Origin of the sequence: Azospirillum sp. A29, assembly GCF_042604625.1 — a bacterium.
GTDB lineage: Bacteria > Pseudomonadota > Alphaproteobacteria > Azospirillales > Azospirillaceae > Azospirillum > Azospirillum palustre.
In genome coordinates this window covers 1,168,239-1,225,909 of record NZ_CP170460.1, presented here as the reverse complement: position 1 = coordinate 1,225,909, position 57,671 = coordinate 1,168,239, and the positions used below count along the sequence as shown (strand labels likewise).

Here is a 57,671-nt window from a genome sequence, read left to right as displayed (position 1 = left end):
ATCGTCGAGCGCCAGCACCTGCAGGCCCCCGCCCGCCGGAAGACGGGGCAGCAGGCTGCGTTGCGTCACGACCAGTGCCGCCTGACTGTCGGCCAGCATGTAGGCGACACGGTCGGCGGGATAGTCGGGATCGAGCGGAACATAGGCACCGCCCGCCTTCAGGATCGCCAGAAGACCGGTCGGCAGAACCTCCGTCCGCTCCAGCATGACGGCGACCGGGACACCGGGCGCGACACCGAGCGCGCGCAGCCGATGGGCCAGCCGGTTGGCCTGCCGGTTGAGATCGCCATAGCTCACGCTGCGCGTGCCGGCGATAACCGCGGTGGCATCCGGACTGCGGGCGGCCTGCACCTCGAACAGACGCGGCAAGGGCGTCGCGTCCATCGGCTCCGGTTGGTTCCAGGCGCCGAAAATACGGTCGCGGTCGGCCTCGTCCAGCACCGAGAAAGCACCGAGCGGCCGGTTCGGGGCTTCGGCCATCGCCAGCAGAAGACGGCGCAGATGGCCGGCGAGGTGCGCCACCGCCGTCCCCGTCAGATGGGCGCGGTCGTAGCGGTGATGCAACTCCAGCCGGTCGCCGGGCATGATCGCGATGGTCAGCGGATAGCTGGTCTGCTCATAACCGATCACCGGCGAGAAGCGCAGCCCGCCGGGGCTTCCCTGACGCAACGCCTCGGCGACCGGATAGCTCTCGAACACCAGCAGACTGTCGAACAGGGCACCGCCGGCGTCGCCCGATGCGGTCTGGCCCGACCAGTGCTGAATGTCGGCGAGCGGCGTGTGCTCATGCTCACGCAGGTCGAGGTTGCGGCTTTGGACCGTGCGGAGCCAGTCTGCCACCGGCATCGCAGGATGGGGCGTCAGGATCACCGGCAGCGTGTTGATGAACAGGCCGAGCCGGTGTTCCACCCCCGGCAGATCCGCCGGGCGGCCGGACACGGTGGTGCCGAAGGCGACGGTATCCTGGCCGCCATGCTGCCGCAGCAGGACGGCCCAGGCCGCCTGCATCAGCGTGTTCAGCGTGACGTCGCAGCGACGGGCGAGGTCGGTGAGGCGACGGGTTTCCTCCACGGTGAAGACGCAGCGATGCTCGCCCTGCCCGTCCCGCTCAGGCATGGGTTCCACCCGCGGGCTGGACGGCAACAGCGAGACGATCCTGGTCGGCTGTTCGAGTTCGGCGGTGCGGTTGCGCCAGAAGGCCTCGGACGCCGCCCTGTCGCGCCCTTGCAGCCAGGCGACATGGTCGCGGAAGCGGCCGCCATCCGCCGCCGGCACGACGCCGGCATAGCGTTGCAGCACCTCTCCCAGAAGCTGTGAGCTGCTCCAGCCGTCCAGCAGGATGTGGTGGCTGGTCAGGATCACATGATGGCGCTCCCCGCCCGTGCGCACCACCGCCAGCCGCAGCAGAGGCGGCGCCGCAAGGTCGAAGCCGGCCTGCCGCTCCGCCGCCGCAAGCTCCTCCAGCCGCACCATCGGGTCCGCATCGCCGCACCAGTCCTCCAGCCGCAGCGGCACCGCAACCTTGCGCCGGATCGCCTGCAACGGCTGCTCCAGGCCGTCCCACAGGAAGCCCGCCCGCAGGCTGTCATGCGCATCGACCGCCCCCTGCCATGCCGCGTGGAAGCGCGCCACGTCCAGCCCGTCCACATCCACCCGCATCTGGTTGATGTAGGCGTCGCCACCCGGCTCGTAGAGCGCATGGAACAGCATGCCCTGCTGCATCGGCGTCAGCGGGTAGAGATCCTCCAACTCGCGCGCCGGCAGCGACAGCGCGTCCAGCTGCCCCTGCGTCAGGCCGGCCAGCGGAACGTCCGACGGCGTCAGACCGCCGGCCGAGGTCTCGCAATGCGCGACCAGCGCCTGAAGCTCCTCCCCATAGGCCGAGGCCAACCCCTCCACAACCGGCGGCGCCAGCACCGCCCGGCTGTAGCTCCAGTCGAACACCAGCTCCCCGTCATAGACCTGACCGTTCAGCGTCAGCCAGTTGCCCAGAGGCGCATCGGCATCCTGGCTGCTGCCCGCCGGCTCGTCGGCCGGCACGAAGCGGGCGGTGTCGTCGAAGCTGCCGTCGAACTGGCCCAGATAGTTGAAGGTCACCCGCGCCTCGGGCAGCGCCCGCAGCGTTGCCTGCGCCTCCCCATCGCCCAGATGGCACAGCACGCCAAAGCCCAGCCCATTCGACGGAACCGCCCGCAGCTGCTCCTTCACCGCCCTGATCGATGCGCCCACCTCTCCGCCGGCTCCTCCGCCGGGGCGCAGATGCACCGGATAGGCGGTGGTGAACCAGCCGACGCTGCGGCTGAGGTCCAGGCCGCCCACCAACTCCTCGCGGCCATGCCCCTCCAGCTGCACCAGTGCCGAGGCTGCGCCGCTCCACCGGCACAGCACCCGCGACAGCGCCGTCAGCAGAAGGTCGTTCACCCGCGTCCGGTAGGCCGCAGGCGCCGACGACAGCAGGCGCTTGGTCCAGCCGGCATCCAGCCGCGTCCGCGCCACGGCGGATGTCGCCACCCTCAGCGCCGCGGGGGAGACCGGTTCCGCCACCCCCGGCAGCCCGGCCGGAGCATCCCTCAGGCTGTCGCGCCACCAGGACAGTTCATCCTTCAGCGCCCCGCTCGCGGCGTGGCGGCGCAGCGCCTCGCCCCAGGACTGGAAGGACGCGGTCTTGGCCGGCAACACCACCGCTTCGCCCCGCTCCAGCTGCGTGCAGGCCAGTTGCAGATCCTCCAGCAGCACGCGCCAGGACACGCCGTCCACCACCAGATGGTGGATCGCCAGCAGCAGGCGCTGCTCCCCGTTATCTCCCCGCTCGACCAGCAGGGCGCGCAGCAGCGGGCCATGCCCGAGGTCGAGGCTGCGCTGGGCCTCCTCGCACAGCCGCTCCTGCGCTTCGGCATCGGCGGCGGCGCGGTGCCACAGCACCGGCGGCACCGCCTCGGGCGGCAGGTGCTCGGCACGTCCGTCTCCAGCGAAGACCAGCCGCAGGGCGTCGTGATGGGCCAGCAGAGCCGAGAGCGCCCGTTCCAGCAGCGCCGGATCGACCGGCCGGCGCAGCCGCAGCAGCACCGACTGGTTCCAGTGGCTGCGGCTGGGGATCGGCTCCTCGAAGAACCAGCGCTGGATCGGCGTCAGCGACAGTGCCCCGCCGACAGCACCCTGCCCGGCGGCCGAAGCGGCCGGAGCGCCGGCGTCGCTGCGGGCGGCGCGGGCGAGCGCCTCCAGGGTCTGGTGCTCGAAGACGTCGCGCGGGGTGAAGGCGAGGCCGTGGCGGCGGGCGCGGCTGACCAGCTGGATGGAGAGGATGGAGTCTCCGCCCAGCTCGAAGAAGTTGTCGGTGACGCCGACGCTCTCCAGCCGCAGCAGCTCGCACCACAACGCCGCCAGGGCCCGTTCGGCCGCGCTGCGCGGCGGCACCCGGGCCGACGACGACGCCAGCTCCGGCTCGGGCAGGGCCTTGCGGTCCAGCTTGCCGTTGGGCGTCAGCGGCAGCCGCTCCAGCACCACGAGATGGGACGGAACCATGTAGTCCGGCAGCGCCGCCTTCAGCCCGGAGCGCAGCCGCTCGACGAAATCGTCCGCCTCCGCACCGACCGGCACGACGTAGCCGACCAGACGCTTGCCGGAGTTGCCGTCGCGGGCGACCACCGCCGCCTCGCGCACGCCCTCCTGCGCCCGCAGCCGTGCCTCCACCTCGCCAAGCTCGATGCGGAAGCCGCGGATCTTCACCTGATGGTCGATCCGCCCGACATACTCGATCACCCCGTCCCCGCGCTGGCGCACGAGGTCGCCGGTGCGGTAGAGCCGCCCGCCGCCAGCCGAGAACGGATCGGCGACGAAGCGCTCCGCCGTCAGGCCGGGACGGTTCAGGTAGCCCCGCGCCAACCCCGCGCCGCCAAGATAAAGCTCCCCGACCACGCCAAGCGGTACCGGGTTCAGGTCGCCGTCCAGCACATGGGTGGTGCGGTCGCCCACCCGCAGGCCGATCGGTGCATAGGCGGCACCGCAGCGGTCCTGCCGGTCCGCCTTCCAGATCAGCGGTGTCACCACCGTCTCGGTCGGGCCGTAGCCGTTGATGATGTGCTCCGGTTGCAGCGCCTCCCTGGCAAGCTCGAAGGCCGCCTCCCCCACTGCGTCGCCGCCGAAGCAGTAGACCCGCACCGGCGGCGGGGCGGTCCCCCGCTCCGTCCGCTCGCGCCCGGCATGCTCGGCCAGCTGCTGCAGGTAGACCGGCGGGAACGCCGCCACCGTCACGCCATGGCGCTGCATCGCCGTGTAGGTCTGCTCCGGCGTCCACAGGCTGTCGTCGCGGACCAGCAGGCGGCTGCCGTGGGTCAGCGCGGTCAGCCAGCGTTCATGCGCGCCGTCGAAGGCGAAGGACATGAAATGCAGCTCGCAGTCCTGCGGGGCCATGGCATAGAGCGCGCCGATGGCCCGGCAATGCATGGCGAGCGGGCCGTGCGCCACCGCGACCCCCTTGGGCAGGCCGGTGGAACCGGAGGTGTAGATGACATAGGCGAGGCTGCCGGGCAGCACCGCCACCGCCGGCGCGGCCTCGGCCTCCTCGGCCGGCAGGCCGTCGAGCAGCAGGCTCGGCAGGCCGTCCGGCAGCGGCAGCCGGTCCGCCAGGCTGCCATCGGTCAGCAGCAGGGCGATGCCGGCATCGCCGATCAGGTAGGCGAGACGCTCGCGCGGATAGGCGGCATCCAGCGGGACATAGGCGCCGCCGGCCTTGAGCGCCGCCAGCAGGGCGACGATCATGGCGGGTCCGCGCGGCAGGGCGACGCCGACACGGACCTCCGGCCCGACGCCGGCCGCCACCAGCCGGCAGGCCAGGGCGTTGGCCCGACGGTCGAGCGCGGCGAAGCCGAGAGTGCTGCCCGCGGGGCCGCCGTCCACCACCGCCGGCCGGTCGCCGAGAGCCGCGGCCATGGCGGCGATGCGGACATGCACCGGCTCGAAGGCCTCAGCGGCGACCGGTGCGTTCCAGGCGGCGAAGCGGGCCCGCTCCTGCCCGGTCAGCAGCGGCACATCTCCGACACGACGCCCGGCATCCGCCGCAAGACCAGACAGGAGCGTCTCGAAATGGCAGCGCAACCGGTCGATCCTGACATGGTCGTAGAGGTCGGTTGCGTAGGTGAAGGCAGCCTCGATCCCGCCGCCTTCTTCTTCCACGGTGTCGAGGGTCAGGTCGTAGCTGGCCACGGCGCTGTCGAGCGCCATCGGCTCCACCCGCAGACCATCCATCGCGGAGGTTGCATGGCCATCGCGGCGCTGGTGGTTGAACATCACCTGGAACAGCGGGTTGTAGCTGAGGCTGCGCTCCAGCTTCAGCGCCTCCAGCAGATGTTCGAAGGGAAGATCCTGATGCGCCTGCGCCCCCAGCGCCGTTTCCCTGACCCGATCGAGCAGGTCGGCGACGCGGTCGCGACCGTCGATCCGCAGGCGCAGAACCTGCGTGTTGACGAAGAAGCCGACCACGCCCTCGCACTCCGCACGGTTGCGGTTGGCGACCGGCACGCCGATGGCGATATCTTCCTGCCCGCTGTGGCGGTGGAGCAGCATCGTGAAGGCCGTCAGCAGCAGCATGAACAGCGTGACGTCGTTCTCGCGGGCGAAGGCGCGCAACGTCCCGGCCAGTTCCGCATCGAGCGTGAAGCGCAGGATGCCGCCGCGGTGGCTCTGCCGCGCCGGCCGCGGCCGGTCGGCAGGCAATTCCAGCGGCGCCCGGTCTCCCCCCAGACGGTCGAGCCAATAGGCGAGTTGCCGCTCCGCCTCGCCCGCCTCCAGCATGTTCCTCTGCCACAGGGCGTAATCGGCATAGCGGATCGGGGATTGCGGCAGATCGATCCTTCCGTCCCGCCGGATGGCACGGTACAGCTCCGCGAACTCCCGGATCAGCACGGCCATCGACCAGCCATCCGACGCGATGTGGTGCATCGTCACCAGAAGACGATGGTCCTGCTGCCCCAGCCGGACGAGGCGCGCCCGCAGGAGCGGGCCGGTCTCCAGATCGAAGGGTGCCTGCGCCTCCTCCTCGATCAGGCGGCGTGCGGCAGGCTCGCGCCCGTCGGCCGGCAGATGGCTCAGGTCGTCGACCGCCAGCCGGAATTCGGTATCGTCGAGGACGGTCTGCACCGGTTCCCCGTCGCCCTGGCGGAACACAGTCCGCAGAGCGGCATGGCGGCCCAGCAGAAGTTCGAAGGCGCGGGACAGCGCGTCGCGGTCGAGATCCCCGGCGAGGCGCGTCGCGCTGAAAATATTGTTGGCCCCGCTGTCGGGGTCGAGCTTCCACAGCGCCCACATCCGGCGCTGCGCATGGGACAGCGGCGCCTCCGTGGCCGGGGCGAGGTCCGCCGGGATCGGCAGCAGCGAAAGGTCCACGGCCTCGTCGCGCATGGCGCGCCAGAACAGCTTGCGCTTTTCCACCGGCAGACCGATGAAGCGGCGGACCAGGTCCACGGAGTCTTGAGCAACCATCTGGAATTTCCCATCGCCGGCTGGCTTGACGCTGATCCGGCCGCCGGGGTTTCCGGTACGGTCGACCGGGGCGGCCAGACTGTGCGCGGCGCGCCATCAGGCACACCGCGGTCTCCAGTACTGACGAAGCAGGGACGGCCGGATTTACCCCGCCGGTTCGGAATCGGCGGCGGCGAACGGACTGTGCTCGCGGATGGCCGGGGTCAGCGGGCCGAAACGAGGAGTTCGCCGTCCTTGGACGCGAGCGTCACCGGCAGCACCCGCGGAAGGGACGCCGCCACGCGGTCCAGATCGCCGACGTCATACACGCCGCCGATGCGCATCGCCCCCACCTTGCGGTCGGCCAGCCTCAGCGGCTGCGACAGATAGGGGTTCAGCAGGGGCACCGCTTCGGCCAGCGTGATGTTGTCGAACACCAGCCTGCCCTCGCGCCAGGACAGGATCCGCAGCGGATCGACGTGCGCAACGCTGCCGAATCGGCTGTCGCGGGCGAAGCGGCCCTGCATGCCGGGCGTCAGCCGCAAAGGCTCTCCTCCCGCCGCCGCGTCGGCGCTCACGGTGACCGACCCCTCTGCCAGCGTCACGGCGAGATCGCCGTCATTGGCCCAGACATTGAACTTCGTCCCCGTCACCCGGACCCGATGACCGGCGGTGAAGACGGTGAAGGGCAGTCCGGCATCGTGCGCGACCGCGAAATAGGCTTCGCCATGGTCCATCAGGACGCTGCGCCGGTCGCGGAACTGGGCATAGAACAGGTTGGTGTGGACGTTCAGGTCCACAGTGGAACCGTCGGGCAACGCGACCATGCGGTGCCGGTCGCCGCCGAGGAAGACATCGACACGCCCGGGCAGCACGCCGAACGACCAGCCCACCGGCCAGCAGGCGGCCAGGGTCGCCGCGATGCAGGCCGCCATCGCCCAGCGCCGCCGCCGCGACGGAACCCCGACGGCGGCGGACCGCGCTGTCCGCCCGCGGCCCGGTGCAGGCTGTGCCGCAGCCGTCTCGGGAACCGCGGTCACCCGCGGGCGCAGACTGGCGGACAGGCCCCAGATCTCCCGCATCGCGTCGAATTCCGCCAGATGGCGCGGGTCCATCAGGCACCAGCGTTCGAAAGCGGCGCGATCGGCGTCGCTGACCTCGGCCGATTGCAGGCGCAGGCACCAGTCCGCAGCCTCTTCGGTCACGCGGTCGTCGTCGGAAGGATGAGACGGAGGCATACGGGCGCGCTCGGCTCCGGAAGGCGTTCGGCAGCTATAGGACAAGCAGGGGATGGATCGCAAGGCGAGCCGGACAGGATGAACTCTACGCGAGGTAATCGAGCAGAGAAACCCCCATGTCCGCGGCGACAGCTGCGACCTTCCGTGGCAGGCAAGGGCACGGGGTGGGGGAGCAGGCGCGTATCGGGTGGCCGGTTCCGGAAAGCCGGCAGTCGGGAAAACCGGTTCCGGAGGATAACGGTTTCAGTTTCGCCCCGCTCGTTCGTCCTAAGTCAGGACGGCCCCACGCATCCGCCTCCACGGCGGAGCCTTCGTGCCGGCCGCCTTCGCTCCCGTCCCGCAGGAACCCCGATGCCGACGCCACCCCGCACCAGCCTCGCCGCTCTGCTCCAGCTGCTTCGCCCCTTCTGGCCGATGCTGACCGCCGCCACCCTGCTGGGGGTGCTGGGCGGGCTCAGCGTGACCGGACTGCTGGCCACCATCAACCGCATCCTGCATGCCGGGGAAAGTCCGGGCGCCGGGATCCTGCTCGCCTTCGCCGGCCTGTGCGCCCTGGCGCTCGCGGGCTCTGTCCTTTCCGACATCGGCACCAACCGGATCGGGCAGAAGGTCATCGCGCGGCTGCGCAGGGATCTGGGCGACCGCATCCTGACCGCGCCGATCGATCAGCTCGAACGCTACCGCAGCCACCGCCTGATCCCCGTGCTGACCCACGACGTCGACACCATCAGCGACTTCGCCTTCGCCTTCGCGCCGCTGGCGGTGTCGCTCAGCGTCACGCTGGGCAGCCTGTGCTACCTGGCGGTGCTGTCCTGGCCGATGTTCCTGGCGACGGCCGCCGCCATCCTGATCGGCAGCGCCGTACAGTATGTGGCGCGCGTCCGCGGCATCGAAGGCTTCCACGAGGCGCGTGCCCACGAGGACGAGTTGCAGAAGCACTACCGCTCGCTGGCGGAAGGGGCGAAGGAACTGCGCATCAACCGTCCGCGGCGGCTGCGGCTGCAGAGCGAGGCGCTGCGCGGCACCATCGACCGCATCTGCGACATCCAGATCCGGTCGATCAACCTCTTCGTCATGGCCAAGGGATTCGGGTCGACGCTGTTCTTCATCGTCATCGGGGTGGCGCTCGGCGTCGAAGCGCTGTGGCCCAGCACCGACCGCGGGACGCTGAGCGGCTTCATCCTGGTCCTGCTCTACATGAAGGGGCCGCTGGAACATCTGATCGGCACCCTGCCCATCGTCAGCCGCGCCCAGGTCGCCTTCCGCCGCATCGCGGATCTGTCGGCGGAATTCGCCTCGCCGGAACCGCATCTGCTGATGAAGGACGAGGGCGGCCCGCCCGCAACCATCGACCGGCTGGAGCTGCGCGACGCCCGCTACGTCTACCCACCGGCCGGCCCCGGCGTGGAGCCCTTCGTGCTCGGTCCCGTCTCGCTGCGGGTCGGCCGCGGCGAGATCCTGTTCATCGTCGGCGAGAACGGCTGCGGCAAGACCACGCTGATCAAGATGCTGCTCGGCCTCTACCCCCCTCACGAAGGCCAGATCCTGCTGGACGGCCGGCCGGTGACACCGGAGACGCGCGACGATTACCGCCAGCTCTTCACCACCATCTTCGCCGACTATTTCCTGTTCGACGACCTGATCCAGGCGAACGACAGCGTGCCGGACGATGCCCAGACCTATCTGGAACGGCTGGAGATCGCCCATAAGGTCAGCGTCGTTGACGGCGTGTTCAGCACCACCGACCTGTCCACCGGTCAGCGCAAGCGCCTGGCCCTTCTCCAGGCCTGGACCGAGAAGCGGCCGGTGCTGGTGTTCGACGAATGGGCCGCCGATCAGGATCCGACCTTCCGGCGGATCTTCTACACCGAACTGCTGCCGAGCCTGAAGGCGCTGGGCAAGACCATCATCGTCATCTCCCATGACGACCGCTATTTCGACGTGGCCGACCATCTGCTCCGGCTGACCGCCGGCAAGGTCGTGGAGGATCGCCAGCCGGCGCTGTGACGGAACCTGGACGGGAAGCAAAAGTAAAAAGGGGGCGCACCCGGTCGGGTGCGCCCCCTTTTTCTTGCAGAAACAGGCCGGTCAACCGGATTCCAGCATGTCCATCAACGCGCTCATCCGCGACAGCTTGGCCGGATCCGGCGCCGCCGGACGCTCGGCGACATGGGCGGCCAGCGCCCGCAGGGTGGCGTTGCCGAAAACCTGTCCCGGCGACAGGCCGATTCCGAAATCGCGGCGCAGACGGGCGATCAGTTGCACCGCAAGCAGCGAATGGCCGCCCAGCTCGAAGAAGTCGTCGTCGAGACCGACGCGCTCCACCCGCAGCAGCTCTTCCCACAGGGCAGCCAGCCGACACTCCAGATCCGTGACGGGCGGCACATGGGTCCGCTGCTTCGGTTCGGGCTGAGGAAGAGCCCGGCGGTCGAGCTTGCCGCTGGGCGTCAGAGGCAGCCGGTCCAGCCGGACCCAGAGGGTGGGGACCATATGGTCGGGCAGCCGTTCGCCCAGCCGCCGGCGCAACGCCGGCCAGAGGGCGTCGCCTTGCCGGCCGTCCTGCTCGACGGGAACGATGTAGGCGCAGAGCTGTCCGCCGCCCGGTCCTGCGACGGCGGCGACCGCCGCATTCCGGACCGCCGCATCCGCCTGCAATGCCGCCTCGATCTCGCCGAGTTCGATGCGCAGGCCGCGGATCTTCACCTGCTGGTCGATACGGCCGAGATACTCGATCACACCGTCCTCGCGGTGACGGGCAAGGTCGCCGCTGCGGTAGAGGCGCCCGCCCGGCTCACCGAAGGGATCGGGGATGAAGCGGTCGGCGGTCAGGCCCGGCTGGCGGTGATAGCCGCGCCCGACCCCGATACCACCGATGTGCAGCTCGCCCGCCACCCCCGGCGGCACCGGATTGCCGCAGCTGTCCAGTATGTAGAGGCGCAGGCCGGGAACCGGCCGGCCGGTCGGGACTTCGTCTGCGATGCCGTCCCAGCGATGGAAAGCGACGACATCCGCGCATTCGGTCGGGCCGTAGCTGTTGTGGATGCCCGGCTTCGGCCCATGCCGCCTCTCCAGCCATGGACGCAATGCATCGGTGCGGATCGGCTCTCCGCCCAGGATCACGTCGCGCAGAGACCTCAGCTCACCGTTCCGTTCCAGCGCCACCAGCGGCTGGAAGGTGCTGGGAGTGGCGTTCAGCGCGGTGATGCCGTGCCGGGCGATCCAGTCCAGCAACAGTTGCGGGTCATAGCCTTCGCCTGCCATGTGCAGTTGTCCACCGACCAGGAGCGGTGCGAACAGGTTCTTCTGCGTCAGGTCGAAGGCGTGCGAACTCATCAGCAGCAGGCGGCTGCCGGCATCGAAGCCGACATGATCGCAATACCATCGCATCAGGTTCACGAACCCGGCCTGCGTCACCCCGGCCCCCTTGGGCTGGCCGGTGGAGCCGGAGGTGTAGATCAGGTAGATCAGGTTGTCGGAGGCGCCGACCGGCGGCAGATCGTCGTCGGCAAACGCCGCCAGACGGTCCCGGTCGGCGTCCAGGCGGACCGTCGGCAGACCGGCCGGCCTGGGCATGCCGCCCTGAAGCGTCTCCGAGGTCAGCAGCAGCGCGGCCCCGCCATCTTCCAGCATGTATGCCAGACGCTGCGGCGGGTAGCTGGGATCGAGCGGCAGATAGGTGGCGCCGGCCTTCAGAACCGCAAGAATGGCGACCAGCAGCTCGGGAGAGCGCTCAAGTGCGATGGCGACCCGGTCGTCCGGCCCGATTCCCTCGGCGCGCAGGAGACGGGCCAGACGGTTGGCGCGGGCGTTCAGTTCGCGATAGCTCAGGGTACCGCCTGGATGAACCAGGGCTGTCGCCTCCGGCTTGCGGCGGACCTGGGTTTCGATCAGCTGATGGAGGCGCGGGGTTGAAGGAGGCGGCGGGCCCGGCTCATCCTGTCCGCTCCAGTCCGCCAGCACCTGGCGGCGGCGGTTGTCGCCCTCCAGCAGATCCAATGCCCCGACGAAAGCCTCGGCTTTCGACGCCATGCGCTCCAGCAGGCCACCGAAGAGCCGGGACAGCTCCTCCACCCGGCCGGAGTCCAACTGCTCGCGCCGGTAGCCGAAGGCCAGATCCAGTTCTTCCCCGGCCCGCACCGTCAGGGTCATGGCGTAATGGGTGTTGTCGACGGTCTCGGCGGCTCCGAATCCGATGGTGTGGTCGTTGTGGTTTTTGATGGCCTCGTCGACGGGATAGTTCTCGAAGACGAGGATGCTGTCGAACAGGGCCCGAGCGCCGCCGCTGGTGCCGAGGCTGGAGCCGGCCCAGCGCTGCACCTCGTGCAGCGGCGTGTGCTCGTGCTCGCGCATCTCCAGGTTCCGCCGCTGCAATCCGCGCAGCCACTCCCCCACCCGCTCGCCAGACGGCGGGCGCTCCACCACCGGCAGCGTGTTGATGAACAGCCCCAGCGTCTCCTCGACGCCGGCAAGCTCCGCCGGACGGCCCGACACCGTCGCGCCGAACGCCACCGTCTCCTGACCGCTGTAGCGTTGCAGAAGAAGCGCCCACGCCCCCTGCACCAGCGTGTTCAGCGTCACCCGCTGCGCCTGCGCGAACGCCTGCAACCGCCGCGTCGCACCGCCATCCAGCCGCAGCCGCACCACGCCGTGCCCCGCCTGCGGAGCCCGGCAGGGCAGGCTGGCCGCCAGCAGCGTCGGCGCCTCCAGCCCCGACAGGCGCCCGCGCCAGAAGCGCTCCGACGCCGCCCCATCCTGCCGCCCCAACCACGCGATGTAGTCGCGGTAGCGGCCCGCCGCGCCGCCCACCTCCGCTCCCCGGTAGCGGCCCAGCACCTCCGCCACCAGACGCGCGCTGCTCCAGCCGTCCAGCAGCAGGTGATGGCTGGTCCAGATCAGGCGATGGCGCCCCCGGCCCTGTCGCCCCGGCCCCAGCCGCACCAGAACCACCCGCTGCAACGGCGGACGGCCAAGCTCGAAGCCGCGGGCACGCTCCTCCCGCGCCAAGGCCACCAACGCCTCCTCCAGCCCGGTGCCGGCAAGGCCGCGGTCGCGCCAGTCCAGCACCGACACCGCATCGGCCACCCGCTCCCACACCGCCTGCAACGGGGCGGCAAGCGCGCCGCCCCACAGGAAACCGGTGCGCAGCACGGCATGGCGCGCCGTCACCCAGGCCCAGGCGGCGGCGAAGCGCTCCTCCTCCAGCCCCTCCACCTCGACGGCGAGCTGCGTCACATAAGGGCTTTCGCCCTCCGCGGCCCCTTCCAGCGCATGGAACAGCATGCCCTGCTGCATCGGGCTCAGCGGGTAGAGATCCTCCAGTTCGCGCGCCGGCAGCGACAGCGCGTCCAGCTGGCCCTGCGTCAGGCCGGCCAGCGGAACGTCCGACGGCGTCAGACCGCCGGCCGAGGTCTCGCAATGCGCGACCAGCGCCTGAAGCTCCTCCCCATAGGCCGAGGCCAACCCCTCCACAACCGATGGCGCCAGCACCGTCCGGCTGTAGCTCCAGTCGAACACCAGCTCCCCGTCATAGACCCTGCCGTCGATGCTCAGCCAGTTGCCGAGCGGGGCGTCGGCATCGAGACGGGCACCCGCCGGCTCGTCGGCCGGCACGAAGCGGGCGGTGTCGTCGAAGCTGCCGTCGAACTGGCCCAGATAGTTGAAGGTCACCCGCGCCTCGGGCAGCGCCCGCAGCGTTGCCTGCGCCTCCCCATCGCCCAGATGGCGCAGCACGCCAAAGCCCAGCCCATTCGACGGAACCGCCCGCAGCTGCTCCTTCACCGCCCTGATCGATGCGCCCACCTCTCCGCCGGCTCCCCCGCCGGGGCGCAGATGCACCGGATAGGCAGTGGTGAACCAGCCGACGCTGCGGCTGAGGTCCAGGCCGCCCACCAGCTCCTCGCGGCCATGACCCTCCAGCTGCACCAGTGCCGAGGCTTCACCGCTCCACCGGCACAGCACTCGCGACAGCGCCGTCAGCAGAAGGTCGTTCACCCGCGTCCGGTAGGCCGCGGGCGCCGACGACAGCAGGCGCTTGGTCCAGCCGGCATCCAGCCGCGTCCGCGCCACGGCGGATGTCGCCACCCTCAGCGCCGCGGGGGAGACCGGCTCCGCCACCCCCGCCAGCCCGGCCGGAGCATCCCTCAGGCTGTCGCGCCACCAGGACAGTTCATCCTTCAGCGCCCCGCTCGCGGCGTGGCGGCGCAGCGCCTCGCCCCAGGACTGGAAGGACGCGGTCTTGGCCGGCAGCACCACCGCTTCGCCCCGCTCCAGCTGCGTGCAGGCCAGTTGCAGATCCTCCAGCAGCACGCGCCAGGACACGCCGTCCACCACCAGATGGTGGATCGCCAGCAGCAGGCGCTGCTCCCCGTCATCTCGCCGCTCGACCAGCAGGGCGCGCAGCAGCGGGCCATGCCCGAGGTCGAGGCTGCGCTGGCCCTCCTCGCACAGCCGCTCCTGCGCCCCGGCATCGGCGGCAACGCGGTGCCACAGCACCGGCGGCACCGCCTCGGGCGGCAGGTGCTCGGCACGTCCGTCTCCGGCGAAGACCAGCCGCAGGGCGTCGTGATGGGCCAGCAGGGCCGAGAGCGCCCGTTCCAGCAGCGCCGGATCGACCGGCCGGCGCAGCCGCAGCAGCACCGACTGGTTCCAGTGGCTGCGGCTGGGGATCGGCTCCTCGAAGAACCAGCGCTGGATCGGCGTCAGCGACAGTGCCCCGCCGACAGCACCCTGCCCGGCGGCCGAAGCGGCCGGAGCGCCGGCGTCGCTGCGGGCGGCGCGGGCGAGCGCCTCCAGGGTCTGATGCTCGAAGACGTCGCGCGGGGTGAAGGCGAGGCCGTGGCGGCGGGCGCGGCTGACCAGCTGGATGGAGAGGATGGAGTCTCCGCCCAGCTCGAAGAAGTTGTCGGTGACGCCGACGCTCTCCAGCCGCAGCAGCTCGCACCACAGCGCCGCCAGGGCCCGTTCGGCTGCGCTGCGCGGCGGCACCCGGGCCGACGACGACGCCATCTCCGGCTCCGGCAGGGCCTTGCGGTCGAGCTTGCCGTTGGGCGTCAGCGGCAGCCGCTCCAGCACCACGAGGTGAGCCGGAACCATGTAGTCCGGCAGCGCCGCCTTCAGCCCGGCGCGCAGCCACTCGACAAAATCGTCCGCCTCCGCACCGACCGGCACGACATAGCCGACCAGACGCTTGCCGGAGCTGCCGTCGCGGGCGACCACCGCCGCCTCGCGCACGCCCTCCTGCGCCCGCAGCCGTGCCTCCACCTCGCCAAGCTCGATGCGGAAGCCGCGGATCTTCACCTGATGGTCTATCCGCCCGACATACTCGATCACCCCGTCCCCGCGCTGGCGCACGAGGTCGCCGGTGCGGTAGAGCCGCCCGCCGCCAGCCGAGAACGGATCGGCGACGAAGCGCTCCGCCGTCAGGCCGGGACGGTTCAGGTAGCCGCGCGCCAACCCCGCGCCGCCAAGATAAAGTTCCCCGACCGCCCCAAGCGGCAGCGGGTTCAACGAAGCGTCGAGCACCATCGCCCGGCGCTCGCCGATCGCCTGGCCGATGGGAGCGGTTCCGGTTTGCCGCTCGCTGCCGGCCTGCCAGACGAGAGGGGTGATCACCGCCTCGGTCGGCCCGTAAGCGTTGAAGATCCGGTCGGTCCAGCCGGCGAGGCGCCCGGTGAGCGACAGATCCCAGGCCTCGCCGCCCAGGATGCAGGCCCGCAGGCGGTGGCCGGGCATGGCATCGGCCAGGGCCTCGGCATGGCGGGCAAGATAGGCCGGCGGCAGGTCGGCAATGGTGACGCCGTCGCGCAGGATCAGGGCCGCCAGCCGTTCCGGCGTGGAATCCGCCATGGCGCCCAGGACGACACCGGCCCCCGCCAGCAGAGGCATCAGGATCTGTTCGCTCGCCGCATCGAAGCCGACGGAGGCGAAATGCAGCAGCCGGTCCCCGGCGGTCATCCCATAAGCCTCGGCCGCCGCCAGACAGTGGCGGGCGAGCGCCCCGTGGGAAACCATGACGCCCTTGGGCGTCCCGGTCGATCCGGAGGTGTAGATCAGATAGGCCAAGGCTTCGTCCACCGGCGCCCGGAGAGCACCCTCCGCGTCCGGCTCATCCCCGCATATCCCATCCCCACACATCCCGTCGGCGTCCAGCGTCAGGCAGTCCACCCCGGTCGGCATCGAGCCGAGCACGCTGTCCTGCGCCAGGATCAGAGCCATGCCGCTATCGGCGATCATGCCCGCCAGCCGGTCATGGGGGAGGCGGGAATCGAGCGGCACATAGCCTCCGCCCGCCTTCAGCACGGCCAGAATCCCAACGACCATGGCAGGCGACGGCTCGACCGCCAGCCCGACCCGGACATCCGGTCCGACACCCAGCGCACGGAGCCGCCAAGCCAGCCGGTCCGAGCGGTCCTTCAAGGCACCGAAGCTCACCGGCCGCCCATCGGACACCAGGGCGACGGCTTCGGGAGATTCCGTCGCGCGGGCATCGAACAGCGTTGCGGGCGACGGGGCGGCACCGGAGGCCGTCCTCGGGGGCACGACATCCATCCGGTCGTCGGCCGTCAGGCGGATGGACGCGACCGGAGCGCCCGTCTCCATGGCGAAAGCGGCGAGGATGCGCCGGTAATCCTCCGCCATCGCGGTGACCCGCTCCGCCGCAAGGCGGTCGGCGGCATAGCGCAGGTCGCAGCGGATATGCCCGCCGTCATCCTCCTCGACCTCGAGCGACAGGTCGAACAGGGCGACGCGGGGGCCGCCGGCCAGCGGTCCGATCGTCAGACCGGCGACCCGGTCCAGCGCCGACAGCCAACGGTGCTGATGGTTGAACATCGCCTGGAACAGCGGATTGCGGTCGAGTCGGCGTTCCGGCCTCAGGGCGTCCACCAGATGCTCAAAGGGCAGATCCTGATTGGCCTGGGCGTCGACCGACCGGCCGCGAACCTGCGCCAGCACCTCATACAGACCGAGCCCGCCATGCAGATCCGCGCGGATGACCTGACTGTTCACGAACAGGCCGATCAGGCGCTCGGTTTCGGCGCGATGGCGCCCGGCGACCGGCACCCCCACCCGCACATCCCCCTGCCCGGTGTGACGGTGAAGCAGGAGCAGGAATGCGGCCAACAGAAGATTGGCGACGGTCGCCCCCGTCCTGCCGGCCACGGTGCGCAGCCGGGCGCCGAGGGCATCGTCGAGGACGAACGGCACGCCCGCCTCGCGCCGGTCGAGCCCCTGCCCTTCGTCCCCAGCGCTCTCTCCGTCCCGCGGCAGCATCAGCTCCGGCTGCTCATCGCCCAGCAGGGCACGCCAACGGTCGAGCTGGCGCGCCCCTTCGCCGCTGCGCAGGAGCCGGTCCTGCCACAGCGCATGGTCGGCATACTGGATCGGCAGCGGGGGCAGCCCGGCGTCCCGCCCCTCCCGCCGGGCGACGTAGAGGGCGGCGAATTCCTCCACCAGCCGGTTCACCGACCAGCCATCGGCGGCGATGTGGTGGAGCGTCAGGAACAGCGCATGCTCGTCCTCCGCCAGCCGCACCAGCCGCAGGCGGACCGGCGGCGCCGCTTCCAGATCGAAGGGGGTTGCCGCCTCCGCTTCGGCCAGGGCCCGCAGCCGGGTTTCCCGTTCCACCGGGACCAGGGCCGACAGATCGGTCCAGGCGATGTCCGGGGGAGCGGCGGGATGGATGCGCTGTTCAGCCTCGCCGTCGCACACCGGGTAGCTGGTCCGCAGCACCTCGTGCCGTGCCAGGATATCGGCGAAGGCACCGGCAAGCGCCTCCCGGTCAAGGGAACCGGTCAGGCTCAGACCCATCGGAATGTGGTAGGCCCGGCTATGGCGGTCGAGCTGCCAGAGCACCCACAGCCGCCGCTGGGCATGGGACAGCGGCAGCCGGTCCGGCCGGCGACCGGGCAGGATCGGCAGCCGGGCGAAGGAAATTCCTGTCCGGGCCAGACGCCGGAGGAACTCCTCCTGCCGGTCTGCGGGCAACGCGTCGAGGCGCCGGGCGATCTGGGCGAGCGCGTCGTCCAGCCGCTCCGCCGGTTCATGCTGGGGGTTATGCTGGACAGGCGTGGTCATTGCGCGGCCTCCGACGGCAGGGCTTCGAAGCCGGCTTCGAGATCGGCCAGCAGGGCGTCCATGCGGCCGATCTCCTCCTCCGCGGCGCCGTCCGCCTTCTCACCGTCGATCCGCGCCGCCAGTTCGGCCAGGGTCGCCGCTTCGAACAGGGTGCGCAGGGGCAGGTCCACCGCGAGCCGCTCGCGGAGCCTTGCCGCCACCCGCGCCGCCAGAAGCGAATGGCCGCCGAGTGCGAAGAAGTTGTCGGCGGCGCCGACCCGCTCCACTCCGAGAACCGAGCGCCAGATCTCCGCCACGTCATGTTCGGTCGCCGTGGATGGCGGAACATGCTCCACGCCGGCATCCGGCGCAGGCTCGGGCAGCGCCTTGCGGTCCAGCTTGCCGTTGGGCGTCAGCGGCAGCCGCTCCAGCACCACGAGGTGGGACGGAACCATGTAGTCCGGCAGCGCGCGGCCAAGCTGATCCTTCAGCCGCCGCGGCAGTTCCGCGTCCGCATCGGCGGCGACATAGCCGACGAGACGCTTGCCGCCCGCGCCGTCGCGGGCGACCACCACCGCATCCCGCACCGCCGGATGGCCGCGCAGCACGGCCTCGATCTCGCCAAGCTCGATCCGCAGGCCGCGGATCTTCACCTGGTGGTCGATCCGCCCGACATACTCGATCACCCCGTCCCCGCGCCGGCGCGCCAGATCGCCCGTCCGGTACATCCGGCCGCCGTCGGCGCAGAACGGGTCGGCGACGAACCGCTCCGCCGTCAGCCCGGCCCGCCGGTGATAGCCGCGCGCCAGACCCGCACCGGCGATGTAGAGCTCGCCGACCGCGCCGGCCGGAAGCGGGTTCAGGCACTCGTCCAGCACATGCAGCCGCAGATTGTCGATGGCCACGCCGATCGGAACACCGCCACCCGCACCGCCCTCCCCGGCCCGGCAGGTCCAATGGCTGACGTCGATCGCCGCCTCCGTCGGGCCATAGAGGTTGTACAGGCCGACCTGCGGCAGACGGGCGAGCAGCCGGTCCTGCAACGCCTCCGGCAGGGCCTCGCCGCTGCACACCACCCGGCGCAGGCTGGTGCAATGCTCCACCCCCGGCTCCTCCAGGAAGGCCTGCAACATGGAGGGCACGAAGTGCAGCGTGTCGATGCCCTCCCCGCGGATCAGCGCCACCAGCCGGGCCGCGTCGCGGTGCTCGCCGGGCGCCGCCACCACCAGATGCGCCCCCACCATCAGCGGCCAGAAGAACTCCCAGACCGAGACGTCGAAGCCGAAGGGCGTCTTCTGCAACACCCGCTCGCCCGGCGACAGCCGGTAGGCCTTCTGCATCCAGGCCAAGCGGTTCAGCAGGGCGCCATGGCTGTTGCCGGCCCCCTTGGGCGTGCCGGTGGAGCCGGAGGTGTAGATCAGGTAGGCGAGGTTCTCCGGCCGCAGCCCGGCCGCGGGCGGCGTGTCCGGCAGTCCCCCGGTGTCCTCGGCGTCGGTGTTCTCGGCGTCGGTGTCCGCGGCGTCGAGCAGCAGCAGGCGGACAGCCTCGGGCAACGCCTCGCCGCCCAGCCTGCCGGCAAGATGGGACTGGGTGAGCAGCAGGGCGATGCCGGCGTCCGCGGCCATGGCGGCAAGGCGGGCGGGCGGCAGCTCCGGGTCGAGGGGCAGATAGGCGCCGCCCGCCTTCATCACCGCCAGCAGGCCGACGACCAGTTCCAGCGAGCGTTCGGCAACGACGCCGACCGTCACCTCCGGGCCGACGCCCAGCGCCTGCAGCCGGTGGGCCAGCCGGTTCGCCTGCGCCTCCAGCTCGGCATAGCTCAGCGTCCGGCCGCCGAAGCTCACCGCAGGACACCCGCCATGCAGACCGGCCTGCTCCGAGATAAGCTCCGGCACCAGGGGACCGGCCGGATGGCTGGGGCTGGGCAGCACCTCCGGCCAGTCGGCGGCGTCGAGGATCGGCAGATAGCCCAGCGTCACCGTGGGCGCCTGCGCCACCCCGTGGAGGATACGTTCCAAATGGCTGCGGAAGCGCTGGACCGTGTCCTCGTCGAACAGGTCGGTGGCGTAGATCAGGGTGGCACGCAGCGAACCGTCGGCCTGCTCCTCGCTGTGCAGCGACAGGTCGAACTGGGCGGCGTGGTGCAGCCGCGGATACTCGGCGATGTCCAGGCCGGGCAGGCGGCGCAGCGCGTCGGAGCGCGGACGGCTGTGGCTGGCCATCACCTGGAACAGCGGGTTGCGGTCGAGGCTGCGGTCGGGCTGCAAGGCCTCCACCAGGGCGTCGAAAGGCAGTTCCTGGTTGCCCTGGGCGGCCAGAACCTCGTCACGCACCCGCGCCAGGAAGCGGTCGAAGGGCAGACGCCCATCGGGTTCGATGCGCAGGACCTGGGTGTTGGCGAAGAAGCCGATCAGCCCCTCCAGCTCGACCCGGCCGCGGTTGGCGGTCGGCACGCCGATCCGCAGGTCCCGCTGACCGCTGTGCCGGTGCAGCAGGGCGGCGAAGGCGGCGAGCAGGACCATGAACAGGCTCGCCCCCTGCTCCCGCCCGACGGCAGCCAGCCCGGCGACCAGCGATGCGTCCAGCTCGAACTCCACCGCCGCACCGCGATGGCTCTGCATCGGCGGGCGCGGACGGTCGGCCGGCAGGTCGAGCGCCGGCTGCTCGCCCCCCAGGCGCCCCTGCCAATGGTCGAGCTGCCGGCGCGCCTCGGCCGACTCCATCCACCGCTCCTGCCATGCGGCATAGTCCGCATATTGGAGCGGCAGCGGCGGCAATACCGCCGGCAGACCGGCCGACAACAGCGCATAGGCACGGGCGATCTCGTCCACCAAGACGTTCATCGACCAGCCGTCGGAGATGATGTGGTGCATCGCCAGGGAAAGCGCGTGCCCGTCCCCGTCCGGCAGACGGAACAGGCGAAGGCGCAGCAACGGCCCCCGCTCCAGGTCGAAGGGGCGGGCGGCCTCGCCGCGCAGCCGGCCATCCAGCAGACCGGCATCCTCCAGCGTCTCGACCGTCCAATCGACGGCGGCATCGGCGTCGATGACCTGCCGGGGTTCGCCGCCCCGCTCGATGAAGCGGGTGCGCAGGGTTTCGTGCCGCCCGGACACCAGCGCGAAGGCCCGCCGCAGGCTTTCGGGGTCGAGCCGGCCGCGCAGGCGGAGCGCCGTGGAGATGGTATAGGCCGTGCTGACGGGATCGAGGCGCCACAGGAACCACAGGCGGCGCTGGGTGGAGGACAAGGGCAGGCTCTCGCCGCGCGGTACCGCGGGAATCGCCGCCTCCTCCGGTCCGGCCTGTGGCTCCGCCGCCGATACCGGGACCGGGACCGGCGACAGGACCGGAGCGGTTCCTTGCGGCCGGGCGTCCAGCAGAGTGGCGAGCGCGCGGATGCTCTGCGCCTCGAACAGCTGCTTCGGGGTGAATTTCAGCCCCTGCTTGCGGGCGCGGGCGATCAGCTGGAGGCTGAGGATCGAATCCCCGCCCATGGCGAAGAAACTGGCGCCGGCATCCACGGTCTCGCGCTTCAGGACCTCGGCCCAGATTCGGGCGAGCCGTTGCTCCGTCTCCGTCATCGCCGTCTGGGATGCCGGTTCGGCGGCGGCCGGCACCGGCAGCACCTTGCGGTCCGGCTTGCCGTTGGCGGTCAGCGGCAGGCGGTCCAGCACCAGCCAAAGAGCCGGAACCATATGATCCGGCAGCAGACCGGCGGCGGCCTCGCGCAGAGCCGCGATATCGGGCTCGGCGGCGGACGGCACGCAGTAGGCGATCAGCTGCCCGGCGGCCGGACCATGAACGGCGGTGCCGGCGATCACCAGCACGTCCGCCAGTCCGGGCAGGGATTTGAGGACGCGGGCGACCTCTCCCGGCTCGACGCGATGGCCGCGGATCTTCACCTGATCGTCGAGGCGGCCGACGAACTCCAGCAGCCCGTCCCGGCGCAGGCGGACCCGGTCGCCGGTGCGGTAGAGCCGGTCGCCCGGCCGGCGCGGTTGCGGATCGGGAACGAAGCGGGCCGCCGTCACCGCCGGCTGGCCGAGATAGCCGTCGGCCAGGCTGTCGCCACCGACATAAAGCTCGCCGGCGGCACCGGCGAGCACCGGCTCGAGGTCCGGGTCGAGCACGCAGACGCGCACGTTGGCCAGGGGGGAGCCGAGCGGAATGACGGCGGGGACGGCGGGCGGAACCTCGTGGGTGAGAACACCGACCGTCGTCTCGGTCGGGCCATAATGGTTGAGCACGCGCAGGCCCGGCCGCAGCCGCCGCAGCTGCTCCACCAGCCCGCCGTCGCAGGCCTCGCCGCCCAGGACCAGCAGGTCCCGCGGCAGAACGTCGGCGGCACGGGCGGCGTGGAGCAGGCCGCGCAGATGGCTCGGCACGATCTTCAGCACCCCGGCGCCGCAGCCCGCCATCCAGGCGGCGAAGCGGTCGGGATCGCGCGCGGTGGCATCGTCGGCCAGATGCAGGGCGCCGCCATGGCAGAGCGCGCCGAACAGCACCGTATGCCCGAGGTCGGCGGCAACGGTCGAGATCATCGCCATCGAGGTGCCCTTCGGCACCGCCAGCCGCTCCAGAACACCGCGCAGATAGCTGCCGAGCGCGCCATGGCTGACGACGACGCCCTTGGGTTCGCCGGTGGAGCCGGAGGTGTAGATGACATAGGCCGGAAGCGCCACGGCCGGGACCGGGCCATCGAAGCCGGCCGGCTGGGACGCGACGTGCGGACCGTCGAGGTCGAGACAGGACAACCCGGTGGCCCCGGCTGCGGCCAGCGTCGTTCCCGCCGCCACGGCACAGCGGGCGCCACTCGACAGGGCGAGGCGGCGCAACCGCTCCGCCGGCTGGGACGGATCGAGCGGCACATAGGCGGCGCCGGCCTTCATGACGCCGAGCAGCGCCGCGATCAGGCCGCAGGATCGCTCGAAGCCCAGCAGGACCCGGTCGCCTGGCCCGATCCCGGCTTCGCGAAGGGCATTCGCCAGCCGGTTCGCCAACCCGTCCAGCGCACGGACGGTGAGCGTCCGTTCGCCGCCGCACACCGCGACGGCCTCCGGATCGGCTTCGACACGGGCGTTCCACAGCTCCAGAACGCCCGGCGCCGGATCGCGCCAGCCGCCGCTTTCGCCGGCCGGTGCCGAACCCGAAGGGCGCAGGCGCCACAGCGGGGCGTCGGGCTGGCGCAGGACGGCGTCCAGCAGACCGCAATAGTCGGCGACCAGCCCCTCGACGCTGGCGGCTTCGAACAGGTCGCGGGCATAGGTCATCGAGCCGTGCAACTCATCCGGAGCGTCGGCGATATCCAGCGCAAGGTCGAAATGGGCGCCCAGGAACTCGTTCGGCTCGGGCGCCAGCCGCAGCCCCTCCGGTGCCGGCAGGGTGGAGGTGTCGAAGCCGTAGTTGAACTTCACCTGGAACAGCGGGTTGTGGCTCAGGCTGCGTTCGGGCTGGAGCGCCTCGACCAGCTGTTCGAAGGGAAGATCCTGGTGGGCCTGGGCCTCCAGCGCGGTGTCGCGCAGCCGGGCCAGCAGGGTGCCGAAGCTCTCGCGGCTGTCCAGCCCGCTGCGCAGGACCAGGGTGTTGACGAAGAAGCCGACCACCCCTTCCGTCTCGATGCGATTGCGGTTGGCGAAGGGCACGCCGACCCGCAGGTCGGTCTCGCCGCTGTGCTTCATCAACAGCAGCTTGAAGGTGGCCAGGAGAAGCACGAAGGGCGTGACGCCGCGGGCCTGGGCCAGCGCCTTCAACGCTCGGCTGCGCTCTGCGCCGAGCCGGAAGGCCACCGTGCCGCCATGGGCGCCCAACACCGCCGGCCGGAGCCGGTCGAGCGGCAGCGGCAGCACCGGATGCTCGGTGCCGAGCCGGCCGCGCCAGTAGGCGAGCTGCCGGTCGCGCTCCCCGGCCTCCAGCCAGTCGCGCTGCCACTGGGCGTAATCGGCATATTGGATCGGCAGCGCCGGCAGGTCCGGCTGCCGGCCGGCCCGCAGAGCGTCGTAGCTGCGGGCGAATTCCGCCAGGAAGCGCTCCACCGACCAGCCATCGGCGACGATGTGATGCAGGGTGACCAGCAGCAGATGCTCCTCCGCTGCCAGCCGTACCAGCGTCAGGCGCATCAGCGGACCGTTGCCGAGATCGAAGGGGGCCAGAGCTTCCCCGCGCGCCAGATCCCGCGCACGCGCCTCGCGGTCGGCAGGGGCAAGCGCCGAAAGGTCGATGCTGGCGAGCACCGGCGCCAGCCGGGGGTGGATGATTTGGACGGGTTGGCCCTCGCGCTCGGCGAAAATGGTGCGCAGCGCCTCGTGCCGGTCGGCCAGATGGGCGAAGGCCGCCTCCAGCAGGGCGGGGTCGAGCGGGCCGGTCACCCGGATGGCGCCGGGAATGTTGTAGGCCGCCCCGCCGGGATCCATCCGCCAGAGGAACCATAGCCGCTGCTGCGCATAGGAGAGCGGCAGCGGCTGCGAACGGTCCGCGCGGGGGATCGGGAACCGGGTATGGATGTCGATGCCCTTGGCAGCCAGAACGGCGGCGAGCGCCCGGCGCTGGCTGCGCGACAGACCGTCGAGCGAGGACGGCAGGGAGGGGGTGGACGGGCTGCTGGTCATCGGGCGATCCCCGTGTTTGCACTGTCTGTTCTGGCGCCGCCGGTCTGGGCGCCGCCGGTCTGGGCGGCATCCGCGAGCGCGTTCAGTTCGGCCTCCGACAGGCCTTCGATGGCCTTCAGCGCGGCGGCCAGTTCGTCTTCGATGGCGGATGCGGCGGCGGGCTCGGTGGCGGCGCGCCGCTCCTCCACCCGCCGGGCGAGGCCGCGCAGGCCCGTCGCCTCGAACAGGGTGCGGATATCCAGCGTCACCCCCAGATCGGCCGCGATGCGCGAGGCCACCTGGGTCGCCAGCAGCGAATGGCCCCCCAGTTCGAAAAAGTCGTCGTCCAGGCCGACGCGGGTGACGCCCAGCACCTCGGCCCAGATGGCAGCCAGCGCCTGCTCCACCGGGCTTTCCGGCGGGACATGGGCGGCGGCGGTCACCTGCATGGGCTGGTCGTGGTCGGCCAGCCGGTCGCGGTCCAGCTTGCCGTTGACGGTCAGCGGCAGCCGGTCGACGCGCAGCATCTGGGAAGGCACCATATGCGCCGGCAGGCTGCCGCGCAGGGCGGACAGCAGACGCGGCGCGAACTGGCGCCGCTGCCGGGCGAGCAGCGGGTCGCTGCACTGGGCGCGCCAGCCATCGGGAACTGCCGGTTCCGGCCCGATGGGATAAGGCCCGACCGGATAACGCTCCAGCCGGGCCGGATCGAAGATCTCCACGTCGAAGCGGCCTTCCGCATCGCCGGCACCGCCCGGACCGACACTCCAGCCGACGCGGGCACGGTAGCCGTGCGCCTCGGCAAGCGCCCGGTAGGCGTCGGGATCGGCGCCGGCGGGGTCCAGCCGGTCGATCCGCTCCCGCAATGCCCACGCTGCAGGCGTGGAGGCGCCGGACATCGCCATCCAGGCGGCAAGGTCGCGGGCGAGCCGGCGGTTGGCGATCCCGGCGATCCGCAGGCCGGCGGGCCGCTCCTCCGCCAGCAGGCGGTCGAGACGGGTCAAATCCTCCCCAGCCTCACGCCAGCCGCCGGCCGGACGCAGGTCCTCCGCACCGACATGCAGGACCGCGTCGAAGCGGTAGCGGGTCAACTCATTGTCGGCCCGGCCGCAACGCAGATCGAGGTCGATGCGGCCGATCTCCGGAATCCGGCCGCGCAGCGCCTGGAAGAAGCCGGGAGCGAACAGCAGTTCGCCATCCTCGGCCATGGCGCGGGCAACGCGGGCACGCAGCTGGGCGGGGCTCGCCTGCGCTTCCGCCTGCCGGAGCGCCACCGACGCATGGAACAGCGGTTGGAGATGCAGCGGCCGCAGGTCACCCAGGAAGATGCGCCCGCCCGGCCGCAGGGCCCGCACCGCACCCTCCAGAACGCGCAGCAGATAGTCGCCGTCGGGGAAATACTGGGCGACGGAGTTGATGACGACGGTGTCGTAGCCGCCCTCCTCCACTCCACCTTCGCCCATCCCGCCCTCGCCCATCCCGCCGAAATCGGTGGCCTCGCGCCGGCTGAGCCGGATATGGGCCAGTTCCGGCTTCCCGGCTGCCCAGGCGCCGAGATCGGCGATGGCCTGTGCCGAGAAGTCGGTCCCGTGATAGACGGCGCAGCGCGGCGCCACCGCCTGGGTCAGCAGACCGACGCCGCAGCCGATCTCAAGCAGCCGTTCCGGCTTCAAGGCCAGGATGCGCGCGACGGTGGCATCCAGCCACTCCCGCATCTGCGGCTCGGGGATCGGCCGGTCGTCGTAGCTGTCGTTCCAGCCGGTGAAGCTCGGCCCCGTCGCCGCTTCGGCGCGGGAATAGGTGCCGTCGAACACCGTGTTCCACTGCCCGACCAGATCGCCCCGCTGCTCCTCGGGCCGGTCGCGCAACGCCTCCTCGTCGGCGACGGCATAGGCGACGAGCCGGCAGTCAGCGCCCTCGCCGCGCAGCAGCACGGCGGCATCGGCGACGCCGGGCTGGCGGCGGACCGCCGCCTCGATCTCGCCCGGCTCGATGCGGAAACCGCGCAGCTTGATCTGCTGGTCGGCGCGGCCGAGATACTCGACCCGGCCATCCGGCCAATAACGCGCGAGGTCGCCGCTGCGGTACAGGCGCCCACCCGGATCGCCATAGGATCCGCCGAAGGGATCGGCGACGAAGCGCCCGGCGGTCAGGGCGGGACGGTTCAGGTAGGCCCGCGCCAGCCCGGCTCCGCCGACATGGATCTCACCCGCCACGCCGGGCGGGACCGGCTGGAGATGCCGGTCGAGGAAGTACCAGCGCAGGTCGCCGAGCGGCATGCCGACCGGGGCGCCGGCCTCCGGCTGGTCCGTTGCCGGCCCGGACTTCGGCAGGTCGGCCATGGTCAGCGGGCGATGGGTGACATGGACGGTGGTTTCGGTGATGCCGTACATGTTGACCAGCCGCGGACGGCTGTCGCCGAAATGCTCGAACCAGCTTCGCAGGCTTTCCATCTCCAGCGCTTCGCCACCGAACACCACCAGCCGGAGCGACAGGGCATCGCGCGGCGAACCCAGCGCCACCGGCACCAGCTGTCGGAAGGCGGAAGGCGTCTGGTTCAGGACGGTCACTCCCTCGTCCCGCAGCAGGGCGAAGCAGTCGGCCGGCGACCGGCTGGTGTAGTAGGGCACCACCACCAGCCGCCCGCCATGCAGCAGGGCGCCGAAGATTTCCCAGACCGAGAAGTCGAAGGCATAGGAGTGGAACAGCGCCCAGACGTCGCGCCCGTCAAAGCGCAGGTCCGCCGGACAGGACTTGAACAGCCGCAGCACATTGGCATGGGTGATCGCCACGCCCTTCGGCTGGCCGGTCGAGCCCGAGGTGTAGATGCAGTAGGCGAGCGATCCGGCCCGGCCCAGGTCTGGCGGCGGACCATCCGGCGCGTCGGGCTCCTCGCCGACGCAGATTGCCCGCACGCCGTCGGCCAGCGGCAGCGCATCGCGCAGATGGGTCTGGGTGACGACCAGCCCGATGCCGCTGTCGGCCTGCATGTAAAGCAGCCGGTCGGCGGGATAGGAGGGGTCGAGCGGCAGATAGCCGCCGCCAGCCTTCAGGATGCCGAGCATGCCGACGATCAGGTCGAAGGAGCGGTCCGCCGCCAGCCCGACCAGCCGGTCCGGTCCGACACCGAGCGAGCGCAGCCGCCACGCCAGCCGGTCGCTGCGGCGGTCGAGTTCGCCATAGCTCAGGGTCCGGCCATCGCAGGTCACGGCCGGGGCGTCGGGATGCCGGTGCGCCTGGGCCGCGATGCGGGCATGAAGGCCGGGGGCGTCGGCCGGAAGCGGTGCCGGCGGATGGGCGGGGTTGCGGGCGGGATCGTTCCAGCCGGCGACCAGCGCCGCCGTCTCCGCCTCGTCCATCAACGGCAGACGGCTGACCGGCAGCGCCGGATCGGCGACGATGCCGCGAAGCAGGGTCAGCCAGTGCCGCGCCATCCGCTCCACGCTCTCCGGCTCGAACAGGTCGAGACTGTAGGTGAAGAAGGCGCCGAGAGGACCGCTTCCACCCGGACCGGCCCGCTCGGTGGTGTGCAGGATCAGGTCGAACTGCGTCGCGAGTTGGAGATGCTCGACGGCCTCCACCCGCAGGCCCGGCAATCGGTCGAGGCCGTCCAGCCGCTGCCACTGATGGTCGTAGGCGGCCTGGAACAGCGGATGATGGGCAAGATCGCGCTGGGGTTGCAGTTCCTCGACCAGCCGGTCGAAGGGCAGATCCTGGTTGGCCTGGGCGTCGAGTGCCGCCTCGCCGACCCGGCGAAGCAGCAAGTCGAAGGCCGGATCGTCCGACAGGTCGGCGCACAGCACCGCCATGTTGACGAAGAAGCCGATCAGCCTTTCGCTGTCCACACTGCGCCTGTTGGCCAGCGTGCAGCCGACACGGATGTCGTCCTGGCCGGAATAGCGGTGCAGCAGAGCCGTGTAGCTGGCGAGCAGCAGGGTCGGCAGCGTCACCCCCATCCGCCGCGCCAGCCCACGCAAGGCCGTGGCGAGCCCGTCGTCGATGGCGCAATGGACAGCCGCCCCACGCTGGCTGCCACCGGCGGAACGCGGGCGCTCGGCGGGCAGGTCCAGCACCGGATGGCGGTCGCCCAGCCGGCCAGCCCAATAGGCGAGTTGGCGAGCGCCCTCACCCGACTCCAGCAGGTCGCGCTGCCAATGGGCGACGTCGGCATACTGGACGGTCAGCGCCGGCAGCTCGGGTGCCCTGCCGCCACAGCAGGCGGCATAGGCCTCGCCGAACTCGTCGAGCAGGACAGTCATCGACCAGCCGTCGGCAATGGCGTGATGCAGGCTGACCTGCAGATGATGATCGTCGTCGGCACAGGCGATCGATTGCACCCGCATCAGCGGGCCTTCCACCAGATCGAAGGGGGCGCGGACCTCCTCCTCCAGCAGGCGGCGCAACGCACCGTCGCGGCCGGCGTCGCCGGAAAGATCTGCGAAACGGACGGCGACGGGCAACGTCCCGGCGGGGCGGACCACCTGCACCGGCCGGCCGGCCTCCTCGCGGAAGACGGTGCGCAGACTTTCGTGGCGCCCGACCAGCAGGTCCACCGCCGCCTGGACGGCATCGCGGCGCAGCGGCCCGCGCAGCTGGACCCGCCCCGAAATGGTGTAGCCGCAGTCCCGCGGGTCGAGCTTCCAGTTGAACCACATGCGGGCCTGGGCCGCCGACGGTTCGGCGATGCGCTCCTCCCCACCCATACGGGGAGCCATCGTCCGGATCGTCGCGGGACCCGCCTCGGACAGCCGGGCGGCGAAGTCCGACAGGGTGGGATGACGGAACAGGTCGGCGACGTCGGCCGCCAGTCCGCACCGTTCGCGCAGCCGGGCGACCACCTGCACCACCGACACCGAATTGCCGCCCAGCGCGAAGAAATGGGCACCGGCATCGGTGACGGCGGTTCCCAGAACCTCCGACCAGACCATGGCGACCTCGCTCTCCCGTCCGGTCAGGCCGCGGGCGGCCCGCAGATTGACCGGGGTGTCCGTCGCCGCAACGGCGTCTCCCCGGCGCTGGACGTGGAAGACGGGCAGTTCGCCGGCGTCGAGCAGGGACCGGCAGGCGGAGCGCTGCAGCTTGCCGCTGGAGGTCTTGGGCAGGGCACCCGGCTCCAGCAGGGCGACCAGCACCGGCGCCTCCTGGCAGGCGTCGGCCACCGCGGCGACGATGGCGCCGCACAGCGCCTCCGGCGTCACCAGCTTCAGCACCGTCCGGCCGATCTCGGCGGCGATGCCGATCCCCTCACGGCCATTCTGTTCGACGGCGAAGGCGGCGACACGCCCCTTGCGGACGACCTCGACCTCCTCCTCGACGCTGCGCTCCAGATCCTGCGGATAGACGTTCTGGCCGCGCACGATCAGCATGTCCTTGAGACGGCCGGTGACGAACAGCTCGCCATCCTTCAGGAAACCCAGGTCGCCGGTGCGCAGCCAGACCGTGCCGTCGCGCTCGACGAAGCTGCGGGCCGTCGCCTCCGCGTTGCGCCAATAACCGTCGGCGATGCTGGGTCCGCCGGCCCAGATCTCGCCGACCGTCCCCTCGCCGACCTCCGAGCCGCCGGCCGGATCGACCAGCCGCACAGGATGATCGGGCTGCACATGGCCGCAGCCGGCCAGCACGGTCGCCGACGCGGCGTCACCCGGGGGCATGGCCCGGTTGGCGGCCAATGCCGGCCCGTCGAACGGCGCCAGGGTGATGTCCTGCCCGCGCCGGCCGCCGGTGACGAACAGCGTCGCCTCGGCCAGCCCGTAGCAGGCGAAGTAGGAGCGGCGGTCGAAACCCACCGGGGCGAAGCGCTCGGCGAAACGGGCCAGCGTGTCGGGACGGATCGGTTCTGAACCGGAGAAGGCAAGGCGCCAGGACCGCAGGTCCAGCCCATCCAGCGCCGTGTCGGCGATGCGCTCGCAGCACAGGCGGAAGGCGAAATCCGGCCCGCCGCTGATGGTGCCGCCATAGCGGCCGATCGCCTCCAGCCAGCGCCGCGGTCGTTCCAGGAAATAGCGCGGCGACATCAGCACGCAGGGAATGCCGGCGTGGATCGGTTGCAGCAGACCGCCGATCAGGCCCATGTCATGGAACAGCGGCAGCCAGCTGACGATGCAGTCGTCGGGCCCGATGCCGAAACCGCCGCGGATCAGCCGCTCGTTGGCGATCAGGTTGCCGTGGCTCACCCGCACCCCCTTGGGCGCGGAGGTCGAGCCGGAGGTGTATTGCAGGAAGGCGATATCGTCGCCGGACAGCGGCGGCATCGACCAGTCGCAGGCAAGCCCGCCGTCCACCCTGTCCACGGCCAGCAGTTCAGGCATCCGGTCGCCGCCCGCCATGGCCCGGCAAGCCTCCAGCAGCGTGTCGTACAGGATCGAATCCGTCAGGATGAAGCGCGGCTGCGCATCGGCAAGGATACCCTGGAGCCGGGCCAGATGCTGTGGCCTCACCGATTCCGGCGGATAGGCCGGCACGGCGATGACGCCGGCATACAGGCAGCCGAAGAAGGCCGCGACATAGTCCGGGCCGCTCGGCAGCAGCAGAACGGCGCGGTCGCCCAGCCCGGCCCGCGCGCGCAGGCGGACGGCGATGGCCCGGGCCCGCCGGTCGAGTTCCGCATAGCTGAGCGGATCGTCCGTCCCCTCGGCGATGAAGCGCAGGGCGATACCGCCGGGCATCTCTGCGGCCCGCCCGACCAGTGTGCCGACCAGCGTCTCGACCGGCATCTCGGCGGGCTTGCGCACGGCAGAGACCGTCGAAAGGGGGGCGGCATCGGAACGGTTGTCCATGGGGGATCACCTGTGCAGGCAGAAGGGCACGCCCCCGGCCAAGCCATGGGGCGGAACGGTCGATGGCTGTGATTGCGGGCCGGGCGGGGAATCGGTCCCGCCGGCGATGCCGCTAATCGGCGGAGTGGGGTTCGGCCATGGCGACCACGACCTTGCGCGGCCCGCTGAAGGGCGTGCGGGCATGGGCGGCCAGCATGTTGTCGAGCATCATCACGTCCCCGGTCTCCCACGGGAACAGCACCGTCTCGTCGGCCAGGACCGCGCGGATGGCGGCAAGGTCGGCCGGATCGATGGGACCGCCGTCGGCGTGGTAGACGTTGCGCGGCAAATCCTCCTCGTCGAGGATGTCGAGCAGCGCCGACCGCGCCTCCTCCGGAAGGTTGGAGACGTGGAAGAGATGGGCTTGGTTGAACCACACCGGCTCCCCGGTCACCGGATGGCGGGCGGTCGCCTGACAGATCTGGCGCGTGCGCAGTTCGCCATCCTCCTTCCAGTCGCAGAGGATGCCGTGGTCGCGGCAATAAGCCTCCACCGTCGCGCGGTCATCCGTGTTGAAGACCTTCTGCCACGGCACGTCCAGCCCGTTGCCGTAGTTGCGGACATACATCAGGCCGCGCCGTTCGAACCGCTCGCGGATGTCGGCGGGAATCCGGCGGTAGATCGCCCGGCTGTCGGCGATCGGTGTCTCGCCGCCGACCGGTGCCGCCTGGACGCAGCAGAACCAGATGCGCATCGGCCAGTCACGGGTGTAGGCCTGCTCGTTGTGCAGGGGAATGTGCTGGTCGGCCGGATATTCGGTGGAGGTGTAGACGCCCGACGTCACGTTGGTCCGCGGGGTCGAGCCGAACTCGTAGCTCAGCAGCGGATGGCCGAAGGCGGCGGCGAAGGCGCGGAAGCGCTCTACTGAGTTCGCTGCGGATTCCGCGGCCGGACCCAGCGCGAAGCCGCGGAAGAGGATGCCGGCACAGCGCGGCAGCCAGTCGCGCACCAGCGGCTCCACGGCGGCGAAGGCGTCGAGCAGATCCACCTGCGGATCGCGCGCCCTTACCAGCAACGGCAGGCCGCCGCGCGCATGGGGAAAGTCTTCGATCGTGAAACTAGGCTCGGCCATGGGACCCTCATGAATTCAGGCGGTCGCGGCGATGCCGCCGGGGCCGTCCGCAGGCCGGCCGAGGCATCCCGCCAGCCGGTCGAGGAGCGGACGCTCGTGGGCGCGCAGGAAGAAATGGTCGCCGTCGAACATCTCCAGGGTGAAGTTCCCCCGCGTCTCCACCGACCACGCCTGCAACCGGTCGGCGGCGATGTCGTCCTGCATGCCGCCGAACACCCGGATCGGGCAGTCCAGCGGCGACCGGCGACGGTAGGCGTAGCGGCCGCACAGCAGGAAGTCGGCGCGCAGGACCGGAAGGGCCATCTCCAGCAGGTCGCGGTTGCCGAACACCTCCTCGGCCGTGCCGCTGAGGCGGCGCATCTCGGCGACCAGCCCGTCATCGTCCAGCGGTTCGGCCCAACGCCCGTCCTCGCGCCGGCTGGGAGCGGCGGCGGCCGACGCGAACAGCGCCCGCGGTTCCCCCCGCCCCCGCCCGCGCAGGGCATGCGCCAGTTCGAAGGCGAGGAGACCGCCCAGGCTGTGTCCGAACAGGGCGAAGGGGCCCTGCGCCTGTGGAGCCAGCTCGTCCGCCAGTTCGGCGGCCAGCGCCGTCAGGTCGGTCCTGGGGGGTTCGTCCATCCGCCGGCCGCGGCCCGGCAACTCGACCGGCACCACCTCCAGCCAGGACGGCACGAGGCGTTTCCAGCGCGCATAGATCATCGCGCTGGCGCCGGAATAGGGAAGGCAGAACAGCCGCATCGCCGGCGGTGCCGCGCGACCGAGGACGGGGGCGGTCGCGGACGTCATCGCGCGGCGGCTTCGTCCATCTGGCGGCGCAGGCTGAGCGGCCGCATGTCGGTCCACACCTGCTCGACGTAGGCGAGGCAATCGGCCTTGGGACCGCTCTTGCCCGCCTCGCGCCAGCCGGCCGGAACCGCCTTGTAGTCCGGCCAGATGGAATATTGTTCCTCGTGGTTGACCAGCACCTTGAAGGTGATGTCCTCGCGGTCGAACGCCATCGCAATCCTCGTTCACTGTCGGGAGTGGGGCGGCATGCCGGTCCGGCCGCTCATACGGTCCGCGCCCGGCGCCCTCCTGCCCTAATGGACGAAGCAGCGCGGCGAATCGTTAGGAGGATTTTGCGATTCCCTCGCAACAATCCCCTCGCAACAACCGATGCGAGGGGTGCTGCGACGGTCAACGGACCAGCCCGACGGGCTCCCCGGACTCCGGATGGGGGATCACCGCCATCGGCAGGCCGTAGATGGCGCCCAGCCGGGCAGAGGTCATGATCTCGGCCGGCGTGCCGCGGTCGATCAGCCGCCCGCCGTGCAGAGCGACGATGTCGTCGCAGAAACGTGCGGCCATATTCACGTCGTGCAGCACCGCGATCACCCCGATGCCGCGCTCCCGCGACAGCCGGCGGACCAGCGCCAGCACCTCCACCTGATGGGCGACGTCGAGCGCCGAGATCGGCTCGTCCAGCAGCAGGCACCCGGCATCCTGCGCGATCAGCATGGCCAGCCAAACCCGCTGCCGCTCGCCGCCCGACAGGCTGTCCACCAGACGGTCCGCGAACCGCACGGTATCGGTCAGCACCAGCGCCTCCTCCACCTTGCGGGCATCCTCCGCCCGGAAGGCGCCAAGAGCGCCATGCCAGGGATAGCGGCCGAGCGCCACCAGCTCCCGCACCAGCAGCCCGGAGGCCGGCGGCATGTGCTGCGGCAGGTACCCGATCCGGCGCGCGAGCGCTCGCTGTTTCCAGCGCTCCAGAGGCTGGCCGTCGAACAGCACCCGCCCGCCGCTGGGGTGTTGCTGACGGGCGAGGATCTTCAGCAGGGTCGATTTGCCGGAGCCGTTGTGGCCGATCAGTGCGGTCACCCGGCGGGGAAGCAGGTCGCAGGACGGCAGGTCGAGCAGGAGGCGGCCGGGCAAGGCGAAGCTCACCCCTTCGAGACGGAACATCGGCGCTGTCGGGGGCGCAGATGGGGGCGCTGTCGGGGACGCAGTTGAAGACGTCATGCGGAAGTCCTGCGGTCTGATGAGGCGGCCGGCGGGGTGCGTCGCCAGTAGGCGACGGTCAGCAGGCGGTCGCGGTCGATGCCGCATCCACGCAGATGATCGCGCAGAAGGGCGAGATCGTCGAACTCGCAGGCCACCCAGGCGAACGGCGCGGCCGGGTCGGACGGCAATGTCAGGGCGCGCACCGCCTCGACCAGCGGCCCCGCAATCCCGGCATCCCGGCGGTGCAGCCAATGGACGGAGACACCGGTGGGCGCCTGAAGCGGCAGTTCGTCCGCCGCGTCCTCCACCTCGATCAGGGCGATGCCGCGGGCGTCGGCCGGCAGTTCCTCCAGGATGCGGGCGATGGCGGGAAGTGCCGTTTCGTCGCCGGCCAGCAGGTACCAGGACGCCGGACGGATGCCGAGCCCGCAGGGACCGGACATGCCGCAGAGGTCGCCGGGCCGGGCCCGCCGGGCGAAGTCGGCACCGGGAGCGCCGCCGGGAGCGCCATCGGGAGCGCCACCGGGGTGCCCACCATCGGACTGCGTATCGTCCGCATGAAGAACGAAATCGATGTCCAGTTCGCCGGCAGCGGCATCGATGCGCCGCAGGGTGTAGTAGCGGACCGCCGGGCGCCGGTCCGGCTCGGGCCAGAGCGGCCGTCCGTCGGGGCCGGGGCGCGGCCAGGACGGCGTCTCCAATCCGGCCGGCGGCAGATAGAGCCGGACGTGCAGGTTGTCCGCCGTGGCGAAGCGGCCAAGGTCACGGCCACGGAAGGTGACGCGACGCAGGCGCGGCGTCAGGTCCCGAACGGCGACGACACGGATCTCGCGGAAATCGGCGAAGAGCGGTCCGGTCTCCACATCGCCGGTCCAGACGATGGCGACATCCTCGCCCAGCAGACCGACCAGCTGTTCGCCGACGGAAGCGCGCAGCCGCTCCAGAAGGCCGCGGTCGTCCGCCTCCGCCCGCAGATGCAGGGCGTCGGCCCCGACGGTCAGAGCCAGCCGCCCGAACGCGCCGCTCGCCGCCAGCCTGTCGCCCTCGCGGACGAAGGACAGGCCATAGGGCTCGGCGGCGGCGACCAGCCGGTCCGCGGCAGCGGAGGGGCGGTCGTGAGGAATCGCGGTATCGCAGGAGAAGCGGGGCATCAGCGCCGTCCCAGCAGCCAGAGAAGGAAGGGTCCGCCGATCACCGAGGCGAGCAGCCCGGCCGGCACCTGATAGGGAAAGATCACGCTGCGGCCGAGCCAGTCGGCCATCAGCATGATCAGGCCGCCGAGCATGGCGGAACCGGCGAGATGGGCCGCCGCCCGCTGCAGGCCGAGCATGCGGGCCAGATGCGGCCCCATCAGCCCGACGAAGCTCAGCGGACCGACGATCAGCGTGGCCGCCGCGGTCAGCAGGGCCGAAAGGCTGAACAGCGCGATCCGGCTGAGCGATGGGCTGACCCCCAGCGCGGCGGCCACCCCGCCGCCGAGCGGCAGCAGATCGAGCCAGCGGGCGACGAAGGGAATGGCGCCGATGGCGAGCAGCGCCAGCAGAACCGCCACCAGCCCGTCGGTCCACCCCACCATGTAGGTCGAACCGGACAACCAGGTGACGAGCGTTTGCAGGCGTGGATCCTGCCCTGCCATCAGGACGGCGACGACGATGCCGGAGATGGAACTGGTGGCGATTCCGGCCAGCAGCAACCGGTCGGGCGAGAAGCCGTCCTTGCGGCCGAGCGCCAGCATCGCCGCCAGCACCGCGACCGCCCCCGCCCCGCCGGCCGCGATCTGCGCGCCACGCTCCGGCGCATCCGCCGAGAACATCAGCACGATCACACCGAGGATCGCGCCGGAAGACACGCCGAGGATTTCCGGCGCCGCCAGCGGATTGCCGGTCATCCGCTGCAGCATGGCACCCGCGACTGCAAGCATGGCCCCGCCGGACAGCGCCGCCAGCGCCCGTGGCAGCCGCCAGGGCTCCAGCGCGGCAAGATCGCCACCGGAACTCCAGCCCCAGCCATCCGGACCGGGACCCAAGGCGACCGCCATCCACAGGGCCAGGGGCAGCAGCAGGGCAGCGCCGGCAAGCACCAGGGCGGGCCGGGAGGCGCGCGGCGGCTGGGCGGCGGCGGACATGACCGGCGGTGCCGAGGTCCGCAGCCGCGGCAGAAGCCACAGCAGCATCGGCACGCCCAGGACCGCGGTGACGGCGCCGGTCGGCAATTCGCGGTAAGTGATCGGCGCCATCAGCACCAGGGCGTCGGTCGCCCACAGCAGGGCGGCACCGCACAGCGGCGCCCACAGCATCCGCTGCCCCAGCCGGCGGGCGCCGGCCATGCCGACGATGGTCGGGGCGGCCAGCCCGACGAAGCTGACCACGCCGACGGCGGCGACCGTGAGGGCAGCCAGCATCACCGCGATCAGCAATCCGGCCAGACGGGCGCCCACAACCGACAGCCCCAGGCTGCGCGCCCCGCCCTCCCCCAGGCCGAGCAGGACCAGCGGGCGCAGGACCAGCGCCGCGGCGACGGCCAGTACCGCCAGCCGGGGCGCCAGGAAGGCGGCCATGCCCCAATCCTGCTGGTCGAGGAAGCCAGCGCCCCACAGGAAGAGGCCGATCAGCAGGTCGTGGTTGAACAGCACCATCACGCCGCTGACCGATCCGGCATAGAGGCTGAGGACGAGGCCGGCCAGCACGACGGTGACCGGCGACAGCCCCTTGCGCCAGGACAGCGCCAGCAGCGCCACCGCCGACAGTCCGGCACCGGCCAGCGCGACCCATTCCCGGCCCAGCGCCAGCGCGTCCGGCAGCCACAGGGTAGCGACGGCGAGCGACAGGTGCGCGCCGGCGGAAATGCCGAGAGTGGCGGGTTCGGCCAGCGGGTTGCGCAGAACCTGCTGCAGGATGGTGCCGGCAAGCCCCAGCGCCGCCCCGATCAGCAGGGCGACCGCGAAGCGCGGGAACAGGACATAGTGGGCGGCAAGCTGGTCGAGGCGCGCCGGATCGGGATCGACGAGCGCCCTCCACCACAGCTCCGGCGGCAGTTGCCGGCCGAGCACCAGAAAGGATGCCAGCCCGGCCAGCAGGAACAGGCCGGTCACCGGCCAGGCGGGACCGAACCGGCGGGACGGGGTCGGGATCGCGGTGTCAGCCATGGCGCTGCGGAAGCCTTTCGCCGAGCAGACGGACGAAACGCTCCGCCGTCGGGACGCCGCCATAGAACAGGATGGGCGGCAGGATGGTGACCCGGCCTTCGCGCAGGAAGGGCAGCCCGGCGAACAGCGGCAGGTCAGCCAGCGCCTCCAGCGCCCGCTTTCCCTCGCTGCCGATGTTGACCAGTTCGGCATCGGGACGGCCGGTTAGACGGTCCATGGTCACGGTGGCGTGGCCATAGGGGCCGCTGGGACCGGTCCAGGCATTTTCGATCTCCAACCGGTCGAGGAGATCCTGATACAGGCTGTTGCGCCCATGGATGAGGACGCGGCGCCCGTCGAGGACGCTGAGAACATAGAGAGGGCGCAAGGGCACGCCGGACAGGCGCGCCCGCGCCTCGTCCAGCGCCCGCTCGAACCGCGCGACCGCAAGCTCCGCCGCCTCCGACACACCCAGTTTGCCGGCCAACCGGCGCAGGGAGGCGATGGCGAAGGCGAGCTGACCGTTCCGCCCCCCGTCCTCCCCCGATCCCGTGTCGAAGGACTGATAGAGGGTCAGCGGCGCGATCCGCTCCAGCCGGCCGCGCACCGCCGACAGCATGCCATCGGTGACGAAGCGTGCCGGCGCCAGCCGGTCGAGCAGTTCCAGGTTCGGCTCCGCCCTGGCACCGATGTCCGGAACGCTCCCCGGCACCGCCGGCTCGATCACGGAGCGGCGGTAGCGGTCGATCTCGGGCAGCCCGCACGGAACGATGCCCAGGGACAGCAGCGCCTGCGCACTCGTCCAATCGAGCGCGCAGACCCCGCCGTCCGCCCTCGGCTCCGCCGACCGCGCACCGCCGGCCAGAAGGCCGAGCGGCAGCGCGGCGGCGGCATGGAGGAACCGGCGCCGGTCGACGGCGCCGGTCATCTCGGGCATCGGCGGCAACGGTCCCGCCTTACCAGCTGTACTTCAGCGTCGCCAGGACCTGGCGGCGGTTGCCGTACAGCACCGTGTTGTCGTAGAAGCCCGCCGAATAATACTTCTTGTCGGTCAGGTTGCTGACGTTGAGCGCCACGCTGGCCCCCTGCAGTTCGGACCGCAGGGCACCCAGGTCGTAGCGGACGGCGGCGTCGGCCAGCGTGTAGTCCGGGATGGTCTCGGTGTTGCCGGCATTCTTGGACGAGCCGACATAGCGCGCACCCACCCCGAAGCCGAGGCCGGTGAGCGGACCGGACTTGAAGGTGTAGTCGCCCCAGGCCGAGGCCATGTGGCGCGGAATCCCCTTCGGACGCAGCCCGACCGAGCTGGCGCTGGAACCGACGGCCGGATTGTCCTTGGTGATCTCGGCATCGACGAAGGCGTAGGAGGCGATCAGGCTGAGCTCCTCCGTCAACTCCATCTTGCCTTCCAGCTCGATGCCGCGGCTGCGAATTTCGCCGTCCTGCACCGCGAAGCCGCTGTAGACCGGGTCGTTGGTGACCACGTTCTGCTGCGTGATGTGGTAGAGCGACGCCGAGATGAAGCTGTTCCAGCCGTTCGGCTGGTACTTCACGCCAACCTCGTACTGGGTGCCGGTCGTTGGCTTGAAGGTGCCGCCGCCGCGCTGCGGCGCGTAGGTGCCGGTGGTCGGCTGGAAGGAGGTCGCATAGCTGGCATAGGGCGCGATGCCATTGTCGAAGACATAGCCCAGGCCGACACGGCCGGTGAAATGATGGTCGCGCGCGGTCTGGGAGCTGCTGGACAGGTTGTCCGTCTCCTTGTCGACCACCCAATCCTGACGGCCGCTGAGGGTCAGGATCCAGTTGTCGTAGCGCAGCTGGTCCTGGAGGTAGGCGCCGATCTGGGTCAGGTTGCTCTTGCCGTCCACCCAGGGGTTTCCATAGAGGAAATCGGTCCCCGGATAGCTCGGGTTGAGAACGTCGATCACCAGCTCGTTCAGCGAGTTGCGCCGCGTCTCCCGCCCGATGTAGTAGCCGTAGTCGACACCGGCCAGGATGGTGTGCGACACCGCGCCGGTCTGCACCTTGCCCTGGACGTTGCTGTCGAGCAGGTAGGTCTCGGTCGTCTTCGGACGGTCCTGCACCCCGACCGGATAATCGCGCCCATTCACCAGTTCCACCGGCCAGGCGGTGCTGAAGGCGCTGACGAAGTTGACCTTCGAATGCATGTAGCGGGCATTCTGGTGGAAGGTCCAGTTCGGGCTGATCTCATGCTCCAGCTCGTAACCGACGGTGGTGTTCTGCACCTTCCAGTCGGAATAGCCGGGAATGCCGAAGAAGAGATCGGTGCCGATCTGGCCCATCGCATCGCGGGGAATGCTCTGTTCCGCCCCGCTCATCTTCAGCTTCTGATAGCTGGCGAGCAGGGTCATCTTGGTCTTGTCGGTCGGCTTGAAGGTCACCGCCGGCGCGATGTAGAAGCGGTCGTCGGGCGCATGGTCGACCTGGGTGTCGGACAGGCGGCCGAGGCCGGTCAGGCGGTACAGGACCTTGCCGTCGCCATCCACCGGCCCGCCGAAATCGAAGGCGGCCTGACGGCGGTCATAGCTGCCGGTTTGCAGTTCGATCTCGTGCAGCGGCTTGTCGGTCGGCCGCTTGGTGGTGAGATTCACCACGCCGCCGGGCGAGGTCTGGCCGAACAGGACCGACGACGGGCCCTTCACGACGTCCACGCGCTCCAGCCCGTAGGGCTCGAAATTGGTGTCGTAGTTGTTGAAGCCGGCACGCAGGCCGTCGCGGTAGATGCCGAACAGGTTGAAATCGCGGAAGCCGCGCATCGAGAAATCAGGGGCGCCGGGTCCGCCCGGATAATCGACCACGGCGATGCCGGGCGAGTATGCGACCGCGCCCGCGAAATCCTGCACCGCGCGCTGGTCCAGCTCCTTGCGGGTCACGACAGAGATCGTCTGGGGGATTTCGACCAGCGGCGTCTCGACCTTGGTGCCGACGGCGCTGCGGGTGGCGACATAGCCCTCCGTGCCACCGACGACTCCCTGAACGGAAATCGGGTCGAGAACAATGCCGGCGCCGGTGGCGGCCTCTCCGCTGGTGGCCTGCCCGCTGCCCTGGCCGGCCTGGCCGCCGTTCGTCGCCTGCTGCGCCAGACCGGCCGGCTGGTTCGCCAGCAGCGCCAGACCGGCCATCGTCGTCGCCAGCAGGAAGGATTTCAAACGCCCGTGCTTGCCCGTCGCCAGACGACCGGCCGATCCGGCCGCGCCAACCTCACTCTCCATCACAGTTCCCCCAACTGAAGCTCTATCCGACGGGTTCCGCTCTCTCGCGAAATCCGTCTCCCGGCTCTAAGACGAAGGGGGTAGGCGAATATTAAGGGGAATCTTTCATACGTACGAATTTTCGTGCGCGGCGGCCGTCGTCGACCGCTCCGACAGGCCGGGGCAGCGGTCAAAGAAGTCACGGCGGTCGAGCACCATCAGCGCCGCGCGCTTGTGCGGGAAGTCGAACTCCCGTTCGCGCAGGAACCCCAGGGACTGCATGTGCCCGATCATGCGGGCGTTGTCGGCCCGCGGCTCCGACACCACGCGGCCGGTGCGGGCATCGTCCAGGAACATCCAGTGCACCAGCGCCGAAAGCCACGAACGGACCTTGTGCGGTCCGCGGTGATGCTCCTCCCCCACCAGCATGTGGATGCCACGGTCATGGTCGCCCGGCGCACAGAAGGGGGCTATGCGGTCCTCCTTCGCCCAATAGGCCTCGAAATAGGCGAAGGGTTCATCGTCGAAGCAGCCGATCAGCGTCTGGACATGCGGGTCCGCCGCCAGCCCCTCCAGATATGCGCGGTGTCGCAGGAGGTCGCCGCCCTCCTGCCAGAAGGCGAGGACCCGGGGGTTGTTCTGCCAACGGTTGAAGCGCTCCAGATCGGCGTCGATGTCGAGGCTGCGCAGCGAAATCCAGAGGCCGAGCGCCGGATCGAACCGGCGGTACAACTCCCCCGCCGGCTTCGGCGGCCGGTGGAGTTGCACCCCATCCCCCTGCGCAATGGCCGGATAGCCGGTCGTGCCCGGATGGCGCAGCCAGGGGCCGGGCAGTTGCCAGAAGGCGTCGCGCCGGCTGATGGCGCCACCTCCGCCATCGGCGAGCAGCAGGCCGGATCGCAGCGATGCCGGGTCGGGCTCGATGCCACGCCAGACAAGACGGCGGCAGGCCGGGTCGCCGGTGAACAGCCAGCAGGCCGCCGCCCAGGCGGCATCCACTGGAAGCGGAGCGGAACGTTCGCCGACGAGGTCGGGCGCAAGGACGAAGCCGCCCTCGATCGGCTCGCAGGCGACCGATAGCAGCGGACTGCCGTCGATGGACAGGCGCAGACCGCCGGATCCGGTTTCGGCGGTCAGCCGGCGGCCATTGGGTAAAGGCAGGGTATGGGATGATGTCATGGTGGCGGATTCCAGTTCTTGGCGCCCGCTGCCGCCGTCCCTTCATCGGGCGAGGGCGAGCAGCCGGTCGCGGGTCGCCCCGAAGCACAGATAGACGGCGGCGCTGGTGTGGACTGACACTCCATCCAGCTCGGCCGGGATGCGGTCATCCATGTCCAGGACCTCGACAGCCGCCCCGCGGCCGGTGAAGAGCCGTTTGGCGGCGAGGGTGTTGGCGAAGGGCACCACGGCATCCCGCCCGGCTCCGCACAGGACCATCGGCGCGCGCGGTGTCCAGTCCAGCAGGTCGTTGCCGGCGAGGGCGCGGCGGAACGGCGCCTGCGGATCGTCGAAGGAGCGTGTGAAGCCGTCCTGGCGAAGCCGCGCGATCTCCGGTCCCGGCGGCAGCACTCCCTGCCGGAGCACATCGAAGATGTCGAGGCGGCCCGGCATGACTCCCTCGACCGTGGCGTCGAAGGGCGACCGGAACACGTCGGCGGGCGAGGCATAGATGTTGCCGTAGACGCGCTGCATCGCCATCACGGCATAGGCGAACAGCGCCGTTGCCAGACCGTTCGGCCCCGCCGGCCCGGTCGCCGACCAGCCGTCGATGAAGGTTTGCTCCAGCGCATAGGGACCGGACATCGGTGCCGTTCCGGCAAGGTGGAACTCGCCGGCATGGTCGCGCTCGATGGTGCGCTGGGCCGCCATCGACGCATGCCCGCCCTGGGAATAGCCGGCCAGCAGCACCTTCCCGGACAGCGGAATCCGCGCCTCCCTCGCCACGCTGCGCGCGGCGCGCAGTGCATCGACGATGGCGGATGCCTCGCTCTCCGCATGCAGGTAGGGATGGAACGGATAGTCCGAGCGGCCGAGCCCGAGATAGTCCGTGGCGGCGACCGCGACGCCGCGGGCGGCGTAGAAGGTCAGCAGCGGGCTGTCGCCCGCCGCCAGCGTGTCGTCGGCCTGACTGGCGTCCCGTCGCGTCTGGGTGCCCTGTGCCCAGCCCAGCAAGTCATGCGGCTCGCCGCAATCCGGACCGCCGGGCAACAGCAGCATGGCCGAGGCGGTCGCCGGTTCGCCATGCACCCCGATGGTGGCATAGGTCACCCGCGACAGGGTGACGTCGCAGCGCGGCCGGCCGATGAAGCCGGCGTGCGATCCGAGCCCGGCCTCGATCGCATCCCGCCGGTAGGTCGCCAGCGTCGCCACCTCAAGCACCGAGCCCCGTGCGGAGGCATGGACAGCCAGATCGGAGGCCTTCGCCGCGGCATCGTCCGCCGCGGCGGCTGCCGACCCGGCCGCACAGACGGCGGACAGGATGCACAGCAGCCACAGCCCGGCGCACCCGCCCCGCATCGTCGCGCCCATCAGCGGTTCAACGCGCCGGCAACCAGCCCGGTCGGCCCCGACTGACGCCGGGACCGGCCGTCGGCCGGCGCCAGATCGCGGTAGAGGGCGGCGGCGATCTCCGCCGCCCGGACCGGCAGGACCGACAGCAGCGTGTCGCTCAGCCCATGGGTCTCCTCGCAGAAGCCCTGGATGAAGATCGGTGCCGTCAGCTTGGGGTCGGTATTGACGCGATAGTCGCGGTCGACCCGCAGGTCGCCCGTCAGGTCGCCCAGCGGCTCCAGCAGCCGACGGTGGGAGTTGCGCTCGTACCCGGTCGCCAGGACCACCGCGTCATAGCGGATTTCCTCCATGACACCGTTGGACAGGTCGCGCAGGGTGAGCGCGATGCCGGCTCCGTCGGACGCGACCGCCTCGATCTGCCGCCGGCACAGGAAGCCGTGGCGCTGCACGCCGGACACCTTCTGGCGGTAGAGGATGCCGTAGATGCGGTCGATCAGCTCGGCATCGACCACCGAATAGTTGGTGTTGTGGTAGTCGCGGATCAGCTGCGCCCGTTCGTCCTCCGGCAGGTTGAACATCACATCGGTGTAGGCCGGCGCGAAGATCTCGTTGACGAAGGGCGTGTCGTCGGCCGGACGCAGGACCGCCGAGCGCAGGATCATGTCGGCCCGCACCGACGGGAAGCTGTCGTTGAGGTCGATGAAGGCCTCGGCGGCACTCTGCCCGCCACCGACCAGGGCGATCCGCATCGGCGTTCCGGCGACGCAGGGCTGGGTGGCGATCCGCTGCACATAGTCGGCATGGTGGAACACACGGGGATCGTCCTTCAGCCCGGCGAACAGCGCCGGGATGCGTGGCGTTCCGCCGGTGCCGACCACCAGCGAGCGGGTCCGGCGCACGCGTTCGATACCGTCGGGGCCGCGGGTGACGACATCCAGCATGCTGATGACGCCGGACCTGTCGACGACCGGTTCGACGCGCACCACCTCCGTGCCGTAGCGGCAGGCATCGGAGAAGTGGGACGCCACCCAGCAGAGATAGTCGTTGAACTCCATCCGGCAGGGATAGAAGGTGCCGATGTTGATGAAATCGATCAGCCGTTCCTTGCGGTGCAGATAGTTCACGAAGCTGTAGGGGCTCTGCGGATTGCGCAGGGTCACCAGATCCTTGAGGAAGGAGATCTGCAGATCGCTCTGCTGGACCAGCGTGCCGCCATGCCAGCTGTAGGAGGCCTGCCGGTCGAAATAGGCCGCGTCCAGCGCCCGTCCGGAACGCTCCGCCTGTTCTTCGAGGGCGATCGCCAGCCCGATGTTGGAAGGCCCGAACCCGATCCCGGCAAGGTCCAGGGGCTTTTCGGAGAGGCTGAACTGAGTCATGGAATTGTCGTCCCCTGTTTGAGAATCCCAAAAACGCCGCCACGGCTGCCGGACGCATGGGCCGGTCCTGCTCCTGCCCGTGCCGGTCGTGCCGGTCGATGGCGTGGCGGGGCTCCAGCCGGATGCCGACCGACATCAGCCGACCGCCGCCTCCTTCCGGATTCTTGAAAGACGACGAACGCACCCCGCTGAAATTTAGGCCCTTTCGCATCCGAGCCGCTTTGCTGCACAAATCGCCATGGTGGCAGCGTCCACCCTGGGGGGCCGCAGTTCCGGGAAACCCGGCGCAGTTCGCCCGCCGCTGGCTCAGTGCCGAACTGGCGGCGTCGGCTTTGGCGGAGACCGGAACCAGAGCCAAGCTTATTGCGGCCGCCAAGCTGTCCGGGAAACAGGGACCAGCTCAGCCGACGCTCTTCACAAAGCCATCCATAAAGCCGTCGAAAACCTCAATGACGAACGCATGCCCATTCCGTTGGACGAGCTGCAAGCTCGCTGTGGACATCGCCGCCAGCTGGCCCTGATCCCGCGACAACACTCCAAGCCCCCATCACCTGGGTGTGCGGGCTCGGCCGACTGGTCGCGCCCGCAACCTTTATACATCTCGTCGGACTGCGAATAGATGTGCGAGTTGGCAGCGGAATAGGTGAGCTTTGTACCCTTCAGGCAATAGTGCTCGCACCACTTCCCAAACGGGAACTGACCTGAGTGCAATGTCTTCCACAACAAACCATCCACCGATTTTCAGGCGATCAAGTGCAAATAGCATTGTTGTGATGTTGGCGGACGGGCTATGCAACCCATCGTCAATGATAAGGTCGAAGAGGCGATCAGCAACGATGGTTCCCAATGCTGCGAAGGAGCTGGGATCAGTCTGATCGACAAAGAATGTTTTGATACGCTCCTCTTCAAAGAGGATCCGCTTGTCAATGTCTGCGCCATAAATCTGCGCGTTGGGGAGAAAGTCGCGGAACGCCCGGAGTGAAGCGCCGGGCCGTCCCGCTTGCCCCATGTGTGACACGACATCGACGTTGTTCGTGCCCAGACCGATTTCAAGCAGTGCGGTAACTGCTTCCGGGTTCCGTAGAATGTGCCCGTACACATGATGGTAGTTATGAGCGCGCGCCTTGTCGCTGCCGTAGAAGTCGAAGAGCGGTTTCAGCTTGTCAGCCGAAGAACCTTCAACACTCAGGGATGTGATTTCTTCTACATCTGCATTAAGCAAATCGACGTTGTCGTCCAGCCCTTTTCGCCTTGCCAACTGTGCGAGAAGAGGAAACATCAGCCCCGCTCCTTGCGCAGCCAGTCCCGCCAGTGAGCGAGGGTCACCGGCGGACGAAGGTGCATAAAGCGGCAGAAGGTCATTGATATCCGTCGCCGCAGCTTGCAGGGCAGCGTCCCGCTGATTTGCGCGGTGTCCAATGGCATCCAAATCTTTGCTTACGATGCCGCTTTGTCGCGCCTGCTCAATAAGTTCACAGACCTCTCCGTCGCGCCCTGCAGCCAACAAGCCATTGGCATATGAAAGCCAATAACGCAGTTCTGCAGGGTCGGCTGCCAGAGCGGCCTTTAGGTGAGGAAGCCCATAGCTAGGTTTGCCCAATTGGACTGCCATCGTGCCAAGATTGTGGTTGGCAGCGGAGTTATTGGGAGAGGCCTGGAGGACTAAGCGGTATAGACGCTCTGCTTCCAAAAGCCGTCCCGTACGATGATGCGTGGCAGCTTGGGTTACAGCTTCCTTGATTTGATCAGGCGTTTCGAACATCGCGCTACCTCAGAGTGTGTGACCAACGCTTACCAGAGCCTAATCGTTAGTTCCACCTTCCGGTACGCTGCCCCTGCATTGGGAGCGATAACCGCAATCCGGTGCCCGTGTGGCACCTTTTTCATGTCTGGAGTCCTAACAGGTCGCGGAAAAACTGAGCTGGTCCCTGTTTCCCGGACAGTCGGATAAGCTTGGTTCGGCACGAGGAAGGACGGACCCGATGACGGGGAAACGGAAGCGGTATTCTGCGGAGTTCAAGGCGAAGGTGGCGCTGGAGGCGATCCGGGGCGAGTTGACGGTGTCGCAACTGGTGGCCAAGCACGGCGTGCATCAGACGCTGATCAACGCTTGGAAGAAGCAGGCGATGGATGGAATGGCTGGTGTGTTCTCCGGCAAAGCGGAAGCCGCCGGAACCAGCCATCAGGGAGAGGTGGAAAACTTCAACGCCGATCAGGGCAGCCAGTTCACCAGCCCGCGCTTCACCGGCCTCTTGACCGCTGCCGGCATCCGGGTATCGATGGACGGGCGCGGCCGGTGGATGGATACCGTCTTCATCGAACGGCTGCGGCGATCGATGAAATACGAGTGCGTCTATCTCCACGCCTTCGAGACCGGCAGCGAGGCCAGGGTCGGGATCGGCCGCTGGATCGATTACTACAACGCCGACCGCCCACACTCCGCGCTCGCCGGCAGAACCCCGGCAGAGGCCTGCGAGGGCACACCGAACCAGATCGGATTGGCGGCATAACAGGAACCAGAGCCAAGCTTATTTCAGCCGCAAATCTGTCCGGGAAACGGGGACCAGCTCAATCAGCCCGCCAGCGGGCGACCACATCGGCTATCGGGCTTCAGTGCCGGCGCGACGAAAACGCGCCGCGCGCGCCATCCTGCGGCGGGAAAGGCCGATCTTGATGCCGATCAGCGCGGGGGCGGCGATGACGAAGAGCAGGGCGACGGCGTTGAACGCCGTGTCGAAGGCGATCACCGTGGACTGACCCGTCACGGACCGGCCCAGAAGGGTCGTTGCGGCCCGGCTCGCCGTCGCCGCCTCCAGCCCCTTCGCCGTCAGCGCGGCTGCGGTGGTCGTCAGCCGCTCGATGAACATGGGGACTCCTGCGGTGACGTGGGTACCGAGGACCGCGGCGTTGGCCGCGACGTCATGGTCGATCAGAGTCTGGAGCGCCGCGACTCCCATCAGACCACCAAGCTGGCGCCCCATGTTGAAGAGGCCAATTCCGGCCGCCAAATTCCAGCGGTCGAGGGTGCCGAAAGCGATCAGGGTGATTGACAGGAACAGCAGGCCAAGGCCCAGGCCGCGCAGCAGGATCGTCGCCATCATATCGCCGGCGCCGCTCTCGGCGGTCGAACCTGACAGCATCCACATGGCGGCCATGATCGCCAGGATGCCGAAGGGCACCGTCGCGAACGGGGGGACGCGGCGGACCTGAATCAGAAAAGCGGCCATCAGGAGCGAGCCGACGAAAAGCGCGCCGCTCGGCAACAGGAGCAGACCGGCCTCGGTGGGGGTGAAGGCGAGAACGGACAGGACAAAAGATGGAATCAGGAACCCGCTTCCGAACAGGGCGGCTCCGGCGACGAAGCTGACGATGAAGGCGAAGGAAAAGGCGTCCGATGCGAAGGGGGAGACATTGAGCAGCCCCCGGCCTTTCATCGACGCTTGCTGGGCCAGAAAGACTAGCAGGGCGGCTGCACCGGTCACTGCCAGCCACAGGATGCAGGGCTCCTCGAACCAGTCCCACCGGCTGCCCTGGCTGAGGATGCAGGTGACGCAGAAGAACGCGACGGCGATCAGGGCGAAGCCGAACCCATCAAAGGGACGGGGCGCGGCCGCGGCGGGCATCGGCCCGTCGGCGATCAGCAGAAGTCCCGCGGCCGCCATGGCCAGCGGAACGACGCTGAAGAAGACCCAGCTCCAGGATTGGCTGTCGAGCAGCCACCCCTGGAAGGCGGGGGCGATGGTCGCGGGAGCAACGACGGCTCCCATGGCGAACAGGGCTTGAAGGACCGGCTGACGGGACCGGGGGCAGGCGAGAAATAGGATCGCCTGTGCCCCGACGAGCAGGGTGCCGCCGGCGAAGCCCTGGATGGTGCGAAGGGCGACCAGCAGGTCCAACCGGTCGGTCAGGGCAGCGATGCCGCAGGCCATGCCCATGACCAGGGTCGAAGCAACGACCACGCCGCGCGGAGGGACGCGGGTCATCAGCCAGGGGGCGGCCATGAAGCCGATGAGCTTGAGCGTGGTGTATCCGATGTCCAGCCAGGCGAACTCGTCGGGGGTCGCATGCGTGTCGCCCATGATGTCACCACGCCCGAGCGACAGGACGGTGCCGGCGACCGCCTCCGTCAGTGTGGCCAGCAGGATGCCGGCGACGAGGAGGATTTCGGCCGCAACCCCGTCGCGGACCGGCGTGGCGGTGGGAGCGGCGGTGGGGGCAGCGGTAGGAGTTGCAGTCATCGGTCGCCTCCCTGGACGACTCCCCGGGCGATCTCGACACGCGCCGACAGGCCGGGCACCAGGCGGCCGGGCAACGGGTTGCCGACAAGGCGGATCTTCACCGGCACGCGCTGGACGACGCGAACGAAGTTCCCCGTCGCGTTGTCCGCGGGCAGCAGGCTGAAGGCGGACCCGCTGCCGGGCGCAAGGCTGTCGACCACGCCGTCGAGCGCCCCGTCCGGATAGCCGTCGACGGTGACGCGGGCGCGCTGCCCCGGCCGGATGTGTTCGAGCTGGGTTTCCTTGTAGTTCGCCACCACCCACACATCGTCGACCGGAACGATGTCGAGCAGGGAGGCGCCCGGCGCGACGAGGCGGCCGACACGAACCTGGCGGTTGCCGATGACGCCGCCGACCGGCGCGCGCACCACGGTGCTGTCGAGATCGATCCGGGCGAGGTCACGCGCGGCCTCGGCCTGCCCCACGGCGGCGACGGCGGCATCGCGCTGCGCCGCAAGCACGGCGAGGCGCTGCTGCTGGGCCTCGACCGTCGCCGTGGCGGCCGACACGCCCGCCTCGGCTTTCAAGCGCGCTGCGTCGCTTTCATCGAGGTTGGCTTGGCTGACGGCGTTGCCGCGGATCAATTCGCGGCGGCGGTCGTAGGCCTTGGCCGCGAGAGTCATCTCGGCCATGGCCGACCGTCTCTGGGCTTCGGCCTGCCGGATCAGGACGTGCTGAAGCCGGGTCTCCGCATCGACGTCGGCAAGCCTGGCCCGGGCGGCGTCACGGTTGGCCACCGCCTGGGCAAGCCGCGCGCGGTAATCGTGGTCATCGATCCGGAACAGGACGTCGCCGGCCATGACGGTCTGGTTGTCCTCGACCTCGACGGTCATGACATAGCCGGAAACCTTGGGGGCGAGCGAGGTCACGTCGCCGCGGACATAGGCGTTGTCGGTCGCCGTCCCGCCGGTCGAACCGGCCCAGATCCATCCGCCCGCCGTGGCCAGCACGGCGCCGAGGCACAGCAGCACGCCCGCCGTCCTTCTTTTGCCAGGGGGCGCCGCGGCGGCGCCGACCACGGAACGGTCGCCGGTGACGCTTGCGTCGGCGACTCTCACGTCGGCGACGGCGGCTCCCCTGCCCTCGATCCTGTCCATTCCCTCATTCCCTGTTGGTTGTGACCGGCCGCCACCGCCGAGCCCGGGCTGACGCCCGAGGGGAGCGGCCGCCGATCACTGCCGCTCCCCTCCGCATCTGCTCAAGCCTGGGCGGCCACTGGGAGACGGAAGGGGGCACCCAGCCGGTTGAAGGCGTTCATCGCGGCGATGGCGATGGTGAGATCGACCAGATCCTTCGGCTCGAACGCCGCCGATGCCGCCGCATAGGCGGCGTCCGACGCGTGGGTTTCGCTGACACGGGTCACCTCCTCGGCCCAGGCCAGGGCCGCGCTCTCCGTATCGGAGAACAGGTGCGGGACCTCCTCCCACACCGGCACCAATGTGACCTTGTCGATCGACATCGTCTTGCGGAGGTCACGGCTGTGCAGATCGATGCAGTGGGCGCAGCCGTTGATCTGCGAAACCCTGAGGAACACCAGGTGGATGAGTTCCTCGGGCAGGTTGGTACTCTTCGTGACGTAGTGATGAACGCCGAACAGAGCCTTGGCGCCATTGGGCGCGACCTCGTGCCAAGCCAAGCGTGCCATGTCCTTTGCCTTTCCTGGATATGATCGATTGCGGTTCCCGCTTCGCCGGCCCATGGCCGCCGCGGGGGTGTCTTCGAAGTCCTTCAGTGCGCGGTTTGCCGGCCGAGCCAGTCCTCGAACCGGATGGTGCCGAGGCGGGGGTTCCGGCCGGGGGTCAGGGATTGATCGTTGAGAACGTCGCCGAAGTAGCGCGCGTGGATGTCCGGCACGACCTTGCGCGCGTCCTTCGTCGCCAGCAGGAAGCGCCGGACCAGCTCGTCGAGCGGAATCGCCTCCGGACCGGCGACTTCGAGCGTGCCGCCGACCGGCGGCGCGAGGCTGACGTCGGCGAGCGCCGTCACCACGTCGTCGGAGGCGATCGGCTGGATCAGCGCCGGCGACAGGCGGATCTCCCCGCCGACGGTGGCCGACTGCGCGATCCCGCCGACGAATTCGAAGAACTGGGTGGCGCGCAGGATGGTGTGGGGAATGCCGGACGCCTTGATGAGGCTTTCCTGGGCGACCTTCGCCCGGAAATAGCCGTTGTCGGGAAGCCGTTCGGCGCCGACGATCGAAAGGGCGACGTGGTGGCGGACGCCGGCGGCCGCTTCGGCGGCGAGCAGGTTGCGGCCCGAGGTTTCGAAGAAATCCAGGACGGCCTTGTCCTCCCACACCGGCGCGTTCGCCACGTCGACGACGACATCGGCGCCGTCGATCGCCTTGGCCAGACCCTCGCGGGTGATGGTGTCCACCCCCGTCTTCGGGGAGGCCGCGAGCGCATCGTGGCCGCGTTCGCGTAGCGTCTTCACCAGCTTCGATCCGATGAGGCCGGTGCCTCCGATGACGACGATCTTCATGGGGTCTCTCCGCATTTCCCGGCGGGAACCAGCGCCGCCGATGGGATGAAGAGTGCCTGGGCGTGCCGGGGAAGTCCTTGCGGCGGGCTTGGATTGTCCTTCAAGAACGCTTGCTTTTCCGTCCAAGGAAGCCATGCGACGCGCCTTGATGCGAACGGTGCAGCCGGCAATGCGCCGCTGTGCTATCACTGGCACGTATCGTTCGCCCGTCGCCCCGGACAGGGAGCCAGGGGGATCGGCCCCGGGGAGAATGCAACCTTGCGGTTTACGTTCGCAGAGTGTGTGCTCGACCAGGAGCGCCGGGAACTGACCCTGCGCGGGCAGGTCGTGGGTGTCGGCCCGCAGGTCTTCGACCTGCTGCTGTATCTCGTCCGCAACCACGACCGCGTCGTCAGCAAGGACGACCTGCTGGAGGCGGTGTGGAACGGACGGATCGTCTCGGAATCGACCATCACCAGCCACATCAATGCGGTCCGCAAGGCCATCGGCGACAGCGGCGACGAGCAGCGCCTGGTCCGCACGGTCCCCCGCAAGGGGTTCCGCTTCGTCGGTACGATCGAAGGCGACGCAACTGGGGAGACACGCCAGCCCGGCGGATCGGAAATCGCCAGCCGCGCAACCGGCGAAGGGGGGGAGGCACCGCCCGGACCGGCCCTGCCGGACAAGCCCTCGATCACCGTGCTGCCTTTCCAGAACCTGAGCGGCGACCCCGAGCAGGACTATTTCGCCGACGGCGTGGTGGAGGACATCATCGCCGCCCTGTCGCGCTTCCGCTGGCTGTTCGTCATCGCGCGCAACTCGAGCTTTGCCTACAAGGGCCGGGCGGTGGATGTGACGGACGTCGGCCGCGAGCTGGGCGTCCGCTACGTGCTCGAAGGCAGCATCCGCAAGGCTGGGAACAGAGTCCGCATCACCGGGCAGCTCATCGACGCGACGAGCGGGACGCATCTTTGGGCGGAGCGTTTCGAGGGCATGCTCGATGATCTTTTCGAACTGCAGGACCGGATCGCCGAAAGCGTCGTCGGCGCGATCTCGCCGCAGCTCGAGCGGGCGGAGATCGAGCGCGCCAAGCGCAAGCCGACGGAAAGCCTGGGTGCCTACGATTACTATCTCCGCGGCATGGCAAAGCTGCACAGCGGAACCCGCGAGGCGATCGATGCGGCGCTGCCCCTGTTCCACAAGGCGACCGAACTCGACCCGGAATTCGCGTCGGCCTATGGCGGGGCGGCCTGGTGCCATCTCTGGCGCAAGGTGAACGGTTGGATGACCGACCGGCCCCAGGAGATCGCCGAGGGGGTGCGGCTGGCGCGGCTGGCGGTGGAGTTCGGCCGCGACGACGCGGTCGCCCTGACGAGAGCCGGGCACGCGCTTGGTCACTTCGCCGGCGATCTCGATGGCGGCATCGCACTTATCGACCGGGCCGTGCTGCTAAACCCCAATTTCGCCCCGGCTTGGTTCCTCGGCGGCTACCTGCGCGCCTTCCGCGGTGAAACGGAAAGCGCGGGCGAGCATTTCGCCCATGCCGCCCGCCTGAGCCCGCTGGATCCGGAGATGTTCCGGATGCAGGCGGGAACGGCGCTCGCGCATTTCTTCGCCGGGCGCTACGATTGCGCCGCGGTGTGGGCGGACAAGGCGTTGGGAAACCTGCCCGGCCTGCTGGTCGCCATCGCCCTGACGGCGGCGAGCCACGCGCTCGCCGGTCGGATGGAGGACGCGCGGCAGGCGATGCGCGGGCTGCGCGCGCTGGACCCGACCTTGCGCGTGTCCACTCTCAAGGAGTGGCTGCCGATCCACCGTCCCGAGGATCTCACGCGGTTTGCGGAGGGATTGAGACTGGCTGGGTTGCCCGAGTGAACTCGGCCCCTGTCTGAAGCCTCCACAGATGCAGCTTTGCGTCACAACCCGCCGCTTCCGGCCGGCCGCTGCTTGCCGGACGCGCCGTACCATCCTCCCCCAGCTTTGCGACGGTCTCATCGAGGATCTGGCACACGCCATTCAGGAGGAACTGGAAGACGGGGCAAGGCGCCGATCCTGATTTCTGGAGCGTGGTGAAAGATGCGGCCGGTTGTGGTCCGGCTCACATCGGCGGCGGGCGGGGTCGGCTAGGGTCATGTCATCGAGACAACCCGCCGGATGCACCGCACCGGCCCCACCCAGGAGACCACACCATGATCCGCACCTCCCTGCTCGCCGGCTTCGCCACCCTGGCCCTGCTCGCCGCCCCCGCCATGGCGCAGAATGTGTCCAACCTGTCGAACACCGCGGCCGGCATCGGCAATGGCGCGACCCAGAGCGTCACGACGATGCAGCGCAGCGGCGGGCTGTTCGGCGGTCCGAACGCGGCGAACGTCTCGAACCTCGCCGCCGGTATCGGCAACACCGCCAGCCAGGGCGTGCTGGTCGGCCAGCGCAGCGGCGGGCTGTTCCCCGGCGGCTCGGCCGCCAACGTGTCGAACACCGCCGCCGGCATCGGCAACTCGGCGATGCAGGGCGTGACGGTGCTCCAGCGCTCCGGCGGCCGGACGCCGTTCGGCGCCCCGAACCTCGCCAACGTGCAGAACCTCGCCGCCGGCATCGGCAACTCCGCCGGCCAGGGCGCCCTCGTCCGCCAGCGCTGAGCACCGGGTCACGTCTCATACCGGCGAGCCTAAGCATTGACACATGTTAACCATGGGTAATTGGTTAGGGAGCGTAGGCGCCCTGGCGTGGCGGTGAGGGCGTTCCAGGCGTCGCAGCAGGCTTGGACGACGGCGTCGTAGTCGTGCAGTAGCCGGTGGGATAGGAAGCGCTCGCGCAGGTACAGCCAGACGCGCTCCACGGGGTTCAACTCGGGACTGTATGGCGGCAGGGGTACCAGCGTGACGTTGTCCGGCACGACCAGCGCCCGTGATCCGTGCCAGCCGGCTTGATCGAGCACGAGCACCGCCTGTACGTCCGGTTCCAGGCTTCGGGAGAAGCCGTCCAGGAACAGGCTCATGGCGATGATGGAGACGGTCGGCATCACCAGCGCGAAGTCGGCGCCGCTGGCCGGGCAGACGGCGGCGTAGAGGTAGACCGAGGTGAAGCGCTTGTCGCACAGCCCGGCGGGACGCTGCCCGCGCTCCCACCAGCGATGCGCGGTGCGGCCCTTCTGGCCGATGCGGGCTTCATCCTGGAACCAGAGTTGGAGGCGTCGCCCAGGGTGCGCGGCCGCAGCAGCCTTCAGCGCTTCGCGCAGCCCCTTTTTTGGAACGCGGCTTGTGCCTTGGCGTCGGACTGCGGGTGGCGAGGGCGCGTCTTCTGCTTCGATAGACCCAGCCGGCGCACGATGCGCGACAGGCTGGCCGGATGCAGTGTCTTGGCGAAGCGCTCGGCGATCACCTCGCACAGGATCGGCAGGGTCCACTCCACGCACCCGTGCCGCTTGGGATCGGGGCCGGCGAGGATGATGGCCTTGAGCGTCGCCTGCTCGCCGTCGCTCAGCCATTCTGGCCGGCCAGGGAGCGGGCGGTCGTAAAGCCCGGCCACCCCCTCAGCGTTGTAGCGCACCACCGCATCGCGCAGGGCTTGGCGATCCATACCCGCCAGCCGTGCCGCCTCCGCCCGGCTCACCCCATCGAGGGCATGAGCGATGGCGAACATCCGCGCCGCCACCCGCCCCTTGCCCTCCCGACGCGCCAGGGTGCGCAATTCACCGGCACTCAGGTCTTCCCGGATCGGCAACGCCGCTGGCATGCGATTCTCCCCCTCATGGACGGGGAATCGAATCATGGTTCATTCGCCTTGGGAAGCCCCGCAGTGAGTCAGCCCCTCCGCTCGCCGGTATCAGTCCTCCCCGACATCGGCCCACGGCCCCGGCCCCGAGCGGTTCACCCGCCGGGGCCTTCTCCTTGCCTGCTTCAGCCAAGGCCGGTCAGTTCTTCAGCTTGTAGCCCGTGCGGAAAATCCACCACACGACGGCAAGGCAGATCACCAGCAGCAGGGCGGTCATGCCGAGGCTCAATGCGACGGGCATGTCGGCGGCGCCGTAGAAGCTCCAGCGGAAGCCGCTGACCAGATAGACGACCGGATTGAACAGGGTGACCGTCTGCCAGAATGGCGGCAGCATGTTGATCGAATAGAAGCTCCCGCCCAGGAAAGCGAGCGGCGTCACGATCAGCATCGGCACGATCTGAAGCTTTTCCCAGCCGTCGGCCCAGATGCCCAGAATGAAGCCGAGCAGGCTGAAAGTCACCGACGTCAGCACGAGGAAGGCGACCATCCAGACCGGGTGGGCGATGGAAAAATCCACGAACAGCCGCGCCGTCAGCAGGATCAGCGTTCCAAGGATGAGGGACTTGGTCGCCGCCGCGCCGACATAGCCGATCACCGTCTCGAAGGCGGAGACGGGGGCCGACAGCAGCTCGTAGATCGTGCCGGAATAGCGTGGCATGTAGATGCCGAAGGACGCGTTCGACACGCTTTCCGTCAGCACCGACATCATGACGAGGCCGGGGACGAGGAACGCGCCGTAGCTGACGCCCTCGATCGATGCGAAACGCCCGCCGATCGCCGCCCCGAAGACGACAAAATACAGCGAGGTGGAGATCACCGGGCCGGCGATGCTCTGCGCCAGCGTGCGCCAGGTGCGGGCCAGTTCGAAGAGATAGATGGCCTTGATCGCATGAATGTTCATGCCCGCTCCCTCACCAGATTGACGAAGATCTCCTCCAGGGAGCTCTCTTCGGTGCGCAGGTTCGTGTAGGTGATACCGTGGTCGCCCAGCTTGCGGAGAAGTCCGGCGATGCCGGTGCGCTCCTGCTGCGTGTCGAAGCTGTAGACCAGTTCCCGCCCGCCCTCCGACAGGGTCAGGGGATAGTCGGCGAGTTCGGACGGGATGGCGTTCAAGGGGCTCTGCAATTGCAGGGTCAGCTGCCGCTTCCCCAGCTTCTGCATCAACGCGGCCTTTTCCTCCACCAGGACGATCCGGCCGCCGGAGATCACGCCGATGCTGTCGGCCATCTCCTCCGCCTCCTCGATGTAGTGGGTGGTCAGGATGATGGTGACACCGCTGTCGCGCAGGCGCCCGATCATCTCCCACATGCCGCGGCGAAGCTCCACATCCACACCGGCGGTCGGCTCGTCCAGGAACAGGATGCGCGGCTCGTGCGACAGCGCCTTGGCGATCAGCACGCGCCGCTTCATGCCGCCGGACAGCGCCATGACCTTGGTGTCCTTCTTGTCCCACAGGGACAAATCCTTCAGGATCCTCTCGATCACCGCGGGGTTGGGCGGCTTGCCGAACAGGCCCCGGCTGAAGCTGACGGTCGCCCAGACGCTCTCGAACGATTCCGTCGTCAGTTCCTGGGGGACCAGACCGATCAGGGACCGGGCGGCGCGCCAGTCATGCCGGATGTCGTGGCCGTCCACCGTCACGCTGCCCGATGTCGCCCGGACGATGCCGCAGACGATGCTGATCAGCGTCGTCTTGCCGGCACCGTTCGGACCGAGCAGCGCCAGGATCTCGCCGCGGCGGATGTCGAGATCGACTCCTTTCAGGGCCTGGAAGCCGGATGCGTAGGTCTTCTTCAACCCACGAATCTCAATTATAGGCTGCATATCTTTCCTCGGCTTGGGGCCAATTCCCGGCTGCGGACGCCACCAGGGCGGGGCCACCATAGCGCCGTGCGGCGCCCGGCGGAATTTTACCTGAGTGGTAGGACCCGGCGCAGGGCGACCTCGAACAGGGCGCCGCGTTCGGAGGGCAGCAGGGCGATGCTTCCGCCATGCGCCTCCACCAGCCCCCGCGCGATGGTGAGGCCGAGACCGGTGCCGCTGCGGTCGCGCGCGGTGGTGAAGAAGGGGACGAAGACGCGGTCGGCGTTCGCCGGCGAGATGCCCGGCCCGTCGTCGGCGACCCGCAGGATCGCCCGCCCGCCCTCGGCCCGCAGGGTGACGGTCACCCGCGCATCCGCGCCGGCATGGTGCCTCGCATTCTCGATCAGGTTCGCCAGAACGCTTTCCAGCGACTCCTGACCCATGGCGACCGGCAGCGACGCCGGCAGGGACGTATCCGCGCCATGGCGCTCGGCCAGACGGGCGGCGACCGGAACGGCGTCAGTCACCGCATCGTCGGTCACGGTCATCACGTCGGCACGGGCCAACTCCAGCAGGCGGCGGACGAGGCGGGACAGCCGCCCGGCCTCGGCGTCCATGTTGGTGAGGAAGCGGTCGCGGTCTTCGGGAGGCATGCTGTCCATATGGTCGCGCAACAGCTCGACGGTGCCGCGGATGGTGGTCAGCGGAGTCTTGAACTCGTGCGAGACATGGGCGGCGAAGTCGCGGATGTAGTCGGCCCGCTCCTCAAGCGTCCTGGCCATCCGGGTCAGCGCGTCCGACAGTTCGGCGACCTCGCGCACCACCGGGCGGGGCAGCGGGACCATCACGCCCCGTTCGCCGTCCGCCGTGCGCTTCGCCAGCTCCGTGACCGCCCTGAGTGGGCGGGCGATGGCGACCGTCCCCAGCCGCGCCAGC

Annotated in this window: 29 protein-coding genes (2 of these 29 cut by a window edge); 4 read left to right on the top strand and 25 right to left on the bottom strand. The window is 69.8% G+C overall.

Going from position 1 to position 57,671, the window contains the following annotated elements; translation table 11 throughout:
* A protein-coding gene (locus ABNQ38_RS05290; protein WP_377806057.1) for a non-ribosomal peptide synthase/polyketide synthase crosses the window boundary here: on the bottom strand, window positions 1–6,477 show its start. Its footprint begins 11,436 nt before the window's first position; the window shows 6,477 of its 17,913 coding nt (coding positions 1–6,477); it begins with the start codon at window positions 6,475–6,477; its stop codon lies off the left edge, out of view.
* Between the two features lie 203 nt (window positions 6,478–6,680).
* Window positions 6,681–7,694, bottom strand: coding sequence for a FecR family protein (locus ABNQ38_RS05285; RefSeq protein ID WP_377806056.1), 1,014 nt, complete (start codon window positions 7,692–7,694; stop codon window positions 6,681–6,683).
* 351 nt (window positions 7,695–8,045) lie between these two features.
* Between ABNQ38_RS05285 and ABNQ38_RS05280 the strand changes: the two genes are divergently transcribed.
* Entirely contained in the window at window positions 8,046–9,701 is a 1,656-nt protein-coding gene (locus ABNQ38_RS05280) for a cyclic peptide export ABC transporter (RefSeq protein ID WP_377806055.1), read from the top strand.
* An 81-nt stretch (window positions 9,702–9,782) separates the two neighbouring features.
* Here the strand turns inward: ABNQ38_RS05280 and ABNQ38_RS05275 are convergent, their stop codons facing one another.
* The 15 genes from ABNQ38_RS05275 to ABNQ38_RS05205 form a co-directional block, all read right to left on the bottom strand.
* Window positions 9,783–17,768 carry an amino acid adenylation domain-containing protein gene (locus ABNQ38_RS05275; protein WP_377806054.1) on the bottom strand — a complete coding sequence of 2,662 codons (7,986 nt, stop codon included), beginning with the start codon at window positions 17,766–17,768 and terminating at the stop codon, window positions 9,783–9,785.
* Window positions 17,765–24,349 (bottom strand): amino acid adenylation domain-containing protein, encoded by a 6,585-nt coding sequence (locus ABNQ38_RS05270; protein ID WP_377806053.1) that lies wholly within the window; start codon window positions 24,347–24,349, stop codon window positions 17,765–17,767. The genes ABNQ38_RS05275 and ABNQ38_RS05270 overlap by 4 nt, the downstream gene beginning before the upstream one ends.
* Complete coding sequence (locus tag ABNQ38_RS05265; RefSeq protein WP_377806052.1) at window positions 24,346–31,104, bottom strand: amino acid adenylation domain-containing protein; 6,759 nt, start codon at window positions 31,102–31,104, stop codon at window positions 24,346–24,348. The genes ABNQ38_RS05270 and ABNQ38_RS05265 overlap by 4 nt, the downstream gene beginning before the upstream one ends.
* 112 nt (window positions 31,105–31,216) lie before the next feature.
* A complete protein-coding gene (locus tag ABNQ38_RS05260) occupies window positions 31,217–32,215 on the bottom strand; it encodes a TauD/TfdA family dioxygenase (protein ID WP_377806051.1) in 999 nt (332 codons plus the stop codon).
* 15 nt (window positions 32,216–32,230) lie between these two features.
* The gene (locus ABNQ38_RS05255; RefSeq protein WP_377806050.1) at window positions 32,231–33,001 is read right to left on the bottom strand and encodes a thioesterase II family protein; all 771 of its coding nucleotides are present in this window, start codon (window positions 32,999–33,001) and stop codon (window positions 32,231–32,233) included.
* The gene (locus ABNQ38_RS05250) at window positions 32,998–33,219 is read right to left on the bottom strand and encodes an MbtH family protein (protein WP_377806225.1); all 222 of its coding nucleotides are present in this window, start codon (window positions 33,217–33,219) and stop codon (window positions 32,998–33,000) included. The genes ABNQ38_RS05255 and ABNQ38_RS05250 overlap by 4 nt, the downstream gene beginning before the upstream one ends.
* A gap of 172 nt (window positions 33,220–33,391) precedes the next feature.
* Window positions 33,392–34,159 (bottom strand): ATP-binding cassette domain-containing protein, encoded by a 768-nt coding sequence (locus ABNQ38_RS05245; protein ID WP_377806049.1) that lies wholly within the window; start codon window positions 34,157–34,159, stop codon window positions 33,392–33,394.
* A 53-nt stretch (window positions 34,160–34,212) separates the two neighbouring features.
* A complete protein-coding gene (locus ABNQ38_RS05240) occupies window positions 34,213–35,349 on the bottom strand; it encodes an SIP domain-containing protein (protein WP_377806048.1) in 1,137 nt (378 codons plus the stop codon).
* Window positions 35,349–37,343 (bottom strand): Fe(3+)-hydroxamate ABC transporter permease FhuB, encoded by a 1,995-nt coding sequence (gene fhuB, locus ABNQ38_RS05235; RefSeq protein WP_377806047.1) that lies wholly within the window; start codon window positions 37,341–37,343, stop codon window positions 35,349–35,351. Before fhuB ends, ABNQ38_RS05240 begins: the two co-directional genes overlap by 1 nt.
* Window positions 37,336–38,259 (bottom strand): ABC transporter substrate-binding protein, encoded by a 924-nt coding sequence (locus ABNQ38_RS05230; protein ID WP_377806046.1) that lies wholly within the window; start codon window positions 38,257–38,259, stop codon window positions 37,336–37,338. The genes fhuB and ABNQ38_RS05230 overlap by 8 nt, the downstream gene beginning before the upstream one ends.
* 19 nt (window positions 38,260–38,278) lie before the next feature.
* Window positions 38,279–40,555 carry a TonB-dependent siderophore receptor gene (locus ABNQ38_RS05225; RefSeq protein WP_377806045.1) on the bottom strand — a complete coding sequence of 759 codons (2,277 nt, stop codon included), beginning with the start codon at window positions 40,553–40,555 and terminating at the stop codon, window positions 38,279–38,281.
* A gap of 105 nt (window positions 40,556–40,660) precedes the next feature.
* Window positions 40,661–41,713 carry a GNAT family N-acetyltransferase gene (locus ABNQ38_RS05220; RefSeq protein WP_377806044.1) on the bottom strand — a complete coding sequence of 351 codons (1,053 nt, stop codon included), beginning with the start codon at window positions 41,711–41,713 and terminating at the stop codon, window positions 40,661–40,663.
* 42 nt (window positions 41,714–41,755) lie between these two features.
* Complete coding sequence (locus ABNQ38_RS05215) at window positions 41,756–43,063, bottom strand: lipase family protein (protein WP_377806043.1); 1,308 nt, start codon at window positions 43,061–43,063, stop codon at window positions 41,756–41,758.
* A complete protein-coding gene (locus tag ABNQ38_RS05210) occupies window positions 43,063–44,421 on the bottom strand; it encodes a lysine N(6)-hydroxylase/L-ornithine N(5)-oxygenase family protein (RefSeq protein ID WP_377806042.1) in 1,359 nt (452 codons plus the stop codon). The genes ABNQ38_RS05215 and ABNQ38_RS05210 overlap by 1 nt, the downstream gene beginning before the upstream one ends.
* Before the next feature lie 592 nt (window positions 44,422–45,013).
* Window positions 45,014–46,183, bottom strand: coding sequence for a hypothetical protein (locus ABNQ38_RS05205; RefSeq protein ID WP_377806040.1), 1,170 nt, complete (start codon window positions 46,181–46,183; stop codon window positions 45,014–45,016).
* Window positions 46,184–46,403: 220 nt separating this feature from the next.
* Here ABNQ38_RS05205 and ABNQ38_RS05200 point away from each other — a divergent pair, with 220 nt between their 5' ends.
* Window positions 46,404–46,931, top strand: a complete 528-nt coding sequence (locus ABNQ38_RS05200) for an integrase core domain-containing protein (RefSeq protein ID WP_377806039.1) — start codon at window positions 46,404–46,406, stop codon at window positions 46,929–46,931.
* Window positions 46,932–47,021: 90 nt separating this feature from the next.
* Here the strand turns inward: ABNQ38_RS05200 and ABNQ38_RS05195 are convergent, their stop codons facing one another.
* From ABNQ38_RS05195 to ABNQ38_RS05180, 4 genes are all read right to left on the bottom strand, one after another.
* On the bottom strand, window positions 47,022–48,659 hold the full coding sequence (locus ABNQ38_RS05195; protein ID WP_377806038.1) for an MFS transporter: 1,638 nt from the start codon (window positions 48,657–48,659) through the stop codon (window positions 47,022–47,024).
* Complete coding sequence (locus ABNQ38_RS05190; RefSeq protein ID WP_377806037.1) at window positions 48,656–49,795, bottom strand: HlyD family secretion protein; 1,140 nt, start codon at window positions 49,793–49,795, stop codon at window positions 48,656–48,658. The genes ABNQ38_RS05195 and ABNQ38_RS05190 overlap by 4 nt, the downstream gene beginning before the upstream one ends.
* Before the next feature lie 101 nt (window positions 49,796–49,896).
* Window positions 49,897–50,343, bottom strand: a complete 447-nt coding sequence (locus ABNQ38_RS05185) for a carboxymuconolactone decarboxylase family protein (protein ID WP_377806036.1) — start codon at window positions 50,341–50,343, stop codon at window positions 49,897–49,899.
* A gap of 83 nt (window positions 50,344–50,426) precedes the next feature.
* Window positions 50,427–51,179: an SDR family oxidoreductase gene (locus ABNQ38_RS05180; RefSeq protein WP_377806034.1), complete on the bottom strand. Its 753-nt coding sequence runs from the start codon at window positions 51,177–51,179 to the stop codon at window positions 50,427–50,429.
* Between the two features lie 93 nt (window positions 51,180–51,272).
* Between ABNQ38_RS05180 and ABNQ38_RS05175 the strand changes: the two genes are divergently transcribed.
* Entirely contained in the window at window positions 51,273–53,033 is a 1,761-nt protein-coding gene (locus tag ABNQ38_RS05175) for a winged helix-turn-helix domain-containing tetratricopeptide repeat protein (protein ID WP_377806033.1), read from the top strand.
* A gap of 314 nt (window positions 53,034–53,347) precedes the next feature.
* A complete protein-coding gene (locus tag ABNQ38_RS05170) occupies window positions 53,348–53,797 on the top strand; it encodes a hypothetical protein (protein WP_377806032.1) in 450 nt (149 codons plus the stop codon).
* A 29-nt stretch (window positions 53,798–53,826) separates the two neighbouring features.
* On the opposite strand, the gene ABNQ38_RS05165 is transcribed toward ABNQ38_RS05170, so the two are convergent.
* The 4 genes from ABNQ38_RS05165 to ABNQ38_RS05150 form a co-directional block, all read right to left on the bottom strand.
* Window positions 53,827–54,893, bottom strand: a protein-coding gene (locus ABNQ38_RS05165) for an IS630 family transposase (protein WP_377806224.1) whose coding sequence is annotated in 2 segments (ribosomal slippage) — window positions 53,827–54,405 and window positions 54,408–54,893 — 1,065 coding nt in all. Because the reading frame shifts where the segments join, the coding sequence is not laid out codon by codon here.
* Window positions 54,894–55,071: 178 nt separating this feature from the next.
* Window positions 55,072–55,833: an ABC transporter permease gene (locus ABNQ38_RS05160; protein WP_377806031.1), complete on the bottom strand. Its 762-nt coding sequence runs from the start codon at window positions 55,831–55,833 to the stop codon at window positions 55,072–55,074.
* Window positions 55,830–56,729, bottom strand: coding sequence for an ABC transporter ATP-binding protein (locus ABNQ38_RS05155; RefSeq protein WP_377806030.1), 900 nt, complete (start codon window positions 56,727–56,729; stop codon window positions 55,830–55,832). The genes ABNQ38_RS05160 and ABNQ38_RS05155 overlap by 4 nt, the downstream gene beginning before the upstream one ends.
* A 113-nt stretch (window positions 56,730–56,842) precedes the next feature.
* Window positions 56,843–57,671, bottom strand: the 3' portion of a protein-coding gene (locus ABNQ38_RS05150; RefSeq protein ID WP_377806029.1) for a sensor histidine kinase. 797 nt of this gene lie beyond the right edge of the window; 829 of the gene's 1,626 nt are visible here — the last part of the coding sequence; the start codon falls outside the window, past its right edge; its stop codon occupies window positions 56,843–56,845.

Excerpts from the sequence above, each read along its gene's own strand:
- ABNQ38_RS05275 (WP_377806054.1), bottom strand. The coding sequence starts at position 17,768 with ATGACCACGCCTGTCCAGCATAACCCCCAGCATGAACCGGCGGAGCGG.
- ABNQ38_RS05230 (WP_377806046.1), bottom strand. The coding sequence starts at position 38,259 with ATGCCCGAGATGACCGGCGCCGTCGACCGGCGCCGGTTCCTCCATGCC.
- ABNQ38_RS05185 (WP_377806036.1), bottom strand. The coding sequence starts at position 50,343 with ATGGCACGCTTGGCTTGGCACGAGGTCGCGCCCAATGGCGCCAAGGCT.
- ABNQ38_RS05225 (WP_377806045.1), bottom strand. The coding sequence starts at position 40,555 with ATGGAGAGTGAGGTTGGCGCGGCCGGATCGGCCGGTCGTCTGGCGACG.
- ABNQ38_RS05240 (WP_377806048.1), bottom strand. The coding sequence starts at position 35,349 with ATGCCCCGCTTCTCCTGCGATACCGCGATTCCTCACGACCGCCCCTCC.
- ABNQ38_RS05220 (WP_377806044.1), bottom strand. The coding sequence starts at position 41,713 with ATGACATCATCCCATACCCTGCCTTTACCCAATGGCCGCCGGCTGACC.
- ABNQ38_RS05255 (WP_377806050.1), bottom strand. The coding sequence starts at position 33,001 with ATGACGTCCGCGACCGCCCCCGTCCTCGGTCGCGCGGCACCGCCGGCG.
- ABNQ38_RS05210 (WP_377806042.1), bottom strand. The coding sequence starts at position 44,421 with ATGACTCAGTTCAGCCTCTCCGAAAAGCCCCTGGACCTTGCCGGGATC.
- ABNQ38_RS05285 (WP_377806056.1), bottom strand. The coding sequence starts at position 7,694 with ATGCCTCCGTCTCATCCTTCCGACGACGACCGCGTGACCGAAGAGGCT.
- ABNQ38_RS05170 (WP_377806032.1), top strand. The coding sequence starts at position 53,348 with ATGATCCGCACCTCCCTGCTCGCCGGCTTCGCCACCCTGGCCCTGCTC.
- ABNQ38_RS05270 (WP_377806053.1), bottom strand. The coding sequence starts at position 24,349 with ATGACCAGCAGCCCGTCCACCCCCTCCCTGCCGTCCTCGCTCGACGGT.
- ABNQ38_RS05260 (WP_377806051.1), bottom strand. The coding sequence starts at position 32,215 with ATGGCCGAGCCTAGTTTCACGATCGAAGACTTTCCCCATGCGCGCGGC.
- ABNQ38_RS05245 (WP_377806049.1), bottom strand. The coding sequence starts at position 34,159 with ATGTTCCGTCTCGAAGGGGTGAGCTTCGCCTTGCCCGGCCGCCTCCTG.
- ABNQ38_RS05215 (WP_377806043.1), bottom strand. The coding sequence starts at position 43,063 with ATGGGCGCGACGATGCGGGGCGGGTGCGCCGGGCTGTGGCTGCTGTGC.
- ABNQ38_RS05205 (WP_377806040.1), bottom strand. The coding sequence starts at position 46,183 with ATGTTCGAAACGCCTGATCAAATCAAGGAAGCTGTAACCCAAGCTGCC.
- ABNQ38_RS05200 (WP_377806039.1), top strand. The coding sequence starts at position 46,404 with ATGACGGGGAAACGGAAGCGGTATTCTGCGGAGTTCAAGGCGAAGGTG.
- ABNQ38_RS05190 (WP_377806037.1), bottom strand. The coding sequence starts at position 49,795 with ATGGACAGGATCGAGGGCAGGGGAGCCGCCGTCGCCGACGTGAGAGTC.
- fhuB (WP_377806047.1), bottom strand. The coding sequence starts at position 37,343 with ATGGCTGACACCGCGATCCCGACCCCGTCCCGCCGGTTCGGTCCCGCC.
- ABNQ38_RS05195 (WP_377806038.1), bottom strand. The coding sequence starts at position 48,659 with ATGACTGCAACTCCTACCGCTGCCCCCACCGCCGCTCCCACCGCCACG.
- ABNQ38_RS05280 (WP_377806055.1), top strand. The coding sequence starts at position 8,046 with ATGCCGACGCCACCCCGCACCAGCCTCGCCGCTCTGCTCCAGCTGCTT.
- ABNQ38_RS05265 (WP_377806052.1), bottom strand. The coding sequence starts at position 31,104 with ATGGACAACCGTTCCGATGCCGCCCCCCTTTCGACGGTCTCTGCCGTG.
- ABNQ38_RS05160 (WP_377806031.1), bottom strand. The coding sequence starts at position 55,833 with ATGAACATTCATGCGATCAAGGCCATCTATCTCTTCGAACTGGCCCGC.
- ABNQ38_RS05180 (WP_377806034.1), bottom strand. The coding sequence starts at position 51,179 with ATGAAGATCGTCGTCATCGGAGGCACCGGCCTCATCGGATCGAAGCTG.